Consider the following 57671-nt stretch of genomic DNA (forward strand, 5'->3'; position numbering starts at 1 on the left):
AACGCCAAATCCGCGAACATGACACTCTTTTTTAAGGGGGCACTTGCTTTAATGAATCCATCCGGATTAAAACTTGCTTATCTATGCGCGATTATAAATGCAATGATCATCGGATTTTCTTTTTTATTCACGAAGATCGCGCTCGAATTCGCTGAGCCTATGGATACACTGACATTCCGGTTTGCTGCATCCTTCGCCGCTATGTCCATTCCCGTCCTGATGGGCCGGGTCCGTTTGAACTACCGCGGGAAAAAGCTGTATAAGGTGCTGCTCCTGGCCACTTTGTATCCGCTGGGATTCTTTACGCTCCAATCCTACGGTTTGAAGTATGCCGCATCCAGCGAAGGGGGCATCCTGTTTGCTTTCACACCGGTTTTAACGATGCTGCTGGCATTTCTGTTTTTGAAAGAAACGACTACGCTCCTGCAAAAGTTATCTATCGGTCTGTCGGTTAGCGGTGTTCTGTTCATCTTTATCATGAAGGGCAGCCGCATCGATTGGTCCAACATGACGGGGATTATTCTCTTGTTCTTGTCTTGCCTGGCGGTGGCCGGGTACAGCGTGCTCGCGAGGCGGCTCCTCAAATCGTTCAGTCCTGCGGAGATCACGTATGTCATGCTTGGCATTGCCTTTCTATCTTTCCTTGCCGTGTCACTTGCGGGGCATGCAGCTACTGGAACGCTCAGTCAATTGTTCTCTCCGCTTGCCAGTGGTACGTTTATCGCGGCTATTCTCTATCTAGGCATTTTGTCTACACTGGTTACAGCGCTTAGTTCAAACTATGCCTTGTCTAAAATAGAAGCGTCCAAAATGAGCGTATTCTCTAATCTATCGACGATTGTGTCGATCGCTGCTGGAGCGCTTTTGCTTGGGGAGGAAGTCAGATTGTACCATATCGCCGGTTCGGTGCTTATTATTGCCGGTGTCATGGGCACCAATCTGCTCGGGAAGAAAGGCGAGAGGCAAGTTCTCAATCGGGCAAAGGCCGGATAAGGTTAATTAAAGGAGTGAAAATATCATGTCCTGTCGAAGAAACGATCGCTTGCCCGCAAACATTCAATCAAACCGTTCAAATCATCAATGGTTTAATCAGGTGTCCTAAATCTCCTCCCTGAGACGGAGGCCATTTCCATCTGGGGCCAGTTTAAGAAACTAATATTCAAAAATACAATAAAGGTATCAATGGCATCACCTTTTTATTTCGTTCGGGAGAGGATGGTTATGTGATGGAGAATATTATAGAAGTACGGCGTATTAGTAAGGTGTATGGACGAAGAAAAACGAAAGAGAAGATCCATGCGGTTCGTGATGTTTCTTTCACTGTGCACCGTGGAGAGGTTGTCGGTTTATTAGGGCCCAATGGGGCGGGGAAGACATCAACGATAAAAATGCTCTGTGGTTTGCTGGAATCGGATGGGGGCTCTATCTCCATTAATGGTCTGGATATTAGTAAGAAAAGACTTAAAGCTCTAGAGCATATTAGTGCTGTATTGGAGGGGAACCGAAATTTATATTGGCGCCTTACCGTTCGGGAGAACCTGGAATACTTTGCGGGTAACCGCGGTTACTCTCGGAAGCAGGTTGCCGATCAAGCGGATAAATTGTTAGAGCAATTCAACCTGAAGGAAAAGGAGAATGAGCTGGTCAGTGGATTATCCCGGGGGATGCAACAAAAATTGGCCATCGCAGTAGCATTATTAGCTAATACGGATGTTATTCTGTTGGATGAGCCAACTCTCGGGCTGGATGTTGAAGTTAGTTATGAATTGCGTGAAATTTTAAAGACGATCGTGAAGGAAGAAAAACGTACGATTATCATTAGCTCACATGATATGCCCGTTGTTCAGGAGCTGTGTGATCGTGCCATTATCATTAATAAAGGTGAAGTTGTCGTCGACGACAGGGTGGAGAATTTGCTTAAGCTGTTTGAAACAAGAGCATACTCAATTAAGCTGGGTGAGCAATTAAGCTTGGACCAGGAGAAGAAGCTGTTTGGCCGTTTTCCTTTAAGTATATATAAAGCAGGCTCCCATGAGTGCATTGTGGAAGTTAATTTAGAGTACAGTCAGGACATCTATGAGTTATTCGATCTTCTAAAAGAGGAAGGAACCATTGTGGAGAGCATTGATCGTATAACCATCGACTTTGAGCAAGTGTTTATTCAGATTGTTAAGGGAGGGAAGAATCATGAAATGGCTGCACTTATTGAATGCTAATTTTCGTAAGGAATATATCGAACTGAAACGTTATCTGCCGAACACCATTGCATTAGTATTCACCTTTTATATTATTTTCTTAGCTGCATTCTTTGGCATTATGTTCATCGGTGACCCGGTCAGTTTTGATACCAATGTGCAATATTCGATTGTAAGTGTAGCCTTCTGGAGCTTAACGATGATGACGATGAATTTCCTTGGTTATTCTGTGGTCACAGAGGCAACGCGCGGAACGTTGGAACAAATATATATGTCTCCTATGGGGGTGTGGAAAATCATGCTTACCCGCATCATTGGGCAATTTGGCATCCAGTCGGTTGTGATGGTCATCTTGCTGTTCGCTGCGATGCTTACCTCCGGGCAGTGGTTGAGTCTAAATCCATTGACGACAATCCCGATCATTGTAATTACAATGATAAGTATGGCGGGTGTCAGCTTTATGATTGCTGGCCTTGCTGTTATCGTGAAACAGATTCAGGCATTTCTACAGATTTTCCAATTTGTATTGATGGGGCTTATCTTTGTTCCGTTAACTGCAGCTCCATTTCTAGCCTTTGCTCCATTCGTCAAAGGGGTGAATATGGTAAGAACGGTGATGATTGAAGACCTGACGCTGACTCAATTGCCTTTGGCAGACTATGCGGTCTTAATCTTAAATTCGCTGGTATATTTATTTGCAGGGCTTTTTGTATTTCATCTCTGCGAAAAAATAGCGATGAAGAAAGGTCTGCTTGGACAATACTAACACTCGTCTTAGTTTTCGTATGAGGGTGGATTGGAGAGATAGGAATGGCAAATACGGATAAGTTTGAAATGATAGCTAACATGTATGATACGCCTGAAAGAATTCAAATCGCAAAGGTATCGTCTGAGGCGATCCGTGAATATGTAGTTGACGCTAAAAGTAAAAATGCTGTTGATTTTGGCTGTGGAACGGGTCTTGTCGGAATGAACTTGTTAAATGAGTTTCATTCCATGCTTTTTCTGGATACCTCACCAAACATGATTCATCAAGTCAAGCAGAAAATTTCGGATTTTAATATTCGGAATGCAGATACATTGTGCTTTGATTTTGAACAAGAAGGTTTATCGGATTTACATGCTGACTATATTTTTATGGCCCAGGTTCTCCTCCATATTCCTGATGTTGAATTCGTTTTATCCAAATTATTCGATGTTCTAAATGACGGGGGACATTTACTAATTGTAGATTTTAATAAAAATGAGAATATCGTTTCAGATATCGTTCATAACGGATTCCATCAAGATGAGCTATCCGGCATGATGACGAAAATCGGGTATAAAAACATTCAATCCAAAACTTTTTATCATGGAAGTAAAATATTTATGGGACAAGACGCATCGATGTTTGTTCTCGATGCCCAGAAGTAACGGGTGGGGTGAGTAGGTAGTGAAAACAATAGGGCTTATTGGCGGCATGAGTTGGGAATCATCCATGCTCTATTACCAAATCATCAATGAGAAGGTAAAAGAAAGGAAGGGTGGTCACCACTCAGCAAAGAGTCTGCTGTATTCCGTAGATTTTCAAGAAATCAAGGACCTCCAGCATCAAGGGAATTGGACAGAGGCTACGAAGCTTATGATTGAATCGGCACAGAAACTGGAAGCAGGCGGAGCCGATGTCATAGTTATATGCACGAATACGATGCACAAGATGGCACCCGAAGTGATGAACTCGGTATCGATTCCTTTACTTCATATTGCAGATGCAACAGCAAATAAAATTGTTAGCGATAAAATAAAGAAGGTAGCTTTGTTAGGGACTGCCTTTACTATGGAGCAGGAATTTTACAAGGGTAGGCTGATCAATCAGTTTGGACTTGAGGTTGTTGTACCGGATGAAGCAGATAGGGTAGTCATTCACGACATCATTTATCACGAGCTTTGTCTTGGAATTATAAATGAACATTCAAAGAAAAGATATCTAGACATCATTGACCGTCTTATCCGAAAGGGAGCGGAAGCTGTTATTCTCGGATGTACGGAAATCACAATGCTCATCTCCCAAGAAGACTGTAATATCCCGATTTATGATACAGCACGGCTTCACGCCGAGGCTGCCGTTGATTTTGCGTTAGGAGACGAGGAGTAAAAGTGAAGCTTACGTTATGGACGCTCGGAGAACCGTACCAGAACAAGAAGAACAAGATAATAACAAGAAAACCAAGCCCTGATGCTCAGGGGCTTGGTTTTTTTATGCAATATCGAGTGTAAAACAATATGCTTCGTAACCCTATTTTTGGAGCCACGATAAAAATATAATACTACAAGGATAAATATAAGTCTATATTTTTCTTCCAATTTCTCTATACTTTGGAGTGAAATCAAGGGAGAAGAGGGATAAAAATGACCGTGAATCAAACGGAAGCGGAAGAAAGGAAATATCTCAGCACGATGGTGTCCAGGCTGCAAAAAGCGATTGAGCTTTTGGAAAACAAAATAAGCACGACCCGTCAGGAAGTCATTGAAGCAAAAAAATACGTTTGGGATAACATGGCTGGACTCGATCCGGCGGAGAGAGCGGCCAATCGGGTCGAAATCTCGCTCGCTATCGATCATGGGGAAAAGGCGGTCGATAAACGGAGAAAGCTCAGAAAATTAGTGGAAGCCCCTTATTTCGGAAGAGTGGATTTCGTTCCTGATGGACACGAGAAGGGAGACGCTTACTATATCGGGGTACACGCATTCAGCGAAGAAGACAGCCAGGAGAATCTGATTTATGATTGGCGTTCCCCTGTCGCCAGCATGTTTTACGATTATAATGCCGGGAGAGCCGAATATTCGGCTCCTGCAGGGGTAGTCGAAGGGAAGATCGCTTTAAAGAGACAGTTCAAGATTAAAGGCCAGACCATGGAATACATGATTGAAAGCTCTATGAATATTAATGACGAGGTATTGCAAAAAGAACTGAGCCAAACGTCGGACGAGAAAATGCGAAATATTGTCGCCACTATTCAGAAGGAACAAAACGTCATTATCCGGAATGAGCATTCCTGCGAGCTGATCATTCAAGGTGTTGCCGGCTCCGGAAAAACCTCGGTCGCGCTGCACCGTATCGCCTTTTTACTGTACAGGTTCAAAGGAACGTTAACGTCTGACAACATTTTGATCATTTCTCCGAATAAAGTTTTTGCCGACTATATTTCCAATGTGCTGCCGGAACTGGGGGAAGAAAACATAGTCCAAATCGGCATCGAGGAGTTGGCCTCCAGGGAACTGAAGGGGATATGCGAATTCCAGACCTTCAACGAGCAGGTGACGGAGCTTACTGATTCAAGGAACGAAGGGAACGAATCCTTGATTGAGCGCATCAGGTACAAAGCTAGCATGGACTTTGTGCAGAAATTGGATCGTTTTGCTGCGCATATTCGCGATAACGATTTTGTGCCTGCCGACCTAAACATCGATAATGTGAGAATTGACAAGGCAGATATTTTAAGCGCGTACGAAGCTGCTGGAAACGTGCCGATCAAACAAAAACTGGAGAAAACAGCTGCGGTCATTGCAGGAAGCGCAAGGGATGAGGATGGCGGCAGGGTAAAGCCAGCCGCTGCCAATAAAATCAAAACGGCCATAAAAAGGATGTTTAAATCTCTGAATCTCCTTGCGATTTATAAAGAATTTTATCATTTTATAGGCAAAGCGGAATTGTTTAAGCTGAAAAAGGCGAGGATGCTGGAGTTTTCCGATGTTTTTCCACTTGTATATTTGAAGATTCTTGTAGAAGGAGTGAATAGTTTCGATGCCGTAAAACATATATTGGTAGATGAAATGCAGGACTATACCCCTGTTCAATACGCCGTAATATCCCGTTTGTTCACCTGTAAGAAGACGATTCTGGGAGACAGCAGCCAATCGGTCAATCCTTACTCCTCATCATCGATCACCGAAATCAAGAAGGTTTTTCCCGGAGCGGATACAGTTGAACTATTAAAGAGCTACCGCTCGACGATTGAAATCATCAACTTTGCCCGGCATATCGACCCGAACAGCAGGATTGTTCCGATTGAACGCCATGGCTACCACCCTCGGATTAAAAGTTCTGATAGTCGGGCCGGCGAATTGACGGATGTGAAACAAGCGGTCATGGAATTTCTGGATTCGGATCACAGATCGCTAGGTATCGTTTGCAAGACGCAAGCCCAAGCCGAGCGGATTTATGAAGAAATCAAGGATATTCATAAGGATATCTATTTGCTCAATTTCAGCAGTGAGCAATTTCATGAGGGGATTATGGTAACTTCGTGCCATATGGCAAAAGGCTTGGAGTTCGACCATGTGATTGTGCCGTTTGTTGACGTATCGAATTATAAGACGGATATGGACAGAAGCCTGCTGTATATTGCTTGCACGAGAGCCATGCATGTATTGACGCTAACCTTTCATGGAGAGCAATCGCCGTTTATTCCTTAAACATGATCATCGGGTCGGCTCCCCCGTCTCGCCCCTCTAGCGGTACTTTTTTTATATAGTAGAAAAATCGTTTCAAAATAAAGAGAGCAGTTGAACATCCAACTGCTCTCCAGAAATTTATGCTCCAGCACATGTTCGACTTTGTGCAACAGGGCTTCCTTTTCATATACTGTGGGGGATGGTGAGAGGAATCACATCAATGAGATGTTGATACCTTCCATATACTTGGTAATGGCTTTATCGTAATCTGGATACTGATATCCGAGACTTTCTGATACAGCTTTTGAGTATGTTCTAAATAACTCATAACAAGTTAATAAAGACTGCCACATTTCCTGATACCCATTCCCAGAATAGGTTGATAGGAGCTTTTCCCAATCTTCTTTTGGGAGGTAACGATCAATAAATTTATAGTTCTTTCCTACACTAAAGGTGTATCCTTGCTCTGATCCGATTTTCCAAGCCATCATTCTCAATAAATTAGGTCTTGCAATCTCGTTTAGATGATCGATAGCGAAAAGTATTTCTTTTCTCGCTAATCCTTTTACTACATAAGTTGAAACCATCCAGAACTCATTACAACAATCATCAAATTCTCTTGCAGTTGGCTTTTTAATCCAATATTGACGATCATTTGCGATCACTTTATTTTTGATCAGAGTATCCTTATCGAGCAATACCTCAACTAAACCGTCACTATTGGTAAAATAATGACCCACTTCGTTAATGGGAATCAGTGTTAGATCTATTTTAGTTCCATCTTCAAAAAGCATTAAATATGAAAACCAATTACCTAATTCCGGCGGAAAAAGTTCCATATCCTCGGGTTTTTGCATCAAGATACGATTCCCAAAAACATGAAGCCATTGATCATTCTCTTTGAAAGAATCAATATCTGTTACAAAGTAAGATATGTCATAATCTTGGAATATATCCGGAGGTATATTTTTGTTTGTACGTGACCCTTCCAAAGTGACCAATCTAATTTTGTCCTCATTCATAGCAAAATCTATAAGGATCTTCATCATTTCCCGTTCACTTCTCATACGGTAATCCTCCGAAATGTTTTATTTGAAGCGGCATCAACTCCAATCTCTACTTTACCACTATCTGTAAAGCGGCAATAAGCCTGAGGCTAATTTAAACATATAAAAACGAGGGGGAAGGAGTCCTCTTCCACCTCGCTGTAAGAACTAAGCTCTAATTGTCTTCAATGCTGTAGACCAAGCAATGACATCATCCAACAGTTTGTGAACTGTTTCTTGATGAAATGGTGCCGGATTAAACTTAACCATATCCTGAAAATCGGTAAACAAACTTAAGCCAACATGCGTTCCTACTGTTGCCACTTTGGGTACAGATAAAATTAAACGCAAATCGTTTGCCGCGGTAACACCAAGCGAAGAACCATAACTGACAATTCCGGCTGCTTTATTGTTCCACTCAACATATAAATAATCAATAGCATCCTTTAAACCAGATGTAATCCCTCTGTTGTATTCTGGAGTTACAAAGATAAATCCATCCAGTTCACTAATTTTTTTGGACCACACTTTTGCTTCTTCAGCTTGATAATCTTGTGACATGATCGCGGGGATAGGTTCATTGAATTTTGGCAGATTATAATCCTTAATATCCACTAATTCAAATTCTGCATCTGTTCTTTCATCCGCGATGGATTTCACCCATTCGGATACTTGTAAATTGACTCGTGAGTCTCTTGTACTTCCAGTAATAATACCAATCTTAACCACGTTAATTCCTCCTAAAAGTGTTATAAATAAGCGCCAAATTTTACCCTTTATTTGCACAGAAGACACCATGTATTTTCTGCTTAACAATTGAGTTTGAACATGAACCGTCAATAGGTTTGTTTCATTTTCTGAACTTTAGATGAAACAGCCGTCAGGCCCACAAACGCCATCCGTTGAACCAAGTTGTTGTAACTTAGGTTTCAATCCTTCTTCCTCTGCGATTTGTTCTAATGCATTTTCAAAGGTATCCTGAGACTGGGCGCCCGAAATCGTATATTTATTGTTAATTACAAAATAAGGGACACCCGTCACACGCAACCTTCTTGCTTCACTCTTATCATTTTCAACTTCAGCTAAATAAGCATTATCATCTTCCAGAATTCCCCTCACAGCCTTTTCATCAAGACCAACGTCCTTTGCTAAAGCAAGGAGTTGTTCATTGTCAGGAAGGAATTTATTTTCAGTGAATACAGCGTAAAAAATTCGTTCTTGATATTCCATTCCTTTACCCATCTCTTGAGCGTATTTTCCGACGCGGTGGGCGTTCAATGTACTTTGCCACATCATATTGTCATAGCGATAGTCGAGATCTAGACTTTTTGCTCTTTGAATTGTACCTTCCACCATTTCTCGTACTTTCGACACAGGCTGTCCAAATCGTTTGCTCAACCCCTCCAACATTGTTGTCGTAGGGGAAGTGGCTCCATCAGGAACTAATTCGTAGGCTTTATATGTGATTTTAACTTGATCTTTCAAGCCGGTGGCTTCTAAGGCATGTTCTAATTCACGCTTTGCGATGTAACAAAATTGACATACATAATCGGTCCAAGCTTCAATTTTAATCATCCTGAAATCCCTCCCTAAAGCGGTTTGGCTTAATTTATCATTTGCCTTACAATTAAATCTTAAGCAATAATGAATAGGATCAACACCAATAGTTCCATCGATTTGTTGTTTATACAACACATTGATGAAATTGTTTAAAAAGTAGGAGGGACAACATCACATGACTCAATCAAAGACGGATCCCCGCATATTACGTACTCGAAAATTAATAATGGATGCTTTTATAGAACTTTCAGGTAAAAAAGAGTTTAAGGATATTACCGTAAAAGATATTACAACTGAGGCTACGATTAATCGAGCCACATTCTATTATCATTTTGAAGATATATATGACTTATTGGACAAGGCATTATCAGAAGTATTGTTAGTTGATTTGCATTGTGATGCATACGAAAATATCGAATTAAATGAAGAAGCGTTAATTAACATTTTCAAAGTAATTACAAACTTTCAACAATCATTATCCAACCGTTGCCATAGAGGATACGAAGATACCATTGCCCGTATTATTAGGGAACAGCTTGAAATCATCTTTTATAAAATGTTGTTAAACCAACATCCAACTGAAAATGAGCAAACTCTGAGGCTTACTGCCGTTATGTTAAGTTGGGGAATGTACGGGGCATCTGTAGAATGGCGAAGAAATAGCAAGACGATTCAGCCAGAGGGATTTATCCAATCAGCCATTCCTTATATCATTTCTGGGATTGATTTTGGCTCCAAAACTAAACAAGTAACGTAGAGTTTAGTTGTGTTAGCGATAAAGAATTGGCTAGCAGAGCTCCTATTTTCGGCCGCCCTCGCCGAGAACGAATATCTGATGGGAGAAATCAACTGGCCGGAATAAGAGATAGCTAAAACACCCGTCGACTGTAAGGTCAGACGGGTGTTTAATGCAAGTTTAGGTTGTGATAAGAGCCACTCCTTTAGTTCATGATAGGCTTAATAATCCGGTGACCCACTTGTAGCATTCTCTGAGTTCATCATCAGTTACATAATCTGAGCGGTGCTCGAACATAATTTTGACTTCGTGATTCTCCTGGTTAATCATTCGCAAATATTCTTCTATTGGTGCCCAGCCATCATGTGGTTTTAAGCTAGGTAGAACGGGTTGGCGACTTTTTAAAATAGTACCAGTATCATCTATTTGAACATTTGACAAGTGAACGACCCCTGCATACTTGGCATACTGCTTGATGACCGATTTTGAATCAAAATTGGGGTCAATCCGATCCTGTATATAAAGTCTTGCAGTATCTAAGCATAGTTTGATATTGTTGTACTTCTCTAATAATCGGTGCAAGTAATCTTCTCGATAGATATACTTATTTAAAGCGTCAAATTCCAAAATAGGTGTAAAATTATATTCTTTACCTTTGCAGGAAAGCCATTCGAATAGGTAATCACTCTTTTCTTTGAACTCGTGATAAGAATATAAGCTCTCGTAATCATATTCGCTTCGATCCGTAAACCGCCAACTGCTCCAATCGACTCTATCGTCTAAAATAACAGGCTTAGGATAATGAAAAAGGATATAACTAGGTTTTAAAGTGATTAGATAATCAAGCTCTTCTTGAATAATATGAAAGGCTTGTGTCCGGGTTACATTATCAGTGGACAGGAAAAGTGCATCTCTGATATTCGAAATCCCAGCTCTTAATGGAAAGTGAATACCAATTCGGAAGTCATCCTTCACCGACTCTTTCAATAAGTTTATCGCATCGTCGTTATGTTCAAATAGGCAAGCCTCTATCCCATAGAATCCGTTAAAAAAATCCCGGTGATACTTGGTATAGTCAAAGGTACCATATTGTCCAATCATGAATCTGCTCATATTCATTTATATATTTACCCTTCTATGTATTTTTAATAAGATGTAATAACTCTTCTCGGGCACTAACTAGCCAAGGGTGAACTAGCTTAAGTTTTGAACGCTGTTCCCAGATCGTGTCCAGGTAAATGAGAACGGCTTTGTCCAAATTACCATCATCAACACATCTCCTTATTTCAAGCAGGTAAAGATGCTCTCCAGGCATGTCAAAGGAGATTTTATCGGAGATAAACAAGATTTTATCAATAAGAGATGCTTGAGCTTTTAATGTTGTGTGACATTCAATCGCATTTAAAATATCACTGTTTTTTATCAAAAAGATATGTTCCGCCATAGCTTTGGATAATTTTTGATGAATAATTCGAGAGTAGCTGCGCTCGTCATCTAGGATAGGGATGCCGAGTTCATCTGCTGTTTGTAACATTTGCGTGACAGGAATGACATTACTTATATCATGAAGGAGAGCAGCTTGCTCTAATACAGCCGGATTTTCTCCGTAGAGGTTCGCAATTCTCATCGCTTCTTCTGCCACTTTACGCGTATGAGTCAATGTTCGTATGTCGTCATGTAAGCTATAAAAATCTGCAATATCCAACGATAAGTTCTTGGTTAAAGTAAAGCCAGTCATATACGATTGAAGGACGGCATGCCTTATACTAAATTCCCCCTCAATTTCTGGAAGTCCATTTCTCAATATTTTATGATTATTTTATTTATTTGTAAATTGAAGGGGATTAGCAGCAACGATTGAGGCTGGGATTCGGCGAAGCTTATCAGCTCTATGGCCGCTTTTTTCGTTTCATTATTCTGTTCTATGTGGTGGAGCAGGCCATGCTTTTTTGTCTATTATTAATTCATTCCCATTTGAATATCTATCAGTGTTATTTCATTGTTTTGTTTTAAGGCACTGTCCATTTGAGAGTATGAGTCGGCCTGCCTGTTTTGATTGATAGGTACGGGCAATAGACAACTTGTGGGCACCTACATCAGAAATTACGATAGTCTTTTCAGTAGCATTTTTTTCAACAACCGTTAAGATATTCTCTATAGCAAGTGACAGATTTTCTCTCACATCTAAATCAATTTGATAAGCTGTCTTAATCTGTTCCTTTAGATTTCCAATCGGAACCCATGGTCTAGATGGTATATCCAGTTCATTAAGTTCCTGAAAAATCTCATTTAAATTACCAACCAATTCTCCCTTCACGGGGTAATGTTCATCCATGAAAAAAACCTTCTATACTATGGTGCGGTGAGCCGTATCATAATTTTTCGACTCAATATCCGATTTATCCCCTTCATGTTTTCACAACCTCCATTCACAATCAATTACATATTCATTATGATTGTGGGAATTGGCCGATTTAGACCCAATTATCATGAATTGCAAGGAAATTCTGGCATATTCAAGAATGTCCCAAAATCAAAGACTCGGCTTGATTGACCAATATTTCTTTATCCTGAACTGTATCCAATATTATTTCACCTTCAAGAAGCTCAGTAGTGGCGTCTTTATAATGTTTTTTGAGCTCGGCTAAATTAGTAATCAATTGATTAGGTAATGGATTAATGCTTCGGTCAGTAAGTCTTTCAGACCAAATGGATTCATCACTGCAGATGCAATGGAACACCTTTAATTCCCCGCCTCTATTCTCAATCCAACCCTTCAACTTTTGGGCGTCATGGAAATGATTTAAACCAAAGTCAAGTATGATTGCCGCTTTCGAATGGATTATTGTTTCTAAAAACCGGTATAGAAATTCAAAGCATATTTGATTCCTTAAATCATGCTCAGAAACATAACCAGCAACCGAATCATATATATCATCCTTATGTAAGACAGGTATATGAAGTCTCTTTCCCAGCTCGTCTGATAAAGTAGATTTTCCGGTGCCAGCTTTGCCTCTAAATAAGATAATTATAGACATATAGCCACTCCTTTGGTTTATGATCGTCTTTAAAGTGCCTCATACTAATTTCCCCTTCAGCTTCTAGATATCCCCTTCTCGCCGTTAGGCTTTTCTATAGAAAACTGACAAAAGAGTATCCCAACATTTATAATTGTAATATATACCCTACGGAGAACCAATTAGGAGGACGGCATGCAATTTCAACCAGTTTATTATGATGGGGAGTTATTTCTACCGAAGATCGAATTAAATATGACATCGAACCAATCGATTGGCATTATAACGGACTTGAAGCGAAAGCAGCTGTTAATGAATCAATTAGTGAATCATTCTGAGTATTATTTATTTCGAGCTGGGCAAAGCGAGTATATGCGTTTAACGGTGGAGGAGCTCATCACTTTTCTAATCAAAGTAACGGAGAGGAATGAGCGTGTCGCTTCGTTAATGGATTATTTTGCTTTAAAGGAAGAACGGAAGGTAAAAATCAAGGATCTAAGCTCATCGAAAAGGATGTATGTGACATTGCTGCGTGTCTTTTTTGCGCATCAGCCTACACTTGTATTGGAGGAGCCCTATTTTTACTTGGAAGAAGAGGATCGTCGTCATTTTAAACGGATTTTAGATGACGTTTCGAGAGAAAAGCAGGTTTTAATTTTAACTTCGAATTTAGAGGATGCCATGATTTCCTGTGATACCATTTATCGATTGAACGAGCTCGGATTTCATCCATTGGATATTCGGGATTCCGAAGAGGATAAGCAGGAAGTGCAGGAACAAGATCAGGCCAATATCACCTTGCAGAAAATTTCTACGAAAAGAAATGACAAAGTGATTTTATTTGATCCGCCTGAAGTCGATTACATAGAAAGTATAGAGGGTTCGATCCTTGTTCATGTGGGTGGAGAAAATTATGTCTGTGCATTGACGTTAACCGAGCTCGAGCAGAGATTGTTAAATTTCGGATTTTTCAGGTGTCATCGATCCTATATCGTTAATTTGCAAAAAGTAAGAGAGATTATTACATGGACGAAGAATAGCTACAGCTTGCGATTAAATACAGGCAAAAATACCGTGGTTCCGTTATCCCGTGCAAAATTGCAGGAATTAAAAGCACTTCTTAACATTTGAAATGTTTGCGTAGCAAACATAACTTCGAAATCATACGCCAGTTTGCGAAGCAAACATAGCTTCGTAAGCATCTGCCAGTTTGCGAAGTAAACATAGCATCGCAAGCATATACCAGTTTGCGAAGCAAGCATAACTTTGTAAACATCTGCCATTTCCGGGGAAATATCGAACTAATCAAGCATTCCATAGTACCATTCAGGCGATAACAGCTACATTTCGGCGGATTTAGATGGCTGGAAGCAGGCAATCTTTATATATTTAAGCCATCGACTCTAAGGAAGTGGTGCGAATGGATGTTATCCAGGTAGAACATATTCGCAAAAGATTTGGAAATAAGGATGCGTTAGCGGACGTGTCTTTTTCCATTCCGAAAGGGGAAATTTTTGGTTTCCTAGGTCCGAGTGGTGCGGGAAAAACGACACTAATTAAGATTTTAACGGCGCAATTAAATCCGACAAGCGGACAGGCAAGTGTATTTAACCAGCCAGCCGAGATGATGCATCAGTCTGCCCAGAAGATGCGCTTTGGCATTTTGACGGATAACAGCGGTCTATATGAGAGATTAACGATTGAGGAAAATCTGGAGCTGTATCGTAAGCTATATGATCTTCCTAAATCTTCGATCGATAAGGTGCTGCAGTTTGTTAACTTAAGCGGAGAGCGCAAAAAGAAAGTCAATCGCTTATCAAAAGGGATGCGTCAGCGTGTCATGTTGGCATGCGCGATTATCCATGAGCCGGAATTATTATTTTTAGATGAACCTACTTCGGCTTTAGATCCAGTAAACTCAGCCCATATTTATAAAGGCTTACGCTACTTAAATGAGAAGGGCACAACGATTTTTTTAACTACACATGATATGGCTGAGGCAGAATTGATGTGCAATCGTGTAGCGATTTTATATCAAGGACAAATCCAAACCATCGGCTCACCCAAGGAACTTAAAAAACAGCATCGGGAAAACGTAGTTTGTGTTGAATTAATCAGTGGGGAAGCCTACGAGCTCCCGATCGATGAGGGAACGGCTGATCAAATCGCCGATTGGATGAAACGAGGATTAATTGATCGAGTAGAAACGAAAGAGCCCAGTCTAGGTGATATCTTTATTAAAATAACAGGAAGTGAGTTACTATGAGTTTCTCATTAAAACGTACCAGAGCAATATTTGTGAAGGATTACAAAGAGTTTTCACGCAATTATGCCGTCTCTATTATGTTAATTTTCCCAATTATATTCGCACTTCTTTTTCGAGGTGCAGGCCAATTATTGCCTGGAGCTGTCGGCTTTGTCTTTAATGCTTCATTTGTGATACTAACGTGTTTTGCACAAGCCTGCTTGATTGCAGAGGAAAAGGAGCGCAACACTTTACGATCATTAATGATGACTCCGGCCACAACCATGGATGTTTTAATCGGTAAAAGTTCGTTAGTTTTTGTCATGTCTGCTGTTGTTCTGGCTATTTCTACATATATATTAGGCTATGAGCCAGCAAGTATATGGGCGTTTGTGGCAGCAACCATTCTTTCGATTATTTTATACACCGCAGTCGGGACGATATGTGGTTTATACTCCAAGACGTTGCTTGACGCATCATTATCTATAATTCCTGTGGCGATCGTATTTACTGGGGGACCATATGGAGGAATGTTACTAGCGGATGACTTTCCGATTTTCAAAGTGCTGGAATATACATCAACTATTCAACTTGTTCGTTTGCTTGATATACGCAACGCAGGCTTTACGATGGGAGATTTATTAAAACCCCTCCTCATCATTTTGTCATGGACGGTTGTATTAACGATTATATCTGTTGCTTTGTATCAACGACGGTTAAAGGATGAGTAGAAAATAATCTCGCTATTGTTATAGAGTTAATTTTACTTTAGCCGCTATAGAATCGCGTATTTCTACCGAGGAGGGATCAAATTCCGATGAATTTAGCCGTCAAGTGGATGCAAGAATTCAAGGACCGCGATAACCGGCTTAAGCTGAAAGGCTATCGGGACAAAGTAAAGCTCATCCGAGAACGGAATTTGGAGGCTTGGGACGATCAGAGGCTGCAAGCGGAATCTCTCCGGCTGAAAAAGGAAGCGAAATCGGGAACGCCTTTGGACGAGCTGCTTGCCGATGCCTATGCGCTGGTGTGCGAAGCAGCGAAGAGAACGCTCGGATTACAGCCCTACGATGTCCAGATCATGGCAGCCATCGCTCTGCACGAGGGATTTTTGATCGAGCAGCATACCGGCGAAGGAAAAACGCTCTCTGCGGTTATGCCTGCTTATCTAAATGCGCTAACCGGCGAAGGCGTTCATGTGCTGACTTTTAACGATTATTTAGCAAATCGGGATGCGGAGTGGATGGGCCCGATCTATCGTTTCCTCGGGTTAACGGTAAAATCGGTGCAAGCGGGCATGAGCTTGTCTGAGAAACGGGAAGCGTACGCCGCGGATATCACCTATGTTACGGCCAAAGAGGCGGGATTCGATTATTTGCGCGACACGATCGCACTGGACGAAGCCGATACCGTGCATCGTCCTTTCCACTACGTCATCGTCGACGAAGCGGATTCGCTGCTTCTCGACGAAGCGCGGGTGCCGCTAGTCATCGCCGGCGAGCCGGGCTCTTCCGGCCATGACGGCATTCGTTTCGCGGAAGTGGCCAGGCAGCTCGAGCAAGATGAGCATTACGACTTCGACGAGTTTCAGAGGAACGTTTATTTGAATGAAGCAGGCGCTGCGAAAGCGGAGGCGCTGTTGGGATGCGGCAATTTGTACGATAGCCATAATAGTCATTTCTTATCGTCGTTAAATTGCGCGCTGCATGCGGAATCGTTATTGAAAAGAGACGTCGATTACATCGTCCGGGACGGTAAAATCGAACTGATCGACGAATACACCGGCCGCGTGGCGGAGAACCGGCATTTGCCAGACGGGCTGCAAGCCGCGCTTGAAGCCAAAGAAGGGCTGGAACCCTTACCCGGCGGGAAAATTCTCAGTACGATCACCCTTCAACACTTCCTTAGCCTATATCCGAAGATTTGCGGAATGACGGCTACTGCGCACGTTTCTGCGATGGATTTCGAAGCAATATATGCACTGCAGGTCGTGCGAATTCCGCCAAACCGGCCAAACATACGGATCGACCATCCGCACCGGATTTATACACACAAAGAAGCCAAGCTTAAGGCGCTTGTACAAGAAATCTCGTCCGTTCATAGGGCGGGGCGTCCAATTCTCATTGGTACGTCAAGCGTCGAAGAGTCTGACATGCTGGCGGAGGCGCTAGCGGCTGCAGGCGTACCTTGTCACGTTTTGAATGCGAAAAACGACGCAAAAGAAGCCGAAATCATCGCCAAAGCGGGAGAAATCGGCGCCGTGACGGTGTCTACGAATATGGCGGGACGCGGCGTCGACATTCGGCTCGGCGGCGGCAACCCCACGCAAGCAGCAGTTGTCGCCAAGCTGGGCGGGTTGTACGTCATTGGGACGCATGTGCACGAAAGCTTGCGGATCGACGACCAACTGCGCGGGCGGTCCGGCCGCCAAGGCGACCCGGGAGCTTCCGTATTTTTCGTAAGCTTGGAGGACGAGTTAACGCTTCAGTTCGGCATCGATAAAGCGATTCCGCCCGCCTATCGCGATCTCAGACAGGATGAGGCTCTCGAAGAGTCGGTGCTCCGCAGTAAAATCGTGCATATTCAGCGCGTTATTATGGGCCAGAACTTCCATATTCGCCAGGAACTGAACCGTTATTCGGATATGGTGGAGGAACAGAGGCGTATTTTATACGAGGAGCGGCTCAGGATCTTGAAAGACGAGACGACGATGAGCCCTTCGGAGCGGCGAGTAAGGCTATATTTTATCGACAAGTTCTGGGCTGACCATCTGGCATACGTTTCTTACATTCGCGAGAGCATCCATTTGACGAGCCTTGTTAACCGCAATCCGATCGACGAATTTCATGAGCAAATCATCCAAGCCTTCGCGCAAATTCCGGCTAAAATAAATCGGGAGTCGGCGAATATGCTTGAGAAGCTCGGAGGTTCGAATGATCCGGCGATGTGGGAAAAGCTCGGTCTGAAGAGCCCTGCTTCCACTCGGACTTATATCATCAACGATCAATACATGGAGTACTTGCAGAACCCCAGTTCATGGGGCGCAGGAACGATCATCGCTTATTGGATGCGCAAGATGTTGAGGCCGGTTTTCGGGTGGTCCAAATTTTGATCGGAATTATGGACAAAAGCATCTTGCATGCGGGATTAGCATTTCAGCTATGGTTCTTGCTGAATGCGGCAAAGAAGCACGCTTGGGATGGTTGAAGACAACCCTATTATCGATTGTCGGTCACAAGCTTACAACATACGAGAAAAAGACTCTGACGAGCTATCATTTCTTGTTTATGAAGCCTAGCGGAGCGCAGCTGGAGAAGATTAAGGAGCTAATGGAAAAGGAGAGTATTATTCCTGTTATTGATCAGGTGTTTAAATTTGCAGAAACACCGCGAGCCTTGGAATACCTTGAAGGCGGAGGAGCTAAAGGAAAGGTCGTCGTTTCCATAAAGTAACACACGGTAACCAGTTCCTTGTCGATCACTACCGCGCTGTTGGGAAGGATATTGAATATGTTTCTAGCTGGAAGTATAGTTTAGGAAGATCGTTTAATCTTTAGACTGAAAGGATAGGGCACATGACTAAATACAGAATGGCAACTCAGAATGAGCGTGATGAATGTATAGATTTAGCAAATTATTCTTTTCACTTAGATTTTGAAACCCTGATGCCCAAAGTGTATGGAAAGAACGCAGATTCTTCAGCCATGCATAAGGTTGCTGTGGATGAGAAAGGCAGGCTGCGCGCACAGGTGGCTGTTTTACCAGAGCCTCTAACGGTATGTGACTATATTCTGCGAACCTGCTATTTGGGTACTGTATCGGTCCATCCACGGGCGCGTGGCGAAGGGCATATGAAGGCACTCATGGACCTGTGGCTTGGAGAACTGCGTAATACGTGTGATATGGTTGTATTATTTGGCCAGCGACAGAGATATGAGTATTTTGGCTTCACTCTCGGCGGTGTAAAGTTCAAGTATTTCGTGGGAGAGGCCAACGTGCGCCATGGTTTAAAACATGTGAACGACACAGGAATATCTTTCTCCCCGTTATTCGAGATTGAAGGAGCAGAAGCCTTTGCACATAGCATAAACACATCGCGGCTTGCTTATATTGAACGTGATGCACAGCAATTGCCACTTATTTTCAGCACCTTCCATCAAAATGCACTGGGTGTCCTGGATCAAGGTCATTTGATTGGGTACCTCATCCTAAACGACGCTGGCGATGAAATATCTGAATTCGCGATGAAAAATACGGACGATATTTTGCGGACGATTAAGGCTTATATGGTATACAGCAGAGCAGAGCGGATATCTATTTATACGCCAGAATATGACATTCCTCTGAATACAACTCTTGGCAGCATTGCTGAAGACTATGTTATCGAAACATCTGATATGTATCATATTGTAGATTTTGCAAATGTATTGAAGGCTTATCTTACACTTAAGTTTAAAACTACAGGAATTGTGCATGGGGAATTCTCCGCAGTTATGGACGGTCAGCCGATTACTGCACTAGTGGATGCGAGTGGTGTGACTGTTGAGCGGTCTGCTAAGCCCGATGCAGTTGTCCTTGATAAGCAGCAGGCTCAGGCGCTTCTGCTGACACAACACAGTCGTTATATGTCTGTTACTGCGCCCGTAGGATGGTTCCCGTTGCCTATATTCTGGTACAAAGTTGATAAATTCTGATTGGAAGCTGATGCAGAACTTAATCCAGTCAAGCAACTTTATCTTTAACAGATTAACATTAAGGGAAAGAGTTCAGTCTGCTATCTCATTGGAAGAGTATATGAATCTATTGCCAGTATATCTGAAGAAACAGCAGTTACTTCTGAAGAAATAAGTGCTACAATTTGCGTCAAAATGATTCTGTTCGAAAATTCATACTGAATCGTTATTTTTTTGCCAATTTGAGCAATTGTATATGAAATTTCATATAGAAATCATAGAACTAAATGTTTGAAGGATAATTTAGTATGATTTTTCGACTTTGTTAAAATGGAGTGCGGATGGAAGTAGCCATGGGGGTTAAGGACTGGGTGAAGATGAAGGGAAAGAATGAGTGGTACGGTGGTCTGGGGAGAAAAGAATGGCTGCTTCAACATGAGAGGTCTTCTAAATAAGGGACATCGGCTGAACGAGCAGTATTTTACATTAATCCTTGATGTGATTTTAAGTTTATTCTATAATCCAAAATATGGAGATGAAGGAAAGGGGACTCGCAGTCTAATGTGGACATCCTTGTAATGGTTTGATTGAATCCGATCGCATGAATCTGGTAATGGTATGCGCCATTGCTCCGGTTCATCATGCCGATCTTCAACCATTTCAAGGAACGCGAGCAACCGTTCGAACTACCTGTTGCGCGGATACTTGGGTATCCGTTTTTTTTATTTAGTGACGGGATGAATCCATCTCCAAACCTAGAACGGCACTCTCGTCTCCTCTTAACGGGAGGTATATCGCAAATGACCAGATTACAAAATAAAATTGCCATCATTACAGGGGTAAGTCGTCCAGGCGGTATTGGTGCTGCGATTTGCCGGGCATTGGCTAACGATGGCGCGAGCCTGTTCTTTACACATCTGTATGATTACGAGAAAGAATTTTATCCAAACGTTGCTGATGAGCATTGGCCCGATTCTTTCGCAGGAGAACTGCGGCAATTGGGTGTTCAAGCTGCACATATGAAATTGGACCTCGCCGTGCCGGGTTCCGCATCCAGTTTGTTAGAGGAGGTCCGGAAGACAGTGGGTCTTCCCACGATCCTCGTCAATAATGCAACGTATAGCGTCGATGCTGATTTCCGCCAATTAAATGAGTCCCTCATCGATGCTCACTGTGCCGTAAACATGAGGGGGACCTTCATGTTGTCCGCCGAATTCGCACGCATGCTCGAGGCGGAGACAAACACTCGCTCCTCTAATCGTGTACTCGGCGGCCGGATCATCAACCTCACTTCTGGCCAAGGGAAGGGCCCAATGCCTGGTAATCTTGCCTATGCAGCGACAAAAGGGGCTATCTCTGTTTTTACCGAATCACTAGCCGCAGAGCTGGCACCGCTTCACATTACAGTCAACGCGGTCGATCCCGGTCCTACCGACACTGGCTGGATGTCCGAGGAGGTGAAGACAGCACTGCTGCCACAATTTCCGATGGGCCGGGTCGGTCTCCCGGAAGATGCGGCCCGATTGATCGCTTTTCTGGCCAGCGACGATTCCCAATGGATTACCGGTCAAATCATTCATTCCAGGGGCGGTTTTTAAGAGAATCTTCCTAAAGGTTAACTGCAGTTCAAGAAAAACGAACTCCATAAAGGGCCATCCTCCGCGGATGGCCCTTAAACCACGAAGGATGGCCCTAAAACTTGCTTACGAGATCTGTTTATAGATATGGGGTTATTGCTTGTGGCTACTCTCACTGCCGCTTCCTCAGCGCAGTGATTGAACCCCACCCCAAGTTCACTCCGTCAGCTCCAGTGGCAGGAAAGCATACTCTCCGTTGCAAATGATCTTGCCTTTGCTTACGGAAATTGGCTTGTTGAATATGGGGCCATCGATGACGGCCGTATGGAACTCCCCACCCTCTCCGCAGGGGTCGATCCCGCGAGCTTCGAGCTCCTTCACATAATCCAGAGTCAACACGCGCCCTAGATCTGCCTCTTTCATGCCTAACGATACATTCACTGTCACGATAATTGTAATGAATCCAAGCTGAATGAATTCTTCGACAACGTCCCGGTGATTCATTTCCCATAGAGGCATGCCAAGCTTTAATCCAGCAATTTTTGTTACTTTGTCGTGCCAGCACCCGTGCTCAGGCATGTCAAGGTCTCCGGTTACTAACGCCTCTGCTCCTTGATCTTTAGCGTTTACCAGCAGCCGTATAAAGTTTTCTTCGTAACTTGCCCAGCTTGAGGCTGCGGTATATAGGGGTAAACCTATAGACTCCGCTTGAGCCTGCAAGAATGCTGGAGGCAAGCCATGGGACCGGGAGCGGTCCCCTTCATCTTCTAACATCACGATAAGTCCAACGGCTTCTCCAGCCTTCATCGCTTTGTATAAGGCTAGTGTGCTGTCCTTTCCTCCGCTAAAGGAAGCTATAAATTTATGTCCACGAGCGCCTGTTTTCCAATTTGAAGCTTCGGTCATTCCTCTCATTCTCCTTTGGCAGGTATGATTTTATTTTTTTAGGTTTGATAAAAGGGAACGGAAAGTGATAGAGCCTTGCTATCCGTGCACGAATATCATGTTCGATATTGCCGCATAAAAATCCCCTATAAAGAGCTTATAGGTGAAACAAGGAGTTTGAAAGCGAAATTTGTGGAATTTGCAAACCTTTTTCTTGAATTGGTATATATCTTTTAACAACAAATCTATGTATACTTTGCTGTAATTAAATGAAAAAAAGCATAAGCGGATAAAAAAGCAACGGAAAGGAAGTTACTATGGGAGCTACTAGGCAATTCACGATTTCTCAAGAGATGCTTAGAAATGTAACCGCTTCAAACAGCAGTGCATCCATGTCAGGCGCATTATTTTACCGGGAAGAGGAAGCTTTTAGCGGCGTAAATAAGATCGCCCAAAAGGTGATGCATGATGTGGAGCTGGTATTTGGTTATGCACCGCAAGCCACGACAGACAGTAGTCAGCTGGGGAAGAATGCAATTTTGTATGGGACCGTGGGCCACAGCCCCATGCTGCTTGAGCTTGAAGAGAGACAACGGATTAATTTATCAGAAATCCGGGGAAAGAGGGAAGTATTTTTATTCCAGGTCATTGATCGCCCCTTTGAAGGTGTCGAAAAAGCTTTGGTCATCGCCGGCAGCGATAAACGCGGTACGATCTACGGTCTGTTTCATCTGTCGGAGCAGCTTGGAGTTTCTCCATTGGTGGACTGGGCGAATGTGAAGCCGCAGTGTAAAGCATCCTTTTCTTTAGATGAGGATTTGAAATATATCTCTAAGGAACCCTCTGTTCGTTTTCGCGGCTTTTTTATCAATGATGAATGGCCGGCGTTTGGCAATTGGACCATGAAAAATTTCGGCGGGTTTAATGCGGAAATGTATGAGCATGTATTTGAACTGCTGCTGAGACTGAAAGGGAATTATCTCTGGCCTGCGATGTGGTCAGCCCGTTTCTATGATGATGGCCCTGGCCTGGCTAATGCGGAATTGGCGGATGAATATGGCGTCGTTATGGGGGCGTCCCATCATGAGCCTTGCTTGCGGTATGGAGAGGAATATAAATATCTTCGCGGAAAAGATTCGCCTTATGGGGATGCGTGGAACTTCATTGCGAACCGGGAAGGGATCACAAAATTCTGGGAAGACGGCCTGAAGCGGAGTGGTAAATTTGAGAGCGTGATTACGGTCGGGATGCGGGGCGAAGCGGATACGGCCATCATGGGTAAAGAAGCTACGCTGGCGGACAATATCCAGCTGTTGCGGGAGGTATTGCAGACCCAAAACCGGCTAATTCGGGAACAGATCCATCCCAACCTTTCCGAAGTGCCAAGAATGCTGGCTTTGTATAAAGAAGTGGAGCCGTTCTTTTATGGAGACGAGAAAACGCCAGGATTGATCAACTCCAAGGAACTGGAGGACGTCATTCTGATGCTCTGCGACGATAACCACGGCAATCTACGGACCTTGCCAACGGAAGAAATGCGCAGCCACAGGGGCGGGTATGGCATGTATTATCATTTTGATTATCATGGCGGGCCGATCTCTTATGAATGGATTAACAGCTCTTATCTCCCGAAAATCTGGGAGCAGATGACGATGGCCTACGACTTTGGCATCCGTGATCTTTGGATCGTCAATGTGGGCGATATTGCTACGCAGGAATTCCCGCTATCCTATTTTCTTGATCTGGCCTATGACTTTGAAACGTGGGGAACCCAGGCCATCAACAAGACGGATCTATACACGAAGAAATGGATTCACAAGCAGTTTGCCGGCGTGTTCCATGAGGATGAGATGGAGAAGATCTTTGAGCTGATGGCAGGTTATACCCGGATTGCCCATCAGCGCAGACCTGAACATATGAATTCAAATGTGTATCACCCGGTAAATTACAAGGAAACGGATGATATGCTGCATCGAATCGATCACCTGTTAGAGCTGGCGAATGAGCTGGTTGAGACGGTGGATGAAGCGAATTTGCCGGCTTATTTTGCGCTAGTCTACTATCCAGCAGCCGGGAACCTTAATTTGCAGAAAATGTGGCTGCTCACAGGCAAAAATCATCACAAAGCCAAGCTCGGGGAAATGGAAGCCAACAAGCTTGCGGAGCAGATTCGAGAATGCAGGAAGAAAGATAGGGAGCTTGTGGATCAGTTCCATACGATGGATCATGGCAGGTGGTACGGCATGGGGCTTTCCGAGCATATTGGCTTTACGCAATGGAATGAAGACGAAGCTCAAAATCCGATTCTTATGCATGTTTTGCCTGCGAATAAACCTAGATTATTGGTCACTGTTGATGGAACGACGCAGCGGAGTGAAGGAAGCGCTTGGCATATCAATACATTAGTAATGAATGATTTTTTACAGCCGGATGTGGAGGAAGCTTCATTTACGATTTCCAGCATCAGCGATCTTCCTGCGGAGTATAAGATTACCTGCAATCATTCGTGGCTGACGTGTTCCAGCACGAGCGGGAGCCTGGACGGAAAAGAGAAAACTACGGAAATCATACAGGTGAAAATCGACCGCAGCGCGATGAATGGCGAGACCGAAGGCCATATTGTTATTGTAATGCCGGTAGGCACCTGTACAATAATGGTAGTCGCGTCCAACGATGATTTTAATGAACTGCCGAACATGACCTTTATTGAGACGAATGGGTATATTTCCATAGAAGCTGAACATTATGCTCTAAACAAGGAAGCCGCCAAGGAGAATGGGGCAGTAAGCAGATTTGAAGTGATTCACGGATATGGCAAGACCTTATCAGCGGTGAAGGCCTTTCCAACAACAGAAGACTTTACGGCCGGTGAAGACGCCCCTTATCTGGAATATCATCTCTGGGTACAGGAAGGCGGGGCTTATGAGGTGGAGCTCTATATGCAGCCGTCTAATCCAGTGACAAATGAAGGGACGTTATTGTGCGGGGTCCAGGTCAATGAGGAAGAGATCAACGTAGTCAATACACTTCCTGAGGGCTATCGGGTGGATGACGGCAATTGGGCCAAAGGCGTGCTTGATCACATTCGCAGGCACAGCACGGGAATCCGCTGCCGGGAAGGGTTAAATACATTAAGGGTTTTTGCCGTAAGTCCAGGGTTTGTATTGGAAAAACTGGTCATTTATCCAGAAGGAAAGAAACCTGCAGACAGCTATCTGGGACCTGCAGAGACCTACTTTGTAGGTAAAAAAGGTAAGCTGTAGCACTATGACTACCTGTATTATTCCCCCTACAAAAATTGTCTAATTTATCGAGGGCAGTACAATGAGGCAGCTGGCATTTTTAATGATGAGCTGCCTCTTTAATATTACAGATCAGCCTTTGTAGCCAATGGAGGAATGCGGCCCATTAGATTTCTTAGTAAGCTTCTATATATAAGCACACCATGTCGGTACGTGGCATCATAAATAGAGGACATAGCGGGCTTTTTGTTATAATAGTAGAAGGAAAAAATATACATAACTCTAGTTATTAAGGCGGTGGAATGATGAACTTGCAGGAAGCGGTGTCAATATCGAAGCGGATTCACACCAATATCAGCCAAGTGATCGTAGGGAAGGAAGAAGTGATTGAACTGTTGCTGGCTTCCTTGTTCGGCAACGGACATGTGCTGCTGGAGGATGTGCCTGGGACGGGTAAGACGCTGATGGCCAAGGCTCTGGCCCGTTCACTGGACGGACAATTTAAGAGAATCCAATTTACCCCTGATTTATTGCCCTCTGATCTGAGCGGAATTAATTTCTATAACCAGAAGACAAGTGAGTTTGAGTTCAGACCTGGCCCTGTGTTCACTCAGGTGTTGCTGGCCGATGAGATAAACCGGGCCACGCCGCGGACCCAGTCCAGTCTATTGGAATGTATGGAGGAACGGCAGGTAACGATAGACGGCGTGACCCATGAGCTGGTCAGACCGTTCTTCGTTATGGCGACTCAGAATCCGATCGATAACCAAGGAACGTTCCCGCTCCCTGAAGCTCAGCTTGACCGCTTCCTGATGCGTATTGAGGTCGGTTATCCTTCGCTTGAGGAGGGCGTAGACATCCTGCAACGGTTCCAGGTACAGAGCCCGCTGCAGGAGTTAGGCCCCGTAGCTGCGGGTGTGGAAGTTGCTGCTGCGCAGCGGTTTGTGGCCGGAATCAGCGCGTCCAGGGACTTATTGGAATACATGGTTCGTCTTACCGAGGCGACCCGGAGACATCCGGATGTGAGGCTGGGCGCAAGTCCACGGGCGAGCAGTGCTTTGCTGCGTGCCTCGCAGGGGATCGCTCTGCTTCAAGGCCGCGATTATGTCACACCGGATGATATCAAGCGGGTTGCCGAGCCGGTGCTGGCCCATCGTCTGCTGGTGCGCCGTGGACTACGCCCTGATGATCAGCAAGGAGATGCTGTAGTGCGTCAAGTGCTTAGTGAAGTGGAGGTTCCTGCGGAGGATGTACGGGCAGGAAGAGGGAAGTAGGTGGAGACATGCAATTAACCTGGTTGATTGTCAGCGCTTGCATTCTAATCGGAGTGCTGTCGCTCGTGTATCAGCGGGGGGCGATGAGAGGGCTGACTTATACCCGCTACTTCACAAAGGATGCAGTATTCGAGGGGGATACGGTTGAAATGGTGGAGGTGATCTCCAATGCGAAATGGCTGCCGCTTCCCTGGCTGCGATTGGAGTCGAGCATCCAGACTGGGCTCCGGTTCGGTGACCAGGTAAACCTGGATATATACTCCGGTGATATTTATCAAAACCATATCAGTCTATTCTATCTTCGTCCTTATCGCCGGATTAAGAGACATCATCAGGTGATGTGCGCGCGGCGCGGCCTCTTCCGCCTCGACTCGGCTACGCTGACGACAGGCGATCCGCTAGGGCTGAGCTCCAGGGCGCAGAAATTTCCGCTTCACCTGGAGCTGCTGGTATATCCGCAAATCTTGGCTTTGCAGGAGCTGCCGCTGCCGAATCATAGCTGGATTGGGGAGCTGGCGGTGCAGCGCTGGATTGTGGAGGACCCGTTCTTGACCTCGGGGATCCGCGAATACCGTCCCGGAGATGTGATGGGATCGATCAACTGGAAGGCCACCGCTCGCACGGGAACTATGCAGGTTCATAAGCGCGACTATACGGCCGATCATCGGTTAGTCATCTGTCTCAATCTGGAGGATAGCGACACGATGTGGCGCAATATTAATGATCCGGAGCGGATTGAGCTAGGGATCAGGTATGCGGCTACCGTTGCTGATCAGGCGCTGCGCAGCGGGATTGAGACAGGCTTCATCTGCAATGGACATCTGATCGATGGACCAAGACAATCTGTCCGCATTAGCCCCTCCGCCGCTGCGGACCAGTTGGAGCTCTTGCTGACGACATTGGCCAGACTGGTCCTCGACCGAACGGTCTCCATGCCGACCTTGCTTGAAGAGGTGCTGAGTGAGGAGCCCGTAGATACGGATTATTTGCTTATTACCTGCCATCAGGGCGAGAAGCTGAGCAAGGCAGCCGATGAACTCCTGCGGCTTGGAAATGGAATGGAATGGATGATCATCCCAGAAGTCGAACCTGTGTTTTAATCAAGCTGCTATGCCATGCTTTTGTAGAGCACTCACTAAAAGCCATAGGAAGATGATGGCGATGGAGGGCATTTCTAATGGAAAATAGGGGTAACACCTACATAATAAGAACATTGAAACTATGCTTGTCCTGCCTTGGCGAGATAGTGGTGCTGATGCCGCTCTATCTTGCTGCAGTTGTCCTGCTTAGCCCGCGGTTTGTGCCCTTAGGCTGGATGGTAATCCTGCCGTTTATTTCTTCTCTTGGAGCAGCTATTCACAGTTATGTACCGGTCTTGTGGAAAAAGCTTGGGACCGCCGTCCTGATTGGCGCTGCGTTCGCCGCTATTTTCATAGGAGTCGGAGCAGGGGGGCTGTACTCTTTGATCGGTCTTGGTCTCGGCGCGGCGTTGTTTGCGCTGCAAGGGATGACGGCTGCCTCGCGGGTAGGGGAAGCCAGACTGTACTGGTTTGGGACTGCACTATATTTTGTCGCTGGAATTGCTTATTCAAGAATTGCTCTGCTGCGTGGAGAGCTTGGTCTGATTACCTGGCTGGGTGCGGCCTGCCTGGGGATCGCGCTGTTCGTGACAAATTATGAATACTTGCGTTATACAACGTTGTCTAATAAATCAGCGTCTCCGCTGCCGAGGGGATTGCGCCGGCATAATACCGTTTTTATCGTCATTATGTTGGGGCTTATTGTTCTGTTTGCAGCGGGGGCCGGGCGTTGGATCGGCCATATGCTGCTGCAAATCATCAGATATATCGCCGCCTGGATTACGCGTTCATCCGGAGAGCCGGCGGCGCCGCAGCCGGAAGAAATCCAGGAGCCGCCGATGATGTTTATTCCGGAGGAAGTCCAAAAGCCGGGTCTGTTATCGCAGATTCTGGATCTTCTCTTCTATGTAATCGGCGGCGCTGTAGTCGCGGCCCTAGTCGTATTTGCACTTTACTGGTTGTATAAAAATGCAGGGGGCTTCTGGAAGCGCAGTATCGACCGCCTGCTGGCCCTGCTGCGCCGGCGGGACCGGGCTGGTGAAAGCGCGGGCTATCGTGATGAGGAGAGCTCGATCTTCTCCTGGGAAGAGCAGCGGCAGAAATGGGGGCAATGGAGGGGGGCTCTTTCCCGGTTCGGCAAGCGCCAGGAGCGATACGAGGATATGCACAGCAATCAAGAGAGAGTACGCTTTTTGTATCGGCGTTTTCTCTTAGCCAGGCTCAATGAAGGCTGCGAATGGAGGCCTGGGCTTACTCCGTTGGAAATGACCCGGGATTTGCTGCTCCAAGATGATAAGAAGAAGGATCAGAGAAGGAAAGCTGGGCAGGCTGGCCAGAAGGCCGCTATCGAGCCGTTAATCCAGCTTTATTACCGGGTTAGATACGGTGGACAGGAGCCTGGTGATGAAGAGGTAACTGATATAAGACGGTTGTTGAACCAGAAGTAAAAGAGGTGTCTGCATGTTCAAGATTGGAGCGTTCGCGAAACTGAGCGGCGTGACGGTGAAGACGCTTCGTCATTATGACGAACTCGGCTTGTTAAAGCCTGCGCGGGTGGACGAAGAATCGGGATATCGTTGCCTCATTAAGGCTTTATCCTTGGAGCCCTCAAGAGATAGAAGCCTTTTTTAATTTGGCCCTGGATCACTTCTAGGCTTTCCTTATACGACATAAGGTTTTCACCGCCAGGGAAATAATGTTAAAATTGCTGTAGTGAAATCATCTCAAAGCTCCTAGTCGGAAAAAAGAGATTATAAGATGAGCAGCGCTAGAAGGAGATAAAAATAATGATGAAAAATGTTTATGTTGTGCGTCATTGCAAAGCCGAAGGCCAGGAGCCTGATGCCAGGCTTACGGAACTAGGTACTCAGCAAGCAGAGAATCTTGCTAAATTTCTCATAGATAAAGATATTGATTGTATCATTTCAAGCCCTTATGAAAGGGCTTTCCGTACGATAGCACCATTGGCTGAACAAATAGGTATAAAAGTTGTTTTGGATGACAGATTGACTGAGCGAATTTTATCAAGCAGGAATCAACCTGATTGGCGAAATATGCTTCGCAAGACATTTGATGACCCAGACTTATGTTATGAGGGTGGGGAATCCAGCAGCTCGGCTATGAGCCGGGCCATTAGTGTAGTCATGGAAGTACTGAATAGTGAGGGCAAAAACATTGTATTAGTTTCTCATGGAAACCTGATATCTCTAATGCTTAAGCATTTTGATGATCGTATTGGGTTTAAAGACTGGGAATCTTTATCCAATCCTGATGTGTATCATCTTTCCTTTTCAGAATATAAGCAGCCTGCTGTTCATCGAATATGGACTGAGGGTACAAGTCCAGATCTTTTTATTTCAGGAGAGTGATTGGATCGGGAAATAACTATCCACCTCGCAATAATGGTCTGTCGCTATGTTTTCATCGATATATTCAAAATGAAAAGGTTTTGACTGATAGAAGCTCGGCTTGGGGAGGAGCACTATATGGACATTAACGTTCAACTCAATACTATGGAAAACAAGTTTATCATAAATAACATCTACCCGCTCTATTTGCATGACTTGTCTGAAATATGGGGAAACAAACCAAATCGATTTGGCATTTTTGAAGATAACGATATGATGACGCTGACCGAGCAATATACATTGTTTGATATTTGGTGGGAAAAGCCGTCTGTGTTGTTCCCCTTCCTGATTACGGTTGATGATCTGCCTGCCGGACTTGCTTTCGTCTCAACCCCACCGTATATACCTTGCCCGCCGGATATTAACTATTATTTGAATGAATTTTTCCTATTGCGTCCTTTTCGAGGCATTGGCGTGGGGGGCGAAGCAGCTAGACAGGTGTTTGATCGTTTCAGGGGAAATTGGGAGCTGCAAACAGGCTCGATGAAACGGAACAGGAGAGCCCAAATGTTTTGGCGTAAGACTTTAGCTGCCTACACAAACGGACGATATTCCGAAGAGGATGGGGAGTACCCAGACGGAGAGAAACTGGTGTTTCGGTTTACAAATTGATTCTCATTACTGAAAAACATTACCCCTCAACTCTTCTGCAGGTTGAGGGGTTAAGCCATAAATATGTATAAATTACAAACAAAGAAACTACTGTTTATAGCGGTGAAGTCGTAAATTTGCTTCGGAGCAGATAATAGATGACGTCTTCTTCGAGGCGGTTCATCTTGGTATACTTCCACGCGATTTCGCCATCGACGACTTGCATCATATGTTCTTTATCTCTCGCGCTTTCGCCCTGAACCAAAATCAAAGATCCTTTCTTGTCATCATACCAGTACTGCAGCGATTCAGCTGCTTTGGCGTTTTTGAGCCACACGTCTTTATTCGTGACAACCTGGGACATCTGGAAAAACATGTTGTACGTGGATGAATGAACGTAGTTAAGGAATTCTCTCTTTTCTTCGTGATCAGTACTATTATGAAAATATTCAAAATAGACACACGCGATCTCTTCGTCCGCAGCTGGCGCAGACCCTGCGAATGTCAATTCGTAAATATTCTCGGCATAGTTTTTGAAATAATTCCGCAGCAGTTGAAAAGATAGTTGGGCGTGGACATCATTTGAATCCAAGTAGCCCCACACCATTTTTCCATCCTTCATGAGAATAATGACTTCTTTTTTCTCTCTGCAATTGCAATCATCATCTTCATATCCTTCAATCAGAACAATCGTAACTTCTTGGCCGGCTATGGAAAGGGGGACAGAGTCGAGGACGCGCGGATTCCTGAACCGGACATCCCTCTTCGTTATGTAAGATGCGTATGGCATAAAGATCCCCTGTTTGTCCTCAGCAGCATGCTCCTTTACAAAATTCTTTTTTTCTTCAATGTCGTCACTATTCAGAAACTCGTTGATATACTTCAATGCCACTTCCTCATCGAGCGTTAGCTCACGCTCAGGTGACTCAGAAGGCTTAACTGGCTGAGCCGGCTCTGCAGACTTCGCAAGCTCCCCAGACTCCGCAGGCTCCCCAGACTCCGCAGGCTCCTGGTCGGGAACCGCTGCTGATGCCGGAGAAGGTTCAACCGAGGAAATTTCCGCTTGACTCTCCGGGGGTACAGCATTTTCCCTATCGGTGGCGCTGCAGGCAGATGCGATGATCATTAAGCAGATTAGAATAGTGATGTGGATCTTTTTCATGGGATGGCTCCTTCGTTAGTTCATGATGGTTCGGGATGAAAATAAAATATTCCTTTCAACCCATTTTCAAGTATTCGCCATTCGAGTGGGGATTCCTTCCAATGCATTGTTTGACGACCGCGACTGATACGGTGCTCCGGGATCGTGGAACAAGAACAGGAGCAATTTGGCCAGGTTGATCTCTTTGAAACTTGTGCGATTGCACAATTTTATTCATGGATCTATCAATAGATAATAGTTAGCGATTTAAATATACTGAAAGCGGATTCACTAACACGACTAGTCGAACACATAGAACAACTGCTTTTTATCCATAGTAAAACAACCAGATTATGTTGAGGAGGATTTGAAAGGAATGGAAATCAGCTGGATTGGCGCATTAATAGGTCTTGCACTAGCGATTATTTTAATATTATTTAGGCTGATCCCCACTTACGCATTGATTTTAGGCGCTATTATCGGTGGATTTATCGGTGGGGCCAGCTTTGCGGATGTCATAAATATTTTGATTACCGGAACCCAAAGTGTGCAAGGTACAGTTATTCGTATTATTGCCGCGGGTGTTTTTGCGGGAGTAATGATGGAATCCGGGGCTGCGGAGACCATTGCTAAATTTATAGTGGATAAACTCGGCGGAACCAAAGCGATGCTATCACTTGCCTTAGCCACTATGATTATTACAGCAGTGGGCGTCTTCATTCCGGTTGCGGTATTGATTGTAGCGCCAATTGCGCTGTCTGTAGGCAACAAGATGGGGTATTCCAAGGTGGCACTGCTTGTGGCATTGTCTGGTGGAGGTAAAGCGGGTAACATTATTTCGCCAAACCCGAATACGATTGCTGCTGCAGGCGGGTTCAATCTCGATGTTAACCAAGTGATGATCGGCGGGCTTGTCCCAGCTATTTTCGGGTTAATTGTGGCAGTGGCCATCGCATCATTTATTAAGTATAAGGGAACGAAGGTAACCGATGCTGAAGCTGCCGAACTAGAAAAGGCCAGCTCTGCGAACCTCCCCCCTTTATCTAAAGCCTTGGTAACCCCGATTATTGCGGTGGTTCTGTTGATGATTAGCCCAATCGGGTCGATGATCGGCATCGATTTTCTTGCTAAACTGAAAATAGATTCTTTATTTATTTTGCCATTTGCCGGTATCGTGGGTTCGATTGCGCTTGGACAGAGCAAAAAAATAATGGATTACTGCACGTCAGGGCTCAATCGCATGACACCCACCATTTTGATCATTATTGGAGCAGGGGCTATTGGCGGACTCATTACGGCATCAACGCTGCCTGCCGAAGTTGTTGCGCTCGTAAAATCCTCGGGTATTTCGGGCATGTATCTTGCGCCCATTGCAGGGGTGTTAATGGCAGCAGCAACAGCGTCCACTTCAACAGGGGTTATTTTGGCTACCGGTTCATTTTCAGGTGCTATATTAAATACGGGGGTAGCGCCTCTTTCAGCGGCAGTTATGACCCATACCGGAGCAACCGTTATAGACCATCTGCCACATGGCACCTATTTCCACGTTACCCGGAATGCCATGAGCATGAGTATGAAAGATAGAATGAAGGTGGTCCTCTTCGAAAGTATCGTCGGCTTAACGATGACGATCGTCTCCATCATTCTGTATGGTTATATTTTATAAGAGAGAAAGGAATGGAACATACAATGGCTAAAAAGTTTGTGCTGGCTCCCGATTCTTTTAAAGAAAGTATGACAGCGAAGGAAGTTTGCGAGGCGATGGAATTGGGGATCAAAAGAGCCATTCCTGACGCGGAATGTATTCATGTGCCGATGGCTGATGGCGGGGAAGGTACCGTGCAGTCTTTGGTAGATGCTACAGGCGGTAAGTTGATCGAAAAAGAAGTGACAGGCCCGCTGGGTACAAAGGTCATTGCGCACTATGGTATTCTCGGTGACGGAAACACAGGCGTTATTGAAATGGCCTCAGCTAGCGGTATTCATCATGTAAACAAGGAAAGCAGAAATCCGCTGATTACAACGACCTATGGGACAGGCGAATTAATAAGGGATTGTATCGAAAGAGGCATAACAGATATTATCCTGGGCATTGGCGGAAGCGCTACGAATGATGCAGGCACGGGCATGGCTGCGGCGCTAGGGTATAAGTTCCTGAATAAGCAGGGGGAAGAACTGTTGCTTGGCGGGGGATATCTCGACGGTCTGGCCAGCATTGATGTAACGGAGGTGCTCCCTGAGCTGAAGCGTATAAATATTGTTGTGGCTTCGGATGTGACCAATCCATTGTGCGGAGAGCGTGGGGCGTCGGTTGTTTTCGGCCCGCAGAAGGGCGCTACGCCTGAAATGGTGCAAATTCTGGATCGAAACTTGAGGCACTTCAGTGAAATTGTGAAACAGGAGCTGGGAATTGATATTGTAGACGTACCCGGGGCAGGTGGAGCAGGTGGTCTTGGCGGAGGATTGCTGGCTTTCACGAATTCGACCATGAAAAAGGGGATTGATATTGTAGTCGAAACAACCAATTTAAAAGAGGAACTGCAGCATGCCGATTACTGTTTTACAGGTGAAGGCGGTATCGATTTCCAAACGAAATTCGGCAAAGCGCCATTCGGTGTGGCGCAAGCCGCCAAAAGTGTTAACAGCAACATCAAAGTCATCGCCGTGGCTGGACATGTAGGCGAGGACGTGGAGTCTTTGTACAATGAAGGATTTGATGCGATCTTTGGAATTGTGCCTGGTGCTGCGGATCTCGAAACTTTGCTGGCTAGCGGCAGGGAAAATATTGCTCGCACAGCTGAAAGTATCGCCAGATTGTTAAAATAAAACAGACAGGGTGTCCCAAAACCTAATTGGGGCACCCTGCTTATTTCACCCGATGAATCAGCATAAAAATCAGTTATTCGAGCCAATCTTTACTTGAAAATAAACGGATCGCAGCAAGATGCTTCTTGAAGTTTGTAGAACCAGAGTATAATGATGTTTTTGTAAATCTATATCGTATGTTACAGATGATGCTTATGTTTCGGACTGAATTATGAGTGGGTAGAGGAATGAAAGGAAATAGTACTGAGGATATTGGCTTTAAATGTGTCTATAGTCCTGGATTGATTGCGAGATGATGGTTCTGCATGTTACTATGATAGGAAAATAATACTAGTGACAGGAGAACTGGACGTGTTTCGATTGAATCGGCAAATGAAAGGTACGGAAAAGATGCATGGGCGCTAGTTTATGTCGATTCGGAGAGGGAGGGCACAAGCTTCGTCCTTAAAAAAATAGAGGATCGATATTATGTCATCGATGTTGATGACGGTTCTTATTTTGAAAACGCGATTAAGGATTGGAGTAAATACGGTTCTAACTAGTAAGTGCCTTATGGAATAGGAGAAGAAACACGGTTCTTTATTTTTGCGTTCTACATAATTAGGGAGGAAGTACATCTGTGAAACAGCGACTGAGCATCTTACTTATTATTTCGAGCCTCCTGTTGGCCGCGTGCGGAAGCACTGACAATTCTGCAGCAGGCGGGAAAGAGGATAAACAGGCGGTTGTATCTGCCGACCTGCCCGCCGAAGGAATGGACAATAGCAACAAACTGGGAGAGGGTGTCCAGCCCTATCAGGATTTCACACCGCAAACTAAACCATTAACTACGGCGTACCAATCGTTATTTCAGAATGGCGAGGGCGGAAAGATATTGATTGATAGCATAGCCGCCGATCTTAACGGGGACGGCAAAGCGGAACTCGTTGTTCTGCAAGGGCTGGCGTCGGGATCCGGAACCGAAACTTATGAAGCATACGAACTTGTTGTTTTTGATCCGGAAACGGAGAGTATTGTTTATTCAAATCAGGATATGGATTTTATTAGTGGCTATCCCGAGAAACTGCTGGCAGGTGACTTCACGAATGACAAATTGGCTGAGGTTAAGGTTAAGGTCCTATCCGAGGGGACTGCGGGCGCTACTTTCAATAAATTACTGTCTTATCAAAATGGGGAGTACGTCGATTTGTTTGACGAGAAGCCGTTTTCGGAAGGCGTCACAACAACTATGACGGAAGACGGCCGAATTGTTATCGCCTCGGAAATTTTGGAGAAATATTATTATATTCCGTTTAACGAAGAACAAATGGCTGCCGATGATTTGTATTACGGAATGCGGCATGACCACCGAAACGCCGTACCTACGGGTGATCATACCTATGTTCTTCAAGAATCCTATCAGTTAAATGGACCGCTGTACAACGCTGATTTCATAGCGGAAGTGACCGTAGATTACCGTTATGAAGATCGTAAATTCGTACTCGAAACGTTCTCCGTAAAATCGCTGAATGGGATGTCTGTTACCGAAGGCGAACGCCCGGTTGTATTCGTTTTGGATAATACGTTGGGGGATGCGATCGCATCAGGCCATATCCCCGGGCTTGGAGTACAACTCGGTATGACCAAGGCAGAGGCATCAGCCCTGCTCGGTAAAGAAATGAGGGAATACAATTATCTTGGAGGAAAGTTCTTTGAATTCGAGAAGGCGCCTGGTGCAGGCCTTTGCTTCTCTGCGGCGATGGATACATCGACGGACTCCTTGTATGCGTTGGCTATTCATCAGCATTCGGTTACTGGAAAGACTTTGGAAGAGGTCAAAGCGATTCTCGGCCCGCCTTCCAGTTCGGGTTATGACGAAATGGAAGATTCGCAATATATTAGCTATTCGTATGGGGAGACAGGGGTAGTATTCCACAGCACAGATAACGATAGCCCGGTTTCCTTCATGCTTATCCTTTATAAGTAAGTCTCTGTGTTATTGAAGCCTCTCGTTGGAGCAGCTCTGGATGGAGCGGGCTCCGTGAGAGGTTTTTGTTTTGTTAAAATATCAGAAGGTGCATCCATCTCCATAACCGGTTTTTGTAAATATCCCTAATAAGCTAGGAAAATGCCTCTAATTATTCGGGTAGCAGAAGGAAGCGATATTAGATAGAATGACGGCGTGAGGGAACTGACGATAAGGAGGTTCAATATGTCTGAAATAAGCAAATATCCGTTCCAGGACCCTTCTCTTCCGCTGGAGGAACGGGTCAACGACCTGATCTCTCGGTTCACGCGGGAGGAAAAAGTGGGGCTCATGATTCAATACCAGACAGCCGTCGAACGGCTGGGCGTGAAGGCGTATAAACACGGTACGGAAGCGGCGCACGGTATGGCCTGGCTTGGCGAAGCTACGGGATACCCGCAGCCGATCGGCCTGGGGTGCACTTGGGATACCGATCTGATGCAGCGAATTGGCAGTGCTATTGGCGATGAGGCGAGAGGTTTTTATAATCGGAATCCGGAGGTAAACGGACTGACGCTGTGGGCGCCAACCGTGGACATGGAGCGTGATCCGCGCTGGGGCCGAACGGAGGAAGCGTACGGCGAAGACCCGGTACTGACCGGCAAGCTAGCAGCGGCGCTCGCTCAAGGGATTCAGGGAGATCATCCGAAGTATTTGAAAGCGGTTGCCACTCTGAAGCATTTTATTGCCAACAACAATGAGGCAGGCCGCGGCGATCAATCGGTCAGTATCGATCCGCGCAATATGCGTGAATATTATTTGAAGGCATTTGAAATTCCGTTTAAGGAAGGCGGGGTCCAGTCCATGATGACGGCATACAATGCCGTTAATGGCGTGCCAGCTAACCTTATGCCCGAGGTCAACGAGATCGTGAAGAAAGAATGGGGGATGGACGGTTTTGTCGTCAGCGATGCTTTTGACGTGTCCGGTACGGTGCGTGATCACGGCTATCTGGAGACGTACAAGGAAGCGGTTGCCCGTTCTGTGAAGGAAGGCGGCATTGACAGCATTACCGATGATGGCGAGTTGATCAAGGAGGCGTTACGCGAAGCGCTTGCGGAAGGGCTGCTAGCAGAAACCGATCTGGATGCGGCACTGCGCAACACGTTCCGGGTCCGCTTCCGGTTGGGCGAGTTCGACCCGGAGGAGGACAATCCGTATGCGGCGATTGATGAGTCGGTGATTTTGCAGCCGGCGCATGCCAAATTGTCGCGCGAAGCAGCCGGCAAGGCGATTGTGCTCCTGAAAAATGAAGGGAGCATGCTGCCGCTGCAGGCCGATAAGCTGAAGAAAGTCGCCGTGATCGGGCCGCTTGGCGGTACCGTGTACCGCGACTGGTACAGCGGTTCATTGCCTTACGCCATCACGCCGCTGCAGGGCATCCAGGAGAAGCTGGCTGCCTATGGGGGGCAAACGGTATTCACCAGCGGCACAGACCGCGTCAAGCTAAAGGCGCAACGCAATGGACGCTACGTACAGGTGCAGGAGGGCGAACAGGCGGCTCTGGCTGCGACTAGCCATACAGCGGAACAGGCTGCCGTATTTGAAGTGACGGATTGGGGCTGGGACGGTCATACGATCATCGCGGAACATAACGGCCGTTATTTGACGACGGATGACCGGATTGTGAAAGCTTCTGCGGATAACATTTGGGAATGGTTCACTAAGGAAGTGTTCCTCGTTCGTTCTTCGAAGGAGGGAGCAGGGACAGGTACTGACACAGGCACAGTAACTTTCTCGACATGGAACGATATGCCGGTAACGGTGAAAGGGAACACCGGCGAACTGCTCGTCGGCAGCGGCAGCGCGGAAGAAACCGCCAATGAGATCAATGTGGCGGGAGCAGCGTCCGTAGCGGGCGGCGAAGCGGATAAGATTGTTGCCGCGGACGTCTTTGAAGTGGAGACGCTGACGGATAAGTACGAGGCTGCAAAAGAAGCCGCGAGCGAGGCGGACGTGGCCGTCGTATTCGTCGGCAACCATCCGTTGATCAATGGCAAGGAGACGGCTGACCGGCCGGATATTACGCTGCCTGATTCGCAGGAGCAGCTGATCAAGGAAGTGTTGTCCGTAAATCCGAACACGGTTGTAGTTGTGGTCGGCAGTTATCCGTATGCCCTTAATTGGGCGGACGGCCATGTTCCGGCCATCATATACACAACGCATGCCGGTCAGGAGCTGGGGCATGGCGTAGCTGACGTGCTCTTTGGCGACGTGAACCCGGCGGGGCGTTTAAATATGACCTGGTATAAATCGGTCGATCAGCTGCCGGATTTTATGGATTACGACATCATTCAGGGGGGCAGAACTTACCGCTATTTTGAGGGTGAAGCACTGTATCCGTTCGGACACGGTTTGTCCTACAGCACTTTCGAATATGAAGGATTGAGCCTGGGCCACAACGAGGTTTCGGCGGATCAAGACCAGGAAATCGGCCTTACGGTACGCGTGACGAATCTTTCGGACCGTGCGGGAGAGGAAGTGGTGCAGTTGTACGGGCGCGCGGAGCAATCGCGCGTGAAGCGGCCGCTGAAGCAGCTGCTTGCTTTCCGGCGGGTGCTGCTGCAGCCGGGCGAGTCGGTTGACGTAAGCTTCGTGCTGCCCTTGTCTGAGCTAGCGATATGGGACGTCACTCGCGAGCGCTTCTGCATCGAAAACGGCACATACATCTTCATGGCCGGTCCTTCTTCGGCAAGCCTGCCAGTGAGCGCAGCACTTGAGGTACAAGGCGAGGCCATCCCGCCGCGCGACCTGAAGCAGCCTGTGAAGGCGATCAATTATGACGCCTACGATGGCGTGCTGCTTGGCGAATGCCGGGAAGGCGGCAGCGCCGTGGAAGTTAAAGCGCAATCCGGCTGGATTGCCTTTAAGGATGCTGAGTTTGGCGAAGGCGTGCATCAGGCCACTCTTCGTGCAGTCAGCCAGACGGCGGCGGCTTTCGCGGAGATCCGACTGCAGAGCCCGGATGGGCCGCTTGCAGGCCGTATCGAGATGGCGGCCGGCAGTGCACAGGAATGGCGCGACTATACCGCTGAGGTGAACGGCGTAAGCGGACGTAAGGATGTGTACATCGTACTGTACGGGCAAACCTCGGTGAGTACGGTACAATTTTTGTGATGACTATCTGCTTCTGATCATAATCCGTTGCGATTCAGCTGGGCTGCAAACCGCTTTAATTGGGGCTTCTGGCCACATTATCAAAAATCAGGATAGATCGATCAAGAAGGATCGGGTCCCCTTGCGGAGCCTGGTCTTTTCTTTTTGTTGGGAAACAGAATGAATGCTGCGACTTCCGGGTATGTTAGGAAAAAACATAAGGGGTGTTCTTCAATATGGCAAGAAAAAGAAGAAGATATGTTGTGCCAGGAGCTGAAGAAGGAATGCAGGCTTTTAAAGCAGACGTGATGAGGCGCGAAGGATATGATGTAGATCCTAATCGGCCGGATGATGTCAAATATGAAGTAGCGGAGGAGTTAGGGGTACCTTTGCAGCCTGGCGGAAATGGCGATTTGAAGACGGAATCGGTCGGTCAGGTAGGCGGTAAAATTGGCGGCTCTATGGTCCGGGAAATGGTTCGGCTCGCGGAGCAGCAGCTGGCGAAAAAGAATCAGCAGGCTGGTGAGTAAGAAATTTTAAGGATCGTTTGGAAATTGAAAATGTTTTGGAGGGTCTTTAGAATGGCCGCTCGATGAGCATAGCGTTACTAGAACTATTATTGAAGCGAAGGGGAAAGGCGAGTAAAGTATACGGGAAGAATCGAATGAATTTGGTTAATTTAATTTTTGAACTTGAATCTCCAGTTGCGTCACCTTTTATGATTAATTTAGTTACTTCGTCTTCGTATGAGGCAACTAATAAAATGATGCAATTGGAGGAGCTGCAGTATGAAAAAGGAAAGTCTATGGAACAGAGTATTGGCGAGTTTAATGCATATATTTTCACTTTTGCTCACCTTTATTCTACCTATTTTTGTATATTTAATATCAAAGGGCAGAAATGATTATTTTGCTAATCATGCGAAAGAAGGAATGAATCTTCATTTTACCTTCTTTCCAGTTTTTTTGACCTTAACTCTTATATCTAAGAAGTTTAATATTGCGTCAACTCTATCCTATGTACTTATAATTCTCGAAACCATATTGATACTAATAGCAACTACTTATACTTTAAAGGGAAAAAAGTTCTCTTATCCCGTTATCAAATACTTTAAAGTATAAAAATGAAACATCTTAAGAGCTAATAATAGAAACAAGAGGTGGGGAAGCCGGTGGAAAAGGGGATATTTGCGATTGGAGAATTTGCACATGAGTCTGGGGTAAGCGTTAGAACGCTTCGATATTATGACAGCATAGGATTGTTAACTCCTAGTGATTATTCAGAGGGAGGGCATCGCTTATATTCAAAAAACGACTTAACAATACTAAAAAAAATAAAAGCATTACAGTTTCTAGGGTTCCCTTTAAAGGAGATCAAGGATATGCTTGAAAAAAACATTGTTGAAGGTGGAATTTTGTTAGAGTCTTTAAACTTTCAGAAGGATTTATTTGAGGCGAGAAGACTTGAGATCGTAAATATATTATCTGATTTAAGCCATATGATTGATGTTGTGAAATCGGAGAAACTAGTTAATATAGAAGTGTTTTGTGCTATGCTTCAAAAATTAATGTTTGCAGAAGATACAGAGAAGTGGTTTAAAGAGCATTTTTCTACAGATATAGCGGATACGATACTTCATGTAAATAAATCAGAGGAAATTAATTTAGACAAAAAGTGGACTAAAGTTTTATCTGAAATTAAACAATTATCGTTCAATGGCGCAGCACCACATTCAAATGAAACTCAAGAAACAGTAGAAGTGTTATTCCAGCTTATGGATGAAACCGTAAAAGGGAAACTTGAATTAGTTGAAGAGAGGCTGCAAACTTCAGAGCCCGTGTCATTTCCAAATCCTTTTACAGAGAAAGAGCAAGAATTTTTGAAAATAGCTATGGAGATTTATAAAAATAATAATTTTTAAAATTAGTTTGATAGAAAATAAGGATCTGAAGTCGTGATTCATGAGTTGATTTTTACGAGGGAAGAAGGTGCCCGATGGCCAAATGGGATAATATGCTATCTATGCTTTGGATGCTGCGATCCGGAAGAAAGCTCACTGCTGCGCAGATCGCGGGCAATTTGGAGGTTAGTATTCGCACCGTGTACCGGTATATCGATGCATTATGCGCAAGCGGCGTGCCGCTTGTCGCGGAATCAGGACATGATGGCGGTATTCGTATTCTGGAAAGCTTCGAGGAGACCCCTTTGTTTTTCAATGCTATGGAACTCAGGGTACTTGTAGATGCGTATAAGTTTGCTCAAGGCGCGGGCTACCCGTACACAGATGAACTGGAGAGTGCGCTGAAGAAGGTGGAGAACGGGCTTCATGAAGAGCAGCGCCATACGCTGTTCCAGCAGACAACCGGCCTGGATGTGATTTCTTCAGCGCGTCCGCCTTCCGTCATTTTATGGCTGCGGGATCTGGAGCAGGCGGCGAAAGAAGGGCGGACCGTATGCATCACCTACTGTAAGGCGAATGCGAAGCAGGCCGACGAACGGGAAGTTGATCCGTACGGTCTGGTTTACGATCGGAATGAATGGTATATTGTCGCTTTTTGTCATCGGTCACAGGAGGTGCGTACGTTCCGTGTGGATCGCATCACCCGGCTCGAGACGACCGAAGCGCGGTTTGAGACACCGGAGGGATTCTCCGCTTCCGCTTACTTCCGGAACCAGTCCGACCGGGATCGGGAGGCTGATGGGCCACTGACAGCTATCCGCATCGAGGGAGAACCCGAAGCTCTGAATGCAGTCTGCGGTCACTGGCATTTGCGCCACTATTTGACGGAGCGAACCGATCAGGAGGCGCGGTTTCTGCTCGACATCCCAACAATGAATAAGTACCTTCCGAAATATCTGATGACATTCGGCACGGCGATACGGGTTCGGGAACCGTTGGAGCTGAAGAAGCAGATCCGAAAATTAGCCGGCGAAATCGCAAAACATTACGAAGAAGAGCCGAATTGAACTTCGCTGACAGCCGTTGTCAGTGAACCCGGTATACGATTGAAATAAGGCTGCGGCCATGCAGTTAAACAAGGTAGGATGAAAGGAAGGCAGGTTATCTATGCAAAATCATGCGACGCAATTGTACAAATATCATGTTTGGGCAAATGACCGGCTTTTCGCCCATTTGGAGCAGCTCCCAAGGGAGGCATTCCATTCGGAAGTGATTAGCGTATTCCCTTCCGTATCGCAGGCGTTTGGGCATATCTACTTGTTCGATCAGCTCTACTTCTCTGTACTTCAGGAGGCTCCGAATGAGGACATTTTTCCGAAGATTCCAGGTTGGACGGAAGAGGCGCAGGGTAAAAGCCTGGATGAGATGCGGATGCTATTCGCAAGCGTTGCCGAGCAGTACCGGGATTTGCTTCGTCGCACGCCCGATCCGGACAAAGCGATGACGATTGCGCATCCGAAGTACGGAAGCCTGGATACCCATTTCTCTGATATCTTGAGGCATGTGGTCAACCACGGGACGTATCATCGGGGCAATGTGACGGCGATGTTGAGGCAGCAAGGGTATGCAGGGGTTCCGACCGATTATTTGTTTTATTTAATAGAGTTGCAGGAAAGTCAAAAGTAGACGGCACGGATGAATGCGCATGCTTCAATCTGGTGCCGCATGCGATGTATGAAGGTGGGGCAGCGCTTCGCATTTTGAGAGAACAGGATTGCCCGTCTGACGGAGGATACACATCCTAGAAAGGGATGATTGGCATTTGGCAAGGGAAGATTAAGGGTTCCTGCTGACTTGACCCCGGAAGAGAATGCGGAATGGAGCAAGCTGAAGGGCGGATTAAGCCAAATCGATACGGAGCCGCTTCGTTCGGTCAGCCTTCAAGAGTGGGCAGCTCGGCACGTCCGGCATGAACGGGTGCGCCACTTCTTCTACGCCATGTGCCGGCAATGGTCTTATTGCGACGAAATGAGCGAGTTAAGCGATACAGGTCAATGTCTACAAAAATGTGTGTTCTCCCTATTTTTAATTACACCTGTGAGAACCGCGAATTGATAGTTTGGTTTGGACATCCCTCTGACAGAACAATGAACATAACTGGCGATGTAAACAAGCCACCTTGTCATGGGGTGGTTTATTTTCATCCATATAATGAAATCGCACTCCGCTGAAATAGAGGTGTGATTTAAGTTTTATCTATCTCTCGTCCATTCTGAAGTGCCAAATACCTCCAGGGCATCGGGAATTTCAAGTTTATTGTCGTCAATGATAATATCGAATACATGGCTTGTATCATCCACGCGGGTATTTTTATAGCCTGAATCGAGCTCTATGGTCCATTTCTCATACTGCAGCTTCAAACGCGAGCCGCTGCTGAAGGAATAAGTTCCTGCATACTCGTTGTAATCGTTTTTAGCTTTATAAGTTCCTCGTGTAAACGTGCCATCCTGAAAAAACTCAAAGTACGCGTCCGGGCTATTCGCGGATTGCCATCTGCCGATAATGAGAGCGCTCGGGTCTTGGTCTGAGCTTGCAGCCGGTGTTGGTTGTAGCGAAGCTGACTTGGAAGCCGGTGCACTGGAATCTTGATTTGAGGCTGGATCCGGCGTTGACGTTGGCTGCACCCCAGCAGGTTCTGGAGCTGAGGACGAGTCAAGAGCCGCCGATTGCGATGAATCGGGTTGAGCAGACGATGGAGCTGCAGCCCCAGTTGTGTCCGGTTCTGATGCATTTTGTTTATCAGCGGTGCTTACATCATTATGGTTCTCTACAGAAGACGCCGCTGTACGCAGCTTGTTACTCTTCATTAGAATATCTGGCTCGGCAATTAAGATGTATAAGACCACCCCTGTAAATAACACAGCGATTATAGATAGGATAAGAGCAATAAGCTTAAATAATTTCATCTGGCACCTCAACATGATGTGTATTTATTTCGAATAATTAAATAGTCATGTAGTCACGTAGTCACGTAGTCATATAGTCACATTAAATATTATCATTAAGAAATCAATTGTTCAATGAAAAGACACATTTGGATGGCTTGGGTGAGGCTATCCCTGCGGAATTTAGGCGAAAGGACGCATTAGACTGTGGAACACAAACAAGGACATCGGTGAAGATGTCCTTAAAATTTGTCATTCATTCAGACAGCAGAAGTGCTTAATCGCTTTTTTTTTAAGAAGTAAATTCCTCATTAACATGATATCGTCCTTTTGGTACGACCAAAGGTGAGCCGGAAATGGGGTCTTTGATCACGGTGCAATCCAGCCCAAAAATGTCTTTAACCAATGTGTCCGTAATTACCTGGGATGGTTCACCCTCCGCCATAAGCATTCCTTTTTGCAGTGCAAAAATATAGTCTGCATAACGCGCGGACAAATTGATATCATGAAGAACCATAACAATCGTCGTTCCGTATTTCCGGTTAAGGTCTGTAAGCAGATCAAGAATTTCAACTTGATAGGTGATGTCCAGAAAGGTTGTCGGTTCATCGAGAAATAAAATGTCGGTTTGCTGCGCCAGAGCCATGGCAATCCATACGCGCTGCCTTTGACCGCCTGAAAGCTCGTCAATATGGTGATTGGCCAGCTCCGTTATGTCCATAATCCTCATCGCTTCAGCGACGGCCTCGACATCCTTTTTGGTCCACCCGGTGTGCCAGGATTGGTGCGGAAACCTGCCCCGTCCAACCAAATCCGCGACGGAGATTCCTTCCGGGACGATGGGGGACTGCGGCAGCAGCCCTAAGACCCTGGCCAATTTCTTTGGCGGAATTTTACCGATGGGTTTGCCGTCCAGCGTGATGCTGCCGTCTGCCGGCTTGATAAGCCTCGCCAGTGTTTTAAGCAGCGTAGACTTTCCGCAGCCGTTTGCCCCCATAATGACGCTGATTTGATTGCTGGGAATCACAAGGCTTATCCCGTGAATTACCGTTTTATGATCATAGCCCGCTACGACTTGTTCGGCTTGAAAAATATGTGTCGGTTTCATTATAATTCTCCCTTTCGATTCATTTGGATGAGCAAGAAGATCAAATACGGTGCTCCGAGCAGCCCGGTAATGATGCCCACAGGGAATCTGTACTCAAAAGCAAATTGTCCGATCAGATCTGCCGCCAAAACCAAATTAACGCCAACAAGGCCGGCCGGAATGACGTTGGAGAAGCCAACGCCGACCAGTCTTTTTGCGATCGGCCCCGAAAGGAAGGAGACAAAGGCTATCGGACCCGTGGTTGCTGTAGCGATTGCAATCATGAAGACAGAGCTCACAATAAGAGCGATTCTTGTCTTGTCCGTGTCTACACCGAGAGAGGAAGCCGACTGTTCTCCGAGCTCCAATATATCCAGATGTTTTCCCAGCACGATAATAATAGGCGCAAAAATAATAACTGTGATGACAAGAGGCGGGAGCTCGTGCATTTGGGAGCCATTGAGGCTGCCGGTGAGCCATCTTAGCGCTGCGGGAATATCCTGCTGTGCGCTAACGAGCAGAAGATAGGATATCACCGCGTCAAGCATGGCCTGAATGCCTATTCCGACCAGGATTAATCGCCCGACCGAAAAGGATCTTCCTCTCGATAACATATAAATCAATAGGACGGTAGCAAGGCCGGCAATGACAGAGGCAGCGGAAACGACAGCTCCGCTTGCATGAAGCGCGATGATGCAAAAAACGGCCGCCGCGCTCGAACCGGAAGTAATCCCGATAACGTTCGGATTCGCAAGGGGGTTCCGCAGCATAGTCTGAAACGTGTATCCGGCAATGCCAAAGGCAAATCCGGCAAAAAGACCGGCCAGCATTCTCGGCAAACGAATCGTATTCACCGCAAAAGACACGCCTTTGAGGTGTTCTCCCGATAACGCCCGGATGACATCGTTAACCGGATAAATCGTGCTCCCTAGTAAAAGCATAGCGCAGCAAAGCATGCCTGCAAGTGCTGCAAGAAGGCTGGTGACAACAATCCAGCGGCGGCGTCTTTGACGTCTGCCTGCCATAATAAATTCGATCGATTGATTTCTCATAATGAACGCACTTTCGATTTCATCGCTAAAATGATGAGGATTGGAGCGCCAATGAACGCAGTCACGACACCGACTTCAAGTTCTCCAGGGCTGCCGATGAGTCTGCCGCATACATCGGATATCGTTAAGATGATGGCGCCCGAAATCGCTGACATCGGTATAACAAACCGCAAGTCGGGGCCAAGAATCAGGCGGATGGCGTGAGTGGCCAACAGCCCGACAAAACCGATAGGGCCTGCCAGCGCGGTCGTTGCACCGCACAAGAGAACCCCTGCAAGAGCCGCAACAAGCCGCAGCGTTCCTGTACGAACGCCCTGACCAGTCGCCACCTCGTCCCCCAGTGCCAGCGCATTCAATGCTGGAGCGGTAATTACAGCTGTCAATATCCCGGCAATCAGAAACGGGGCGAAGGTAGCAATCCCGCTCCAGGTTGCCGAACCGACGCTTCCTACCTGCCAAAACCTGAATTGATCCATGACATAAGAGCGTGGGATCATGATGGCCGTGACGAGGGAGGACAGGGCAGCGCTTGTGGCAGCTCCCGCCAATACAAGCTTAATGGGCGTGGCACCGCCACGCCCCATCGAGCCGATTCCGAATACGAACACTGCCGTAATGGCAGCCCCGGCTAAAGCCAGCCAAATATATTGATTAGCGGTGCTGATGTTCAGGAACGCAATCCCGCAAACTACGAACAAGGACGCGCCTGTGTTGACTCCCAGTATACTTGGGTCGGCAATCGGGTTGCGCGTGACCGATTGCATCAGCGCCCCGGAAACTCCGAGTGCCGCGCCGCCAAACAAGCTGAATACGGTTCGCGAAATTCGCTTGCGAACGACGTTTGCCCCGTAGGAGTCGACGTCCCGGTGGAATAAACCGTCGATCAGTTCATGGTAGCTGACCAGCCGAGAGCCTAAAACCAGAGAGGCGACTACGCATATCCCCAGGAGGACGAAACAAATTACCAGAACTAGCGTGAAATTCCTCGGGAGATGCGAGTTCGGCCGCTGAATTTTTGAAATCGCAGAACTACTCATTGATCTTACTGATAGCCCCATCGATTAATTCAAGATATTCATCAATGGTATAAGCGATTGAAAGCGGATTGGGGTTTCCGGAAGCTGCCAGTGGTGTACCGTCGCCTATAAACACGACAGAACCTCTTTTGATAGCTGGAATTTTACCCAGCAGGGGATCTGCTTTTACGGCTTGATACAAGTCTTCGCCACCGTATCCGATCAAAATGTCCGCATCGTTAAGCATGTCCGCATTCTCGGCGCTTAAATTCATGGAGTAGCTGGTCGGATCCGCAATCTGCTCCGTGACACTTTCTGGATAGACTAGCCCTAGCTCCTGAAGGAAGGAGCCGCGAGGGTCGGCAGACGTATAAATATGTAGTTTGGACATGTCCTTCGCCGAGAAGTTGACCCAGACTACTTTTTTGCCTTGAATCTGAGGATGCTCACTAGCCTTTTCCTTGATTAGTTCCTCCGTGTCCTTAATGAGTTGTTCGCCTTCCGCTTTCATGCCCATGCCCGTTGCATTCATCAGGACTTGCTCGCGCCAAGTAGTCAGCCAAGGGGTGGTCGGATAAGCCACAACCGGAGCAATTTGGCTAAGAATATTATAGTCTTCCTGCGTGATCCCAGAGTAAGCTGCTAGAATGACATCCGGGTCTGCGTCTGAAATCGCCTCAAAATCAAGGCCATCCGTATCTTGAAAAATATTCGGGTCGCTTACGCCGAGCTCCTTGAGCTTTTCAGCTGTCCAAGGCAGCAGTCCGCTGTCATCCTGCACGCCATAATTCGCTGCCGAGAAGCCTGCTGGCACAACGCCGAGAGCGAGCACAACATCATGATTGGCCCATTGAATAGTAACGACTCGTTCAGGCTTGCTTTCAATTGTTGTTTCTCCAAAAGCATGTTTGATCGCGATCGGATATTCTGTACTTGTCTCCTGGGCAGCAGGGGTTTCCGTACTAGGTATTTCGGTATTTACCGGAGCACCTTCACCGGGTGCCGGGGTGGATTGCTGGCCCGCACAACCTGCTAAAGCCAATACAAGACCCAATGAAGCAAGCAATGATTTGAATGAGAACTTTCGTTTTGAATTCATGATAAGTACCCTTCCTTTATAAAAAAATAAATTAGTGATCCGCCATTATGATAATGATTATCATTGTCAATAAATATATATTTGCATTGGCAGATTGTCAAGAAAATTTTGGGAAGGGAGGTTTGATTTTGGTGAAAAGAAAGCCGGAAATTGCGAAAGGAGTGTATGAGTCCACCATGTTCGCTTATTGCTCGTAAACGGAATGGGGATTCCTTTGTTAAGACACCATAGCAGGAACAACCCTCCCGGGTGTTGAATATATCCGAAATCGAGTTTTGAATAACAGGCGTATTCCAGAACGCCTTAGCCGCAGGAGGAGAACATCATGAAGACGGTCACTGTTCAAAAACTTAAGGAAGCCTTCCATTTGGAAGTGCTTGCAGGAGACAGCCATATGGACCGCGTGATTACCCGTCCACGGACGCATAGACCTGGGCTGGAGTTTGTCGGGTATTTTGATTTTTTTCCTATGAATCGGGTTCAGGTGCTCGGCCGCAAGGAAATTAACTATTTGTTGACCTTATCCGTAGAGGAACGCAAGCTGCATATCGGCAACGTCGTCAAATATCACCCGCCATGCTTCATTGTGACGTCGGGGCAGCAGGAGATTCCTTATCTAATTTTGTTCTGCGAGCAGGAAGGTATCCCGCTGCTGCGGACAACGGAGACGACGACGGAATTTATCGCTAGGCTGGACAGCTATTTGATTAAAGCACTCGCGCCTGAAATATCGATCCATGGCGTATGCGTGAATGTATCGGGCATAGGCGTTCTTCTTCGGGGGAAGTCGGGGATTGGCAAGAGCGAGACAGCGCATACGCTCATTCGAAGAGGCCACCGGTTCGTGGCCGACGATATTGTGGTGCTTAAGAAGCTTGGTCCTGCAACCCTTCTCGGGACACATAATGAGACTACGCGTGAATTTCTCGCGCTGCGCAGCGTTGGCCTGATTAATGTTGTACGACAATACGGGCGCAGGGCCTTCCAAGAGGAGACGCGAATCGTACTTGACATCGAGCTGGCCCCGTGGCAGGAGAACTCCCTAAACAATGAGCTGGAAGTAGAACCTCAGTTCACGGAATATCTAGGCGTTAAAATCCCGCATATTGAAGTCCAGCTGCAACCGGGACGTGACGTCGCTGGTCTGATCGAGGCTGCAGCGAACAATTGGTACCTTAAGCAGCTTGGCTACAGCGCTGCCGAAGAGTTCATGAAGCGGATTCAAGACGAGATGCAGCAGTGATTCGGAACTTTTGAAACGGGAGATAACAAATAGAGAATAAGCTAGAGCTAGAGTCCCTCTTTATAAGGAGGGATTTTATTTTATTTTGTCGAATTATGCAGAATTGCGTAGAAGAACATCATGAGTTTAAGGGGAGATCGTCGTGGGGAAAAGTCGTTGGTTGTTAAAAATAGCTGGTGTCGTCGGCATTACGGCAGCTGTATGGATTGGAGTGACTAAGGGGATTGCGGCCGCTTCGCCGATGTTTACGGATGTGCCTGGCTCGCATTGGGCGTATGAAAAAATAATGTGGTCGAAGGATCAGGGGATAGCGAGTGGTTATCCAGATGGATCATTTAAGCCCTCCAAGTCAGTTACCGAGGCTGAATTTTTAGTCATGCTTCTGCGTACATATCCTGAACTGCAAGTAGAAGATACAAAGGCTGATGAAATATGGTATACGCCTTACTATAGGTTGGCAAAAGAGTTGAATTTACAAGTAAACCAGCAGCCCCATGAGTTGATCACACGCGGGCATGCAGCGCAATTGATGACGGGGACGATGGGGAAAGCCTTAACGGTAACGGAAGCCGTCCAATTCATGTTAGACGAGGGTTTGGCTGAAGGCAAAAATGGATCGGGCGTCGAGGGATTTGCTCCGAAAGATACTTTAACTCGTGCGGAAGCGCAGACCTTCTTCTATCGTTTGCAACAGGGAGGACGGATAGAAGACGCTCCTGCTAAGGAGGAGGAGGAAAACGTCGTAACTGGGCAGGAGGAGGATAAAACTCAGCAGGAAGGCCAAGCACCATCCGCTATGGAGCTTCTAGGCGTCCAAATCGGTGATTCCGAGGCTGACGTCATTGCTGCACTAGGACAGCCGAATCGTAAAGATAAAATAAGCAGTGACATGACATGGTACATTTATAACCGGGATTTAAAAAATTATGCCCAAATCGGAATAATGAATCAAGAGGTCGCTGCCTTATTTTCTAATGGGACAGGCTGGCGATTTGGCGGCGATAATAAGGCGAATGGACTTATCAATTTGAAATCTAGAGCGGGAAAATTATGGGAAGAAAGCACAGGTCACTCGAATAATGTTCTCTACTATCAAATGAATGATATTCAAATAACGCTGTTCACGGATAATCATGAGAATGACCGAGTTGATGGCGTATTTGTAACCAATAACAGCGATTTCGATTATGTCTACCGTATAAACGTTACCGAGGATACATTAAAGGCCTATGAGCTTCAAGTGCTCGATTTGACGAATAGCTTCCGTGTAAATAAAGGCCTGAAGCCTCTAATCTGGAATGAGAAGGCTGCTGTTGCCGCTCGCCTGCATAGCGAGGATATGGGGGTACGGGACTTTTTTGCCCATAGAAATCCTGATGGCAAGTCAGTTGGTGACCGAATGGCCGCTCAAGGCTTAACCAAATTTAAGGCAATAGGCGAAAATATTGCAGCTGGCCATACGAGTGCAATCGATGCCCACTACGGTTGGCTAAATTCGCTCGGGCATCGGAATAATATGTTGACTAGTGATTATACAGCGCTTGGAGTTGGAGTTAAGTTTATAAATGATGTTCCATTTTACACTCAAAACTTCTACACTGCGCGGTAATGATGTTAGCTTATTCACCCATGCATAATTTACAGCCGAGTTTCCAATACTATGGTTTATAATTATGACCTCGATGGTGAAGGGATGGTAGACCATTGGCTAAGCATTCAGACACTAGCTGGAAACAGGATCACCCAAGCACGTTGTTGAGCAACTCTGTTCAAAAGGCGGATCGTGCGGTGAAGCAAGCGATGTCGCATCCAGAGGGGACAACGGTTGAGCATGCTTCTAATTCAATATCCCACGCAGAAAATGCACTCTTCAATGCAGAGCAGCACAATGAACACATGGACACCGTTGAGCAATATAAAGAAAGATTAGAGCTGGCAAAGGAGCATCTGCAAGAAGTGCAGGAAATCGTTGAAGATCAAGGCTAGTTACTTATATGAGACTATAACCCCCGCAGGTTTTAATACCTTACGGGGGTTATTTTACTGCTCGGGTCCTGATTGGCCCATTCATCTAATACAACCATCCCCTTTAATCGCGGAAGCCAGGTTTGTTCCATAATATCCAGCATGTTTCGGCTTCTTGGGCGATCAGGGAACCGGGCGGCATGCCAAGCTTCCCGAGGCAAGCGGTACAAGGCAGAGGTCAATTTTCGCTCGGCGTGGTTTAGCGGACGGAGTGCTTCGTACCCTTTTAACAACGAATGCATGAAAACGGGATTAAAGTGAGTTGTGTTCATAAGGGTGGTCGCTAAGTCGACATATATAGACCCTAACTTCGAATGGTCCCAATCGATAATGAAAAGCTGGCCGTCATCGGCAATAATAACGTTATGTGTAGTAATATCGCTGTGTATCAAAGCGGGAGAGATCCTTTCCATCCTCAGTAGATTTGCCATCTCCGGGGTCTTTAATTCAGCCCAAGTCCGCTCCGAAAATTGGATACAGGCTTCTGCGAACCTTTCGAACCATCGGCGCGTCCAGAGATTCGTTTGGTTTGCTTGGCCATTCGACTGCGAAAGAGACGGTCCCGGTTTTTCCATAAGCGGATATGATCAAAAAAGGGGCTATTCAAGGAAAAGAAACAGCTGGAGGTAGTATGCAAGGAGGCAAGAGCCCGGCCAAGCTTTTCGAAATCTTCTGTTTTCTGCAGTTGCTTTTATTTGGTCAATGGTACCTGAGCGAAGTAGTACACTACGATAAAAAGGCTTCATCGCATAGGTTCCACTTTCCGTCTGTACGCGGAGGATGGCATTTTTCCGGTAAAAGGATGCAACCGGCTCCGATCTCATCGGAATCAGACCGAAGCGGCGTACAATTTTGCGTATTCGTCTTTGGGAATAGGAATTATTATAGGAATTTGCCATTGCATAGGCCCTCGTTTCATTTATTGCGTTTTAGCCAGGTTATTCATCGAGAGGGAGATATGCATGGCCTAGCGTCTACAAGCGATTAAATCTTGCAATTAATTTGACATCAAACTATAATGCAATTATGGAAACCAGAGACGTCATTTCATTAATTTCTAGAATTAGAGAGAAAGTTAATCGGTTTATTGTATCGGAGATGGCGAAGAATGGGATCGAAGGGATTGCCACTTCACATGGCGATATCATCTATGCCCTGTTTAAGACGCCCAGACTGACGATGGCGGACATATCCAAAAAGATAAATAAGGACAAGTCTACAGTGACAGCACTTGTTGATAAGCTGGTCCGGCTTGGATATGTGACAAAGGAAAGGAATATGGAGGATACGAGGGTTGTTTATGTTGCTTTAACCGAGAAGGGGAAAGAGCTGGAGCCGATCTTTGAATCCATATCCCAACAATTGTTGGACGTGTTTTACTTGGACATTTCCGATAAAGAAAAAGAAGACCTGCTTCACGTTTTAAAAAGGATTTACGGCAATTTCTAAATTTTTTTCAACAAATAGTTGGATATCAAACCAAATGGGACGAGGAGGAGATTAGCATGAGAGATTTCACGCTAGAATTGCCTGATCATGTGGAGAAATACATTGGGGAGAACGATTTATATCTGGAGGTGTTTGAGGGGGGAAACCTCTCAAAGGCAGCGGAAAGCAGACCCCCATTGCTTTTTGTACACGGGGCTTTCACGGGCAGTTGGATGTGGAGCAAATACATTCCACACTTTGCCCGGGAAGGGTGGAAATGCTATGTCATGAACTTGAGAAGCCACTACAAAAGCAGGCTCATGGACATGACCAAAATTACTTTTGAGGATTACTTGGGGGATATTAGAGAGATTATCAAAGAAGTTGTCGCGGAGTGTGGCGCAGCGCCGATCCTAATCGGATTTAGCATGGGGGGAATCTTGGGACAGAAATTAGCTGAGACCGTTGAGCTTGCCGGGCTGGTGCTGATCGATTCCGTTATAAGCCAAGAAGTTCACGAGATAGTGCCCTACGAACACTTAGAGCCTTTAACAACTGCCATCGTAATGCCGGCTCCAGTTCGTGAAGAGCAATCGAGTATAGACGAATCTGCAGAAGACATTGCATTCCAAAGAAAATATCTGGCGATGGAGTCGTCCAAGGCATATAATGCTTTTGCTTTTTCGGATGAATCAAGGGGCATATCCGTAGATAGCAGCGCCATTTCTTGCCCATGCTTGGTTATCAAGGCAGTGAGCTGTGATGATGACGATCGCCGGGGCAGAGTGACAGCAGCGCAGCTCCGTGCGGAATATAAAGAGCTCTGGAACACAACGCATACCGGCGTGCTTATAGGACAGAGGTATATGGAATCAGTAACAGCCATCATGGGCTGGTTAAAGCGATTTTAAATCAACATGATGAGTAAATAGGTACTTGTTATGGCCCAGTCCCAACTGGAGTACCAAAGTTTTTGAACAACATGAGGAGCGAAACGGGAGACTAATAAATTAAGGAATAAGGCGGCCTTCAGGGTCGCCTTTTTTGTGATAAGGAGATTTAATTGTTTATTTTTTAGTTCATATTCAGTTCATATAAGCTCTTTATCATCCGAATGTATCCAGTAAATATACACGGAAAAGGGAGGATTCATATTGAGTAATTATCAAGAAAAGAAGCCGATGGCAGCCGATGGGAATTGGGCCGTTGAAGCACAGGGACTGATTAAAACTTTTGGTGATAATCGTGCGGTTGATAAGGTAGATCTGAAAGTTCCCGCCGGTTCTATCTACGGTGTGCTCGGCCCAAATGGTGCCGGGAAGACGACGACAATCCGAATGCTGGCGACATTGCTGCGGCCGGATGAAGGTTCGGCACGGATCTTCGGATTTGATGTGGTGAAGGAGGCACAAATTGTCCGCCAATTAGTTGGGGTGACCGGTCAGTATGCCTCGGTCGATGAGGCGCTCAGTGCGACCGAGAATTTGCTCATCTTCTCGCAGTTATTAGGGCTAAGCCGTGCGAAGGCGAAGCGAAAGGCAGCGGAGCTGTTAGAGGAATTTGGTCTAACGGAAGCCGCGAAGCGTCCCTTGAAAAATTTCTCAGGCGGCATGCGCCGCAGGCTGGATTTGGCGGCAAGCCTTATTGCACAGCCGCCGCTAATCTTTTTAGATGAACCGACTACGGGGCTGGATCCGCGAACACGCAATCAAATGTGGGAGACGATCCGCCGGCTGGTGAAGGAGGGATCAACTGTACTGTTAACTACGCAATATCTGCAAGAAGCAGATGAACTGGCTGACCGGATCGCGGTTATCGATCATGGCCGTGTTGTTGCCGAGGGGACCGTAAATGAACTAAAAGCGTCAGTAGGCACCTCCTCCTTGCATTTGAGCATTCAAAATCCGCAAGACGTATGGGAGGCTCGTCAAACGGTTGATCGAATCCTGGAGGTTAGATCATCTGTCTCTTCGGAAGGGGGAAGAATTATTGCCCCGATGGGGGATGCCGATCGGGTTACGGATCTGCTGATCGCCCTTCGCGAAGCGGGAATCCAATTAGCAGAGTTCAGCGTACAGAAGCCTACTTTAGATGAAGTCTTTTTGACGATCACTGGTCAGGATAATAAAGAGAATGCAGCGATGGCTTCACATCCATTGCACAAAGAAAGCGAGGTAATGGTATGAAAAGTGCTTCAATAACTCCTGTTGCTGCACGGCAATTACGCAACAGAACCAGCTTCGGCCAATCAGTAAGAAATTCCTTAATCATGGCTTACCGGGGGCTGTTAAAGATTCGCCGCACCCCCGAGCAGTTGTTTGATGTAACGCTTCAGCCAATCATCTTCACCCTGATGTTCACTTACATTTTTGGCGGAGCGATTTCAGGAGACGTACAAAGCTATTTGCCGGTTATTATTCCCGGAATCCTGGTGCAGACTGTGATCACCACCTCGGTTGTCACTGGCGTTCAATTGCGTGAGGATATGGATAAAGGTGTATTCGACCGATTCAAATCACTGCCTATTGCCCGAATTGCCCCGTTAGCGGGAGCTCTTTTGGCGGATACCATCCGGTATACAATTGCGACAGTGCTTACTTTTACTATGGGCTATATTATGGGCTACCGACCTGAGGGAGGACTAGGGAGTGTTGCGGTTGCCGCACTTCTCGTCATTGCGTGTGCTTGGGCCATCAGTTGGATCTTTGCCTTCTTTGGCGTAATTGCGCGTACTGCATCAAGCGTTCAGGGAATTTCGATGATTGTGCTGTTCCCGCTCACCTTTGTCTCTAATGCTTTTGTGCCGGCTGAGACGATGCCTAATTGGCTGCAATGGTTTGTGAAGATTAACCCGATCTCGCACCTTGTCACGGCCATCAGGGAGCTTACCAACTCGGGAACCGTCGGTTCGGATTTGACGATCTCGCTCATTGGCGCCGCGGTTATTGTGGCCATCTTCGCACCGCTCACCGTGCGTGCCTATATGCGCCGGACTTAGTAGATATGCTTTGACAGCGGATGCCAACCGGGGATACTCTTTATTTAAAAAATAATTGAGGAATGAATACAATGACAACCATCTTAATTGTAGATGATGATCCTCACATCCGTGAATTAATTCGAGTTCTTCTTTCCAGAGAGGGCTTATCGATTGTTGAAGCAGCGGATGGAGAAGCCGCCTTATCCTTGCTCGAAAAGGACAAAATAGATCTGATAATTCTGGATATTATGATGCCCAATATGGATGGCTGGACATTTTGCCGTGAAATACGAACCTACTATTCCAGTATACTCCCCATTTTAATGTTAACGGCAAAAGGAGAGACCGCTCAGAAAGTCAAAGGGTTTGATCTCGGAACGGATGACTATATGGTCAAACCCTTTGCTGCAGCTGAGCTCGTTGCTCGGGTCAAAGCGCTGCTCAAGCGCCATAAAATTACCGTATCCAAGCAGATTGAAATCGGGGATGTCTTGATAGACCGTGCTTCCTATAGAATTTTTATTGGGAATCAGGAGCAGACCTTGCCGTTGAAAGAGTTTGAGCTGTTGTTCAAGCTGGCAACACACCCGCAGCGGACTTTTTCACGGGAACAATTGATTGAAGATATTTGGGGATTTGACTACGAGGGGGATGAGCGAACGGTTGATGTCCACATCAAGCGTTTACGGCAACGTTTTGCTTACGAAGATTGCCCCTTTAAAATTACAACAATCCGTGGACTCGGTTATCGTCTGGAGGTCACCCCTTGAAGCTGATGGAAATGACAAAGCAAATTTCAGGTTTATTGGCACTCCTATTAACCCTGATGTTATCTTGGTCCTGTGCCTACTGGTTTACATCTTGGCT

General features: G+C 46.0%; 55 protein-coding genes and 1 pseudogene (1 of these 56 only partly in view). 41 read left to right on the forward strand and 15 right to left on the reverse strand.

The window, feature by feature from the left end; translation table 11 throughout:
- Window positions 1-51: 51 nt before the first annotated feature.
- From G358_RS0113470 to G358_RS0113500, 6 genes are all read left to right on the forward strand, one after another.
- A complete protein-coding gene (locus G358_RS0113470; protein WP_019637760.1) occupies window positions 52-993 on the forward strand; it encodes a DMT family transporter in 942 nt (313 codons plus the stop codon).
- Between the two features lie 233 nt (window positions 994-1226).
- On the forward strand, window positions 1227-2216 hold the full coding sequence (locus G358_RS0113475) for an ABC transporter ATP-binding protein (RefSeq protein ID WP_019637761.1): 990 nt from the start codon (window positions 1227-1229) through the stop codon (window positions 2214-2216).
- Entirely contained in the window at window positions 2188-2961 is a 774-nt protein-coding gene (locus tag G358_RS0113480) for an ABC transporter permease (protein ID WP_019637762.1), read from the forward strand. The genes G358_RS0113475 and G358_RS0113480 overlap by 29 nt, the downstream gene beginning before the upstream one ends.
- Before the next feature lie 44 nt (window positions 2962-3005).
- Window positions 3006-3608 carry a class I SAM-dependent methyltransferase gene (locus G358_RS0113485; protein ID WP_019637763.1) on the forward strand — a complete coding sequence of 201 codons (603 nt, stop codon included), beginning with the start codon at window positions 3006-3008 and terminating at the stop codon, window positions 3606-3608.
- 19 nt (window positions 3609-3627) lie between these two features.
- Window positions 3628-4329: an aspartate/glutamate racemase family protein gene (locus tag G358_RS0113490; RefSeq protein ID WP_019637764.1), complete on the forward strand. Its 702-nt coding sequence runs from the start codon at window positions 3628-3630 to the stop codon at window positions 4327-4329.
- A gap of 254 nt (window positions 4330-4583) precedes the next feature.
- Window positions 4584-6650 (forward strand): HelD family protein, encoded by a 2067-nt coding sequence (locus tag G358_RS0113500; RefSeq protein WP_019637766.1) that lies wholly within the window; start codon window positions 4584-4586, stop codon window positions 6648-6650.
- Between the two features lie 191 nt (window positions 6651-6841).
- Here the strand turns inward: G358_RS0113500 and ant(6) are convergent, their stop codons facing one another.
- From ant(6) to G358_RS0113515, 3 genes are all read right to left on the reverse strand, one after another.
- Complete coding sequence (gene ant(6) / locus G358_RS0113505; protein ID WP_019637767.1) at window positions 6842-7696, reverse strand: aminoglycoside 6-adenylyltransferase; 855 nt, start codon at window positions 7694-7696, stop codon at window positions 6842-6844.
- A gap of 147 nt (window positions 7697-7843) precedes the next feature.
- Entirely contained in the window at window positions 7844-8404 is a 561-nt protein-coding gene (locus G358_RS0113510; RefSeq protein WP_019637768.1) for an NADPH-dependent FMN reductase, read from the reverse strand.
- Window positions 8405-8539: 135 nt separating this feature from the next.
- A complete protein-coding gene (locus tag G358_RS0113515) occupies window positions 8540-9250 on the reverse strand; it encodes a DsbA family oxidoreductase (RefSeq protein WP_019637769.1) in 711 nt (236 codons plus the stop codon).
- A gap of 160 nt (window positions 9251-9410) precedes the next feature.
- Between G358_RS0113515 and G358_RS0113520 the strand changes: the two genes are divergently transcribed.
- Complete coding sequence (locus G358_RS0113520; RefSeq protein WP_019637770.1) at window positions 9411-9992, forward strand: TetR/AcrR family transcriptional regulator; 582 nt, start codon at window positions 9411-9413, stop codon at window positions 9990-9992.
- 189 nt (window positions 9993-10181) lie between these two features.
- Here the strand turns inward: G358_RS0113520 and G358_RS0113525 are convergent, their stop codons facing one another.
- The 4 genes from G358_RS0113525 to G358_RS0113545 all read right to left on the reverse strand — a co-directional run bounded on the left by G358_RS0113525 (window position 10182) and on the right by G358_RS0113545 (window position 13009).
- On the reverse strand, window positions 10182-11090 hold the full coding sequence (locus tag G358_RS0113525) for a hypothetical protein (protein WP_019637771.1): 909 nt from the start codon (window positions 11088-11090) through the stop codon (window positions 10182-10184).
- Window positions 11091-11106: 16 nt separating this feature from the next.
- Complete coding sequence (gene yqeK / locus G358_RS0113530; protein ID WP_240480024.1) at window positions 11107-11676, reverse strand: bis(5'-nucleosyl)-tetraphosphatase (symmetrical) YqeK; 570 nt, start codon at window positions 11674-11676, stop codon at window positions 11107-11109.
- A 291-nt stretch (window positions 11677-11967) separates the two neighbouring features.
- Window positions 11968-12306 carry a hypothetical protein gene (locus G358_RS0113540; protein WP_019637774.1) on the reverse strand — a complete coding sequence of 113 codons (339 nt, stop codon included), beginning with the start codon at window positions 12304-12306 and terminating at the stop codon, window positions 11968-11970.
- A gap of 181 nt (window positions 12307-12487) precedes the next feature.
- Entirely contained in the window at window positions 12488-13009 is a 522-nt protein-coding gene (locus G358_RS0113545) for a P-loop nucleotide/nucleoside kinase family protein (protein WP_019637775.1), read from the reverse strand.
- A 174-nt stretch (window positions 13010-13183) separates the two neighbouring features.
- On the opposite strand from G358_RS0113545, the gene G358_RS0113550 reads away from it, so the two are divergent.
- The 7 genes from G358_RS0113550 (at window position 13184) to G358_RS0113590 (ending at window position 21503) form a co-directional block, all read left to right on the forward strand.
- A complete protein-coding gene (locus G358_RS0113550) occupies window positions 13184-14119 on the forward strand; it encodes a LytTR family transcriptional regulator DNA-binding domain-containing protein (RefSeq protein WP_019637776.1) in 936 nt (311 codons plus the stop codon).
- Window positions 14120-14408: 289 nt separating this feature from the next.
- Window positions 14409-15254: an ABC transporter ATP-binding protein gene (locus G358_RS0113555; RefSeq protein WP_019637777.1), complete on the forward strand. Its 846-nt coding sequence runs from the start codon at window positions 14409-14411 to the stop codon at window positions 15252-15254.
- Window positions 15251-15964 (forward strand): ABC transporter permease, encoded by a 714-nt coding sequence (locus tag G358_RS0113560; RefSeq protein ID WP_019637778.1) that lies wholly within the window; start codon window positions 15251-15253, stop codon window positions 15962-15964. Before G358_RS0113555 ends, G358_RS0113560 begins: the two co-directional genes overlap by 4 nt.
- A gap of 86 nt (window positions 15965-16050) precedes the next feature.
- The gene (gene secA2, locus G358_RS0113565; RefSeq protein ID WP_019637779.1) at window positions 16051-18345 is read left to right on the forward strand and encodes an accessory Sec system translocase SecA2; all 2295 of its coding nucleotides are present in this window, start codon (window positions 16051-16053) and stop codon (window positions 18343-18345) included.
- Between the two features lie 49 nt (window positions 18346-18394).
- Window positions 18395-18685, forward strand: coding sequence for a zinc-binding dehydrogenase (locus G358_RS0113575; RefSeq protein WP_157274367.1), 291 nt, complete (start codon window positions 18395-18397; stop codon window positions 18683-18685).
- A gap of 122 nt (window positions 18686-18807) precedes the next feature.
- The gene (locus G358_RS0113580) at window positions 18808-19926 is read left to right on the forward strand and encodes a GNAT family N-acetyltransferase (protein WP_019637782.1); all 1119 of its coding nucleotides are present in this window, start codon (window positions 18808-18810) and stop codon (window positions 19924-19926) included.
- A gap of 779 nt (window positions 19927-20705) precedes the next feature.
- Window positions 20706-21503, forward strand: coding sequence for an SDR family oxidoreductase (locus G358_RS0113590; protein WP_019637784.1), 798 nt, complete (start codon window positions 20706-20708; stop codon window positions 21501-21503).
- 195 nt (window positions 21504-21698) lie between these two features.
- Here the strand turns inward: G358_RS0113590 and G358_RS0113595 are convergent, their stop codons facing one another.
- Window positions 21699-22388, reverse strand: a complete 690-nt coding sequence (locus tag G358_RS0113595; protein WP_019637785.1) for a Dph6-related ATP pyrophosphatase — start codon at window positions 22386-22388, stop codon at window positions 21699-21701.
- A 296-nt stretch (window positions 22389-22684) separates the two neighbouring features.
- On the opposite strand from G358_RS0113595, the gene G358_RS0113600 reads away from it, so the two are divergent.
- The 7 genes and pseudogenes from G358_RS0113600 (at window position 22685) to G358_RS0113630 (ending at window position 30982) form a co-directional block, all read left to right on the forward strand.
- A complete protein-coding gene (locus G358_RS0113600; RefSeq protein ID WP_019637786.1) occupies window positions 22685-25630 on the forward strand; it encodes a glycosyl hydrolase 115 family protein in 2946 nt (981 codons plus the stop codon).
- A 284-nt stretch (window positions 25631-25914) separates the two neighbouring features.
- On the forward strand, window positions 25915-26883 hold the full coding sequence (locus G358_RS0113605) for an AAA family ATPase (RefSeq protein ID WP_019637787.1): 969 nt from the start codon (window positions 25915-25917) through the stop codon (window positions 26881-26883).
- 8 nt (window positions 26884-26891) lie between these two features.
- On the forward strand, window positions 26892-27983 hold the full coding sequence (locus G358_RS0113610; protein ID WP_019637788.1) for a DUF58 domain-containing protein: 1092 nt from the start codon (window positions 26892-26894) through the stop codon (window positions 27981-27983).
- 77 nt (window positions 27984-28060) lie between these two features.
- Window positions 28061-29410 carry a DUF4129 domain-containing protein gene (locus tag G358_RS0113615; protein ID WP_019637789.1) on the forward strand — a complete coding sequence of 450 codons (1350 nt, stop codon included), beginning with the start codon at window positions 28061-28063 and terminating at the stop codon, window positions 29408-29410.
- A gap of 13 nt (window positions 29411-29423) precedes the next feature.
- A pseudogene (locus G358_RS32340) lies at window positions 29424-29540 on the forward strand (MerR family DNA-binding transcriptional regulator); the annotation flags it as partial.
- A 212-nt stretch (window positions 29541-29752) separates the two neighbouring features.
- On the forward strand, window positions 29753-30331 hold the full coding sequence (locus G358_RS0113625) for a histidine phosphatase family protein (RefSeq protein ID WP_051107687.1): 579 nt from the start codon (window positions 29753-29755) through the stop codon (window positions 30329-30331).
- 117 nt (window positions 30332-30448) lie between these two features.
- Window positions 30449-30982: a GNAT family N-acetyltransferase gene (locus G358_RS0113630; protein ID WP_019637792.1), complete on the forward strand. Its 534-nt coding sequence runs from the start codon at window positions 30449-30451 to the stop codon at window positions 30980-30982.
- Between the two features lie 94 nt (window positions 30983-31076).
- Here G358_RS0113630 and G358_RS0113635 read toward each other — a convergent pair whose 3' ends face one another.
- On the reverse strand, window positions 31077-32123 hold the full coding sequence (locus G358_RS0113635) for a hypothetical protein (RefSeq protein ID WP_019637793.1): 1047 nt from the start codon (window positions 32121-32123) through the stop codon (window positions 31077-31079).
- 355 nt (window positions 32124-32478) lie between these two features.
- Between G358_RS0113635 and G358_RS0113640 the strand changes: the two genes are divergently transcribed.
- The 11 genes from G358_RS0113640 (at window position 32479) to G358_RS33090 (ending at window position 44044) form a co-directional block, all read left to right on the forward strand.
- The gene (locus tag G358_RS0113640) at window positions 32479-33768 is read left to right on the forward strand and encodes a GntP family permease (RefSeq protein ID WP_019637794.1); all 1290 of its coding nucleotides are present in this window, start codon (window positions 32479-32481) and stop codon (window positions 33766-33768) included.
- An 11-nt stretch (window positions 33769-33779) separates the two neighbouring features.
- Window positions 33780-34928, forward strand: coding sequence for a glycerate kinase family protein (locus G358_RS0113645; protein WP_019637795.1), 1149 nt, complete (start codon window positions 33780-33782; stop codon window positions 34926-34928).
- 619 nt (window positions 34929-35547) lie between these two features.
- On the forward strand, window positions 35548-36894 hold the full coding sequence (locus tag G358_RS0113650; protein WP_019637796.1) for a hypothetical protein: 1347 nt from the start codon (window positions 35548-35550) through the stop codon (window positions 36892-36894).
- 225 nt (window positions 36895-37119) lie between these two features.
- On the forward strand, window positions 37120-40050 hold the full coding sequence (locus G358_RS0113655; RefSeq protein ID WP_019637797.1) for a glycoside hydrolase family 3 protein: 2931 nt from the start codon (window positions 37120-37122) through the stop codon (window positions 40048-40050).
- 215 nt (window positions 40051-40265) lie between these two features.
- A complete protein-coding gene (locus tag G358_RS0113660) occupies window positions 40266-40559 on the forward strand; it encodes an alpha/beta-type small acid-soluble spore protein (protein ID WP_019637798.1) in 294 nt (97 codons plus the stop codon).
- A 134-nt stretch (window positions 40560-40693) separates the two neighbouring features.
- Window positions 40694-40933: a hypothetical protein gene (locus G358_RS33475; protein ID WP_169447433.1), complete on the forward strand. Its 240-nt coding sequence runs from the start codon at window positions 40694-40696 to the stop codon at window positions 40931-40933.
- Window positions 40860-41150 (forward strand): magnetosome magnetite crystal formation protein family, encoded by a 291-nt coding sequence (locus G358_RS34560; RefSeq protein ID WP_420836059.1) that lies wholly within the window; start codon window positions 40860-40862, stop codon window positions 41148-41150. Before G358_RS33475 ends, G358_RS34560 begins: the two co-directional genes overlap by 74 nt.
- 50 nt (window positions 41151-41200) lie before the next feature.
- Complete coding sequence (locus tag G358_RS0113670; RefSeq protein WP_019637800.1) at window positions 41201-41950, forward strand: MerR family transcriptional regulator; 750 nt, start codon at window positions 41201-41203, stop codon at window positions 41948-41950.
- 74 nt (window positions 41951-42024) lie between these two features.
- Window positions 42025-42996, forward strand: a complete 972-nt coding sequence (locus G358_RS0113675; protein ID WP_019637801.1) for a helix-turn-helix transcriptional regulator — start codon at window positions 42025-42027, stop codon at window positions 42994-42996.
- Between the two features lie 100 nt (window positions 42997-43096).
- Window positions 43097-43615, forward strand: a complete 519-nt coding sequence (locus tag G358_RS0113680) for a DinB family protein (RefSeq protein WP_019637802.1) — start codon at window positions 43097-43099, stop codon at window positions 43613-43615.
- 129 nt (window positions 43616-43744) lie between these two features.
- The gene (locus G358_RS33090) at window positions 43745-44044 is read left to right on the forward strand and encodes a hypothetical protein (protein WP_157274368.1); all 300 of its coding nucleotides are present in this window, start codon (window positions 43745-43747) and stop codon (window positions 44042-44044) included.
- 137 nt (window positions 44045-44181) lie between these two features.
- On the opposite strand, the gene G358_RS0113685 is transcribed toward G358_RS33090, so the two are convergent.
- The 5 genes from G358_RS0113685 to G358_RS0113705 all read right to left on the reverse strand — a co-directional run bounded on the left by G358_RS0113685 (window position 44182) and on the right by G358_RS0113705 (window position 49128).
- Window positions 44182-44895, reverse strand: coding sequence for a hypothetical protein (locus G358_RS0113685; protein WP_019637803.1), 714 nt, complete (start codon window positions 44893-44895; stop codon window positions 44182-44184).
- Between the two features lie 271 nt (window positions 44896-45166).
- A complete protein-coding gene (locus G358_RS0113690; RefSeq protein WP_019637804.1) occupies window positions 45167-45982 on the reverse strand; it encodes an ABC transporter ATP-binding protein in 816 nt (271 codons plus the stop codon).
- Window positions 45982-47013, reverse strand: a complete 1032-nt coding sequence (locus tag G358_RS0113695; protein WP_019637805.1) for a FecCD family ABC transporter permease — start codon at window positions 47011-47013, stop codon at window positions 45982-45984. The genes G358_RS0113690 and G358_RS0113695 overlap by 1 nt, the downstream gene beginning before the upstream one ends.
- Window positions 47010-48050: a FecCD family ABC transporter permease gene (locus G358_RS0113700; protein ID WP_019637806.1), complete on the reverse strand. Its 1041-nt coding sequence runs from the start codon at window positions 48048-48050 to the stop codon at window positions 47010-47012. The genes G358_RS0113695 and G358_RS0113700 overlap by 4 nt, the downstream gene beginning before the upstream one ends.
- A complete protein-coding gene (locus tag G358_RS0113705) occupies window positions 48043-49128 on the reverse strand; it encodes an iron-siderophore ABC transporter substrate-binding protein (RefSeq protein WP_019637807.1) in 1086 nt (361 codons plus the stop codon). The genes G358_RS0113700 and G358_RS0113705 overlap by 8 nt, the downstream gene beginning before the upstream one ends.
- Before the next feature lie 325 nt (window positions 49129-49453).
- Between G358_RS0113705 and hprK the strand changes: the two genes are divergently transcribed.
- From hprK to G358_RS0113725, 3 genes are all read left to right on the forward strand, one after another.
- Window positions 49454-50371, forward strand: coding sequence for an HPr(Ser) kinase/phosphatase (gene hprK / locus G358_RS0113715; protein ID WP_019637809.1), 918 nt, complete (start codon window positions 49454-49456; stop codon window positions 50369-50371).
- Window positions 50372-50513: 142 nt separating this feature from the next.
- Window positions 50514-51980, forward strand: coding sequence for a CAP domain-containing protein (locus G358_RS31735; protein ID WP_019637810.1), 1467 nt, complete (start codon window positions 50514-50516; stop codon window positions 51978-51980).
- 95 nt (window positions 51981-52075) lie between these two features.
- The gene (locus G358_RS0113725; protein WP_019637811.1) at window positions 52076-52357 is read left to right on the forward strand and encodes a hypothetical protein; all 282 of its coding nucleotides are present in this window, start codon (window positions 52076-52078) and stop codon (window positions 52355-52357) included.
- Between the two features lie 32 nt (window positions 52358-52389).
- Here G358_RS0113725 and G358_RS33995 read toward each other — a convergent pair whose 3' ends face one another.
- On the reverse strand, window positions 52390-52971 hold the full coding sequence (locus G358_RS33995; protein WP_051107685.1) for a phosphotransferase: 582 nt from the start codon (window positions 52969-52971) through the stop codon (window positions 52390-52392).
- Between the two features lie 451 nt (window positions 52972-53422).
- Between G358_RS33995 and G358_RS0113735 the strand changes: the two genes are divergently transcribed.
- The 6 genes from G358_RS0113735 to G358_RS0113760 form a co-directional block, all read left to right on the forward strand.
- The gene (locus G358_RS0113735; protein WP_026342251.1) at window positions 53423-53845 is read left to right on the forward strand and encodes a MarR family winged helix-turn-helix transcriptional regulator; all 423 of its coding nucleotides are present in this window, start codon (window positions 53423-53425) and stop codon (window positions 53843-53845) included.
- 56 nt (window positions 53846-53901) lie between these two features.
- Window positions 53902-54735, forward strand: a complete 834-nt coding sequence (locus G358_RS0113740; RefSeq protein WP_019637813.1) for an alpha/beta hydrolase family protein — start codon at window positions 53902-53904, stop codon at window positions 54733-54735.
- A gap of 270 nt (window positions 54736-55005) precedes the next feature.
- The gene (locus G358_RS0113745; protein ID WP_026342252.1) at window positions 55006-56010 is read left to right on the forward strand and encodes a daunorubicin resistance protein DrrA family ABC transporter ATP-binding protein; all 1005 of its coding nucleotides are present in this window, start codon (window positions 55006-55008) and stop codon (window positions 56008-56010) included.
- On the forward strand, window positions 56007-56822 hold the full coding sequence (locus G358_RS0113750) for an ABC transporter permease (protein WP_019637815.1): 816 nt from the start codon (window positions 56007-56009) through the stop codon (window positions 56820-56822). The genes G358_RS0113745 and G358_RS0113750 overlap by 4 nt, the downstream gene beginning before the upstream one ends.
- 71 nt (window positions 56823-56893) lie before the next feature.
- A complete protein-coding gene (locus tag G358_RS0113755) occupies window positions 56894-57574 on the forward strand; it encodes a response regulator transcription factor (protein WP_019637816.1) in 681 nt (226 codons plus the stop codon).
- Window positions 57571-57671, forward strand: the 5' portion of a protein-coding gene (locus tag G358_RS0113760; protein WP_019637817.1) for a sensor histidine kinase. 973 nt of this gene lie beyond the right edge of the window; only the first 101 of its 1074 coding nucleotides appear in the window; the start codon lies at window positions 57571-57573; the stop codon falls past the right edge of the window. Before G358_RS0113755 ends, G358_RS0113760 begins: the two co-directional genes overlap by 4 nt.

The organism is Paenibacillus fonticola DSM 21315 (assembly GCF_000381905.1).
GTDB classification, from domain to species: Bacteria; Bacillota; Bacilli; order Paenibacillales; family Paenibacillaceae; genus Fontibacillus; species Fontibacillus fonticola.

Bases quoted from the DNA above. Each gene is read 5' to 3' on its own strand.
- G358_RS0113470 (WP_019637760.1), top strand. From the start codon at position 52: ATGAATCCATCCGGATTAAAACTTGCTTATCTATGCGCGATTATAAAT.
- G358_RS0113475 (WP_019637761.1), top strand. From the start codon at position 1,227: ATGGAGAATATTATAGAAGTACGGCGTATTAGTAAGGTGTATGGACGA.
- G358_RS0113480 (WP_019637762.1), top strand. From the start codon at position 2,188: ATGAAATGGCTGCACTTATTGAATGCTAATTTTCGTAAGGAATATATC.
- G358_RS0113485 (WP_019637763.1), top strand. From the start codon at position 3,006: ATGGCAAATACGGATAAGTTTGAAATGATAGCTAACATGTATGATACG.
- G358_RS0113500 (WP_019637766.1), top strand. From the start codon at position 4,584: ATGACCGTGAATCAAACGGAAGCGGAAGAAAGGAAATATCTCAGCACG.
- G358_RS0113515 (WP_019637769.1), bottom strand. From the start codon at position 9,250: ATGATTAAAATTGAAGCTTGGACCGATTATGTATGTCAATTTTGTTAC.
- G358_RS0113520 (WP_019637770.1), top strand. From the start codon at position 9,411: ATGACTCAATCAAAGACGGATCCCCGCATATTACGTACTCGAAAATTA.
- G358_RS0113525 (WP_019637771.1), bottom strand. From the start codon at position 11,090: ATGAATATGAGCAGATTCATGATTGGACAATATGGTACCTTTGACTAT.
- G358_RS0113540 (WP_019637774.1), bottom strand. From the start codon at position 12,306: ATGGATGAACATTACCCCGTGAAGGGAGAATTGGTTGGTAATTTAAAT.
- G358_RS0113545 (WP_019637775.1), bottom strand. From the start codon at position 13,009: ATGTCTATAATTATCTTATTTAGAGGCAAAGCTGGCACCGGAAAATCT.
- G358_RS0113550 (WP_019637776.1), top strand. From the start codon at position 13,184: ATGCAATTTCAACCAGTTTATTATGATGGGGAGTTATTTCTACCGAAG.
- G358_RS0113555 (WP_019637777.1), top strand. From the start codon at position 14,409: ATGGATGTTATCCAGGTAGAACATATTCGCAAAAGATTTGGAAATAAG.
- G358_RS0113560 (WP_019637778.1), top strand. From the start codon at position 15,251: ATGAGTTTCTCATTAAAACGTACCAGAGCAATATTTGTGAAGGATTAC.
- secA2 (WP_019637779.1), top strand. From the start codon at position 16,051: ATGAATTTAGCCGTCAAGTGGATGCAAGAATTCAAGGACCGCGATAAC.
- G358_RS0113575 (WP_157274367.1), top strand. From the start codon at position 18,395: ATGGTTCTTGCTGAATGCGGCAAAGAAGCACGCTTGGGATGGTTGAAG.
- G358_RS0113580 (WP_019637782.1), top strand. From the start codon at position 18,808: ATGACTAAATACAGAATGGCAACTCAGAATGAGCGTGATGAATGTATA.
- G358_RS0113590 (WP_019637784.1), top strand. From the start codon at position 20,706: ATGACCAGATTACAAAATAAAATTGCCATCATTACAGGGGTAAGTCGT.
- G358_RS0113595 (WP_019637785.1), bottom strand. From the start codon at position 22,388: ATGACCGAAGCTTCAAATTGGAAAACAGGCGCTCGTGGACATAAATTT.
- G358_RS0113600 (WP_019637786.1), top strand. From the start codon at position 22,685: ATGGGAGCTACTAGGCAATTCACGATTTCTCAAGAGATGCTTAGAAAT.
- G358_RS0113605 (WP_019637787.1), top strand. From the start codon at position 25,915: ATGAACTTGCAGGAAGCGGTGTCAATATCGAAGCGGATTCACACCAAT.
- G358_RS0113610 (WP_019637788.1), top strand. From the start codon at position 26,892: ATGCAATTAACCTGGTTGATTGTCAGCGCTTGCATTCTAATCGGAGTG.
- G358_RS0113615 (WP_019637789.1), top strand. From the start codon at position 28,061: ATGGAAAATAGGGGTAACACCTACATAATAAGAACATTGAAACTATGC.
- G358_RS0113625 (WP_051107687.1), top strand. From the start codon at position 29,753: ATGAAAAATGTTTATGTTGTGCGTCATTGCAAAGCCGAAGGCCAGGAG.
- G358_RS0113630 (WP_019637792.1), top strand. From the start codon at position 30,449: ATGGACATTAACGTTCAACTCAATACTATGGAAAACAAGTTTATCATA.
- G358_RS0113635 (WP_019637793.1), bottom strand. From the start codon at position 32,123: ATGAAAAAGATCCACATCACTATTCTAATCTGCTTAATGATCATCGCA.
- G358_RS0113640 (WP_019637794.1), top strand. From the start codon at position 32,479: ATGGAAATCAGCTGGATTGGCGCATTAATAGGTCTTGCACTAGCGATT.
- G358_RS0113645 (WP_019637795.1), top strand. From the start codon at position 33,780: ATGGAACATACAATGGCTAAAAAGTTTGTGCTGGCTCCCGATTCTTTT.
- G358_RS0113655 (WP_019637797.1), top strand. From the start codon at position 37,120: ATGTCTGAAATAAGCAAATATCCGTTCCAGGACCCTTCTCTTCCGCTG.
- G358_RS0113660 (WP_019637798.1), top strand. From the start codon at position 40,266: ATGGCAAGAAAAAGAAGAAGATATGTTGTGCCAGGAGCTGAAGAAGGA.
- G358_RS33475 (WP_169447433.1), top strand. From the start codon at position 40,694: ATGAATTTGGTTAATTTAATTTTTGAACTTGAATCTCCAGTTGCGTCA.
- G358_RS34560 (WP_420836059.1), top strand. From the start codon at position 40,860: ATGCATATATTTTCACTTTTGCTCACCTTTATTCTACCTATTTTTGTA.
- G358_RS0113675 (WP_019637801.1), top strand. From the start codon at position 42,025: ATGGCCAAATGGGATAATATGCTATCTATGCTTTGGATGCTGCGATCC.
- G358_RS0113680 (WP_019637802.1), top strand. From the start codon at position 43,097: ATGCAAAATCATGCGACGCAATTGTACAAATATCATGTTTGGGCAAAT.
- G358_RS0113685 (WP_019637803.1), bottom strand. From the start codon at position 44,895: ATGAAATTATTTAAGCTTATTGCTCTTATCCTATCTATAATCGCTGTG.
- G358_RS0113690 (WP_019637804.1), bottom strand. From the start codon at position 45,982: ATGAAACCGACACATATTTTTCAAGCCGAACAAGTCGTAGCGGGCTAT.
- G358_RS0113695 (WP_019637805.1), bottom strand. From the start codon at position 47,013: ATGAGAAATCAATCGATCGAATTTATTATGGCAGGCAGACGTCAAAGA.
- G358_RS0113700 (WP_019637806.1), bottom strand. From the start codon at position 48,050: ATGAGTAGTTCTGCGATTTCAAAAATTCAGCGGCCGAACTCGCATCTC.
- G358_RS0113705 (WP_019637807.1), bottom strand. From the start codon at position 49,128: ATGAATTCAAAACGAAAGTTCTCATTCAAATCATTGCTTGCTTCATTG.
- hprK (WP_019637809.1), top strand. From the start codon at position 49,454: ATGAAGACGGTCACTGTTCAAAAACTTAAGGAAGCCTTCCATTTGGAA.
- G358_RS33995 (WP_051107685.1), bottom strand. From the start codon at position 52,971: ATGGAAAAACCGGGACCGTCTCTTTCGCAGTCGAATGGCCAAGCAAAC.
- G358_RS0113735 (WP_026342251.1), top strand. From the start codon at position 53,423: ATGGAAACCAGAGACGTCATTTCATTAATTTCTAGAATTAGAGAGAAA.
- G358_RS0113740 (WP_019637813.1), top strand. From the start codon at position 53,902: ATGAGAGATTTCACGCTAGAATTGCCTGATCATGTGGAGAAATACATT.
- G358_RS0113745 (WP_026342252.1), top strand. From the start codon at position 55,006: ATGGCAGCCGATGGGAATTGGGCCGTTGAAGCACAGGGACTGATTAAA.
- G358_RS0113750 (WP_019637815.1), top strand. From the start codon at position 56,007: ATGAAAAGTGCTTCAATAACTCCTGTTGCTGCACGGCAATTACGCAAC.
- G358_RS0113755 (WP_019637816.1), top strand. From the start codon at position 56,894: ATGACAACCATCTTAATTGTAGATGATGATCCTCACATCCGTGAATTA.